Below are 57671 nucleotides of genomic sequence, written 5' to 3'. Positions count from 1 at the left end.
CGTCCCGAGCATCAGGATCGCAAGATGATCTGGTCGATTGCCGCCCGGCCAAGCAGCTATAAAAAGCATGGAAAAAAGAGCTTGATCGGTCGTCTGCGGCGCAAGATCGAATACGCGAAAGCGCAGGTGCGGGCCAAGGTTGAGCACCCGTTTCGCGTGATCAAGCGCCAATTTGGTTATACGAAAGTGCGCTTTCGCGGCCTGATGAAAAATACCGCGCAACAGGCCACGCTATTTGCCCTGTCGAATCTGTGGATGATGCGAAAACGGCTGCTGGTTGTGGGAGAGGTGCGCCTGTAATCCGGGAAAAGCGCCTTGAAAAGGCGTCGTTCAAGGGTGAAACGATGAGTTAAGAACAGGAAAGGTCTGATTTCTGACCAAACCAGTGTTTTTTGAACCTCTACCAAAGAGGGCATCAAAAATCGCTGACTACTTCAGACCTTCCCTAGCGCCAGCGTTGGTTGCCTAATAAGTATTACCAAATGAATCGTCACTGTTGGCAGGATCCATTATCAGACATCGTCTTCCAATTTCAAACAAAGGCCGCTATAAAACACTATATTCGAAAGTGGAATGCAGTGTTAAGCTCTACTATATTTCGCTCATTTAATATGGTTGGTACATGCACATCTTATTACTGGATGTGCAAGATGGAGATTTTTTCCATTTTTTGCAGTGTTCTGAGTGCTTGTTGTCCGTAGGTCGCAAGATGCGATTTGTTGGGACGTATCAGTGTGGATGAAGAAAACATGGAAGAATTAATACGCTCGTGGATTTATGTTTTAATCGCTGCAGTCGGTGGAGTATTAGGTCATATGATGCGCAAACTCGGCGCTCAACAACCGATTCGAGTCGGCGAGACAGTATTGCAAGGTATCGGTGCAGCGTTCGCAGGTTACTTGGTGTTGCTGGGTTGCCGCTCATTTGATCTCCCGCCAGATGTCTCTGGCGTCATCATTGGGCTATGTGGGTGGCTGGGAGCAGATGCGACCTTAATGCTGTTGCAAACTTACATTTATAAAAAACTTAAAATAGGGGAGCATGCTGATGGCGAGTCAAAAGACAACTAAAGGTAGGCATCGGGGCATTTATTTACTCATTGCCATTACTATGGTGTCGATGAGCTTTGCATTTGATCAACATTTCAAGGTCATGGATGCCCGGTACTCCTATCGCGGAGTTTCAGACAACGATATGCAAAAAAAACAAATGGTGCACAAGCGTTTTGCGTAATTCAAAACACTATTTTTTTGCATTCGGTAGGTCGCTGAAAAAGCTGATGCGACTGCAGCGTTATCGAGCGAGTTGGATCATGTTCCAAACGAAACGTTGGTGTGGGTTACTCGGCCTCTGATAGATAATGGTGCTAAGTGCTCATGGATAAAGTATTGGTCTCGGACCGTGAATATCACATTAATATAAAGGTACTGACACATGGCAATGACGGCGCTACAACTCTCTACGGTGCTTCCTCGGTCCGGCCCAGCGGCGGGGCTTTTTGCCCCAATGCTCAATAAGGCGATGGATAAATATCAAATTAATACAAAAAAGCGTGTCGCCGCCTTTATTGCTCAAGTCGGTCACGAGTCAGGTGAGTTACGTTATTTGCGCGAGATTGGCAGTCACGCCTACCTTGGAAAGTACGACACTGGTTCACTCGCCAGGCGTCTTGGCAATTCCCCTAGCGCGGATGGCGACGGGCAACGGTATTGCGGGCGCGGGCTCATTCAGATCACCGGTTTAAGTAACTACCGCCAGTGCGGCGATGCGCTGGAACTGGATTTGGTCAGCCACCCCGAGTGGCTGGAACAGCCTGAATATGGTTGTCTTTCAGCGGCCTGGTTTTGGCACCGTAACGGCTTGAACCGTTTGGCCGACGAGGACGCCTTTGAATCCATTACCCGCCGGATCAACGGCGGCCTCAACGGGCACCCTGAGCGATTGGCCTTTTATAATTTAGCTCTATCGGTTTTCAAGTGAATACGTTGGACGCACGACGCCACAGCCTCTTGGCATTGGCATTGGCATTGGCATTGGCATTGGCATTGGCATTGGCATTCGTCAGTTTTGACGCTTTCATGGCCTGGCAATGGCAGGCCAATCGGTACAACGCCGAAATTTCCAGCATCAGAGCGCAGGTAGCAGAACAGGAGGCCGAGCATTCGAGACTCACCAACTAAGCCATCACCCAGGAACAACAGCGCAATGCACGCTTGACTGAAGCGCTCAGTCAATTAGAGCAACGCCGCTTTTAAGGAGATTCAGGATATTCAGAACATCGCTCAGCTCCTCACTCTTGATCTCTCTACTGCTCGCCAGCGGTTGTCAGTCCGGGTTGTCAATCCGGTATGCGGCAGTGGGTTGCCAACCCAATCCCCCGCCGGGGTCTTGGGCCATGGCGCCGACACCGCCGAGCTTCATCCTGCAGTTGCAGTAGATCTTGCCGCTCTTGCCGCAGACGCAGACGCAGACCAGTGCGCGGTAAAACTCGCCTATCTGCAACGGCGTGAACAGGTGCTGGGGCGGGGCCAAAATATTCAATATGTAGTGGTCAACTAATCCCGGACACGACGTTAAGTTTTTCTTCGGCCCGAGCTGGCGCCAGCCCACCGTTGAATTGATGGGGTCGAACCCAGTTGTACCGATGCATCAAAAAATGACTGATGTCGCGCTGGGCCTCTTGGGCCGTTCGGTAGCCCATGGTTGGTATCCATTCGATTTTCAAACTCCGAAATACTCGCTCCATCGGCGCATTGTCCCAGCAGTTTCCTCGGCGACTCATGCTCTGGCGCATTCGATAACGCCAGAGCCGCAGGCGGAATAAACGGCTCGCATACTGCGACCCTTGATCCGAGTGAAACAGCAACCCCTGAGGCCTTCCACGTTGCTGGTAGGCCATGTCCAGCGCCTTGATAACCAGCTCGGCGTCCGGCTTTTCCGGCAATGCCCAGCCCACTATCCGACGCGCAAAAACATCCAGCACAACAGCCAGGTAGTGCCATTTGCCCTGGGTCCAGATGTAAGTAATGTCGCCGCACCAGACCTGATTGGGCGCGGGGACATCTAACTCCCGATTCAACGTATTCGGGATATCCAGTCGTTCAACCGTCGCTCGTTTATAGGCGTGAGAACCAGGCTGTTTGCTCACAAGCTCAAGTTCGCGCATTAAGCTACGTACTTTGAACCGGCCCAGTTGCTCACGATGCGCGTGCAGTGGCGGGTAGCAGATGGCGTTCCACAGTTGACGGAGGTGCCCTTTGCGCGAGCTGCCTAAACCTATTTTTATCAACGTAGACCCCGCCGCAACCGAGGCGAAGTTGATTGCCCGCTATGAGGAAAAGTCAGGGAAGACACTGTACCCCGCGCAGGTGGAACGCCTTTTCATCGACCAGATAGCCTACGCCGTAACGCGTCAGGAGGCGGCCGTACAGAACGCTGGCCAGCAGCTCCTGGTGCGGTTCGCGAAAGGCCCGATTCTGGATTATCTGGGCGAACTGGTACCTGACGCGGACCAGGCATTGAAACGCTTGTAGACTTTGCTCCAGCTTCCGAATGCCTCGGGCAAGTCTCTCCAGGGGCATCCTGTGCGCATGCGATACAGCATGCCTTCGACGGTCATCCGTAGATCACGCTTGTTGTAGATGGCCTTGTGCAGCAGAATTTCCCGCAGCTTCGACCAGTGCTCATCACTGAGCAGTAATCGGGGCATTGCAAGCTCGTATTGGTGTTGTGTGAGAGCTATAACGATACGAGCTTGTTCTTATATATCAATGGCTTAGATCGAAACGGGAACAGCCCCTAGGCTCTGTGCGATAAGTATTGTCGCAAACCCCGCATGGCACAGGCCAATGAGACCATCGTCGCAAAACTTTTCGCGAGCTTGTCGAAGCGCGTAACGATGCGGCGAACCTAACCGATATTGAGCGGGCCAAGGCGCGCGGGCGTCCCACTACGCGGTCGCTCGCCGACGAGCGCATGCGCCGCGACATGATCGCAGGCCTCAGGGCCTGGCATGATGCGGCGGCCACGCACGGCAAAGTGGTCAGTTGTGTCGAGCACGACGGCTGAAGTCGAGCAAGTGGTTTCACCGCTGGGCATCGTCTCTTTCGTCTTCGAAGGTCGGCCGAATGTGTTTGCCGACGCCGCCGGTGTGTTGCGCACGGGTAACACGGCAGTGCTGCGCATTGGCAGCGATGCATTGGGCACGGCGCAAGCCATCGTTACCCACGCGCTGAACCCGGCACTGAGCGACGCCGGGTTGCCGGTCGGCGCGGTGTCGCTGGTGGAAAGCGTCAATCACGCCGCCGGTTGGGCGATGTTCGCCGACCGGCGCCTGTCGCTGGCGGTGGCCCGTGGTTCGGGTCGCGCCGTCAGTCAATTGGGCAGCATCGCCCAACAGGCCGGCACCTCCGCCAGCCTGCACGGCACCGGTGGTGCCTGGCTGATCACCGACAAGGACGCCGATGCCAAACGCTTTGCCGCGGTAGTGCGCAACTCGCTGGATCGCAAGGTCTGCAACACCCTGAACGTCTGCCTGATCCAGCGCGACTGGCGCGGCGAATGACGACCTTCCTTGAATGGGCGGGGCGGTAATTGTGAGCCTCGATCACCTTTGGTCGGTGCCAGGATGTCGAGCAGCGGCTCGAAATAGGTCGGTGTAAGCGATCAAGGATTGACCGGAAAAACACCAACAACAGAGCCCCTTTATTTTCAGGCATATTACAACCGAGTTCAAATGATGTGTACGAACAGGATCGGATTGATGTCGTCGCAACCGCCTTCGTCACCGCCTAGGCCACCAAGACCGTACAGCAGCGCAAGCAGAATGATTGGCCACAAGTTGTTTTGATCGCTTCACATGCGACCCCCTGCCAAAGCTACCATCAGCGCCGCATTACTGCCGCCGCCGTCGGCGCCGGTTATGTTGATATTGATTTAGCCCGCGATATCGTTAATTTCACTCATATCTGAATCCTCATGCTTGTACTTGTATTTGTACTCAAGCGAATGAACAGGATCTGCCTGATCTGCCTCAACAGCTTCCGGCATGATTCCCTCCGCTGCTGACGCTTGATTCGGTAGCGCCCTTGCATGCACATCGAGTATTGAGCACAAGTAAACAAACAGATACACGTAGGGGAACCGTAGGTCCCCCTCTCAAAAATGGCTTTACTCAAAAACCACCAAAAATCCCCCTTGGTCATCGACTATGACAATGATCTTGTGATCCGATTGAATGGCTTTTCTGATTGCGTTTGGCTACTGCGCATCCGTAACACTGCAACTTTCTTCGAGACTTTTCTACGTAATCAGTGAGGGGCATTTCGATCCTGGTGTCGATACCTGAGATTACGGCGGGGTTTGGTCAGCTGTTCCAGCTCGCTTCCAACGCACGCTTCTGCGGCGTGCTGGTAGGCTTGGCCACGCCCGACAATCGTCGGTACAGGCCCACGGCCCCAGAAATAACTTTCCGCTTGGCTGCGGGCACCTCAAGCACGCTCATCGCTTCAAACAGGATGTTGTCGCAGGCCTCTCGCGTGATCGAGCACGGCCTACCGTTGACGGTCACGCTCAAATACTCACAGACAATGTCGTGCACCACTGCAGCCTGCCCGTAGGCACCCCATGGCGGGATCAGTGACCAGAACAGGCGCGGCACGCTAGCGCCGTCCGTGAGGTAGCCGGCGGGTACGTGTACCCATGCTTCACCCCCTATTCTCTGAAGGCGATATCTAAATCCTTGAGTCACCCGCCAGTAATCGGCACCGAGGACCGCGCTGGCCTCGGCGTCGTACTGAACATTGAGTGGCGCACTGAACTCTCTGAAGTCTCCCATGTTAATAATCCTTGCCAGTGGCGAATCGAGCCCAGCGACCCAGCGCCGCCCGGATTGAGGTGTATTCGTCAGGCCGCTTTTCCACGAAGCCAACCGTGATCACGCCAACCAGGTGCCCATCATCGGGAGGTATGCCGACTGCGCAGACCCACGTGATACCAACCTCGGTGAGTACTTTCCCGGTCGGAGACCAGGACGTATGCTCGGCGCAAAACTCATCGCCGCGAATAAGCCGGATCACGCTGATCACTAGCTCTGGATGATCCGAAAATAATGGCTCAACGCGACCTTCCAGCTCCGGCCGCCGGATGCTGATCCAAACCATCATCGGCCTGCGTGCATCAATACCTTGACTGGCAAACCAGACAAAGACACTGTCTGGTTGAAGCTCGCTGACCAGTCCATCGAGCAGAGCCGGCAATCGCCCCTTAATGATTTCAGGTTGCCCCCAGCGGCTTGTAGCCTCTGTGAGAAGCTTTACGCGGAATTCCCAAGCGACGTACAAAAAGCCACCCAGCAGCGCCATTACCAGCAGCTGCGCAATCAGCTTCCAGCTCAGCTTATTAAAGAAAAATTTGATCAGCTCTACGGCATTGCTAGTATCGATCTTCATCTCAGACTCTTCCATCAGTCGGCTTCCAATACTTCCAGTGGTCGATCTTGCAGAGCCTCGCGATCAGCCAGGCATTTAGCCCGCCATTAATACGGCGCGTGATTTTTTCGAAGCTGCGTGCATCCGCCAGCGTGTTTAGCCCATTGTGTGAAGTGGTACAGCCGAGGATTGTAGTGGTCAATTAATCCCGGACACGACGTTAAGGAAGGTCTGAAGTAGTCAGCGATTTTTGATGCCCTCTTTGGTAGAGGTTCAAAAAACACTGGTTTGGTCAGAAATCAGACCTTTCCTGTTCTTAACTCATCGTTTCACCCTTGAACGACGCCTTTTCAAGGCGCTTTTCCCGGATTACAGGCGCACCTCTCCCACAACCAGCAGCCGTTTTCGCATCATCCACAGATTCGACAGGGCAAATAGCGTGGCCTGTTGCGCGGTATTTTTCATCAGGCCGCGAAAGCGCACTTTCGTATAGACAAACTGACGCTTGATTACCCGAAACGGATGTTCAACCTTGGCCCGCACCTGCGCTTTCGCGTATTCGATCTTGCGCCGCAGACGACCGATCAAACTCTTTTTTCCATGCTTTTTATAGCTGCTTGGCCGGGCGGCAATCGACCAGATCATCTTGCGATCCTGATGCTCGGGACGTTTGTCCACGCCGGTGTAACCGGCGTCACCAGACACGTAAGTTTCCTCGCCGTGCAGCAACTGATCGACCTGCGTCACGTCCGCCACATTGGCCGCCGTGCCCACCAGGCTATGCACCAAGCCGGATTCAGCGTCGACGCCGATGTGCGCTTTCATACCAAAAAAGTACTGATTCCCTTTCTTGGTTTGGTGCATTTCGGGATCGCGTTTGCCGTCCTTGTTCTTGGTCGAACTCGGCGCGTGAAGGATCGTCGCATCGACCACCGTGCCATGACGCAACAGCAGGCCACGGTCGCCCAGATAGCCATTGATAACCTGCAAAATCCCGCCTGCCAACTCATGTTTTTCCAACAAGCGGCGGAAGTTGAGGATCGTGGTTTCATCGGTCTAGGTGCAGCCCCGAAAACTGGCGCAGGATCGTGGTCTCGTACAATGCCTCTTCCATCGCCGGATCGCTGTAGCCGAACCAGTTCTGGATCAGATGGACCCGCAACATCGCCATCAGCGGATACGCTGGACGACCCCCTTCGCCCTTTGGATAATGCGGCTCGATCAAAGTAACCAAGCCCTTCCAGGGCACGACCTGATCCATCTCGATCAGGAAGCGCTCGCGGCGAGTCTGCTTACGTTTGCCGGCATATTCGGCGTCGGCGAAGGACATCTGTTTCATGGGGCTCAACCGTCGTGTTCGTGTCAGGCGAGTATTTCACCAGATCTGGAAGTCTTTTTCAGAGTTTCCTTAGATTGTCTGCCCTACGATGGAAGACGTAAACCTTTGGTTTTTCCCAATAAATTTATCCGTTGAACATCAGTTTTATTCTTATACAGACTGACAACCTACTCATCATTTTGGCTGTAGGACGTTTTTGAAAGCTATTTACACAAGTTACATTGTGGGTAGGGAGGCACATAAAATTCGACTCTGAGCAGCACCCCGCTCCAGAAGCCTGATGAACTAGAAATGAGTAATGACCGTCCCGGTGATGATAAAAACTCAACCCCTTGCTTATGCTTGGAGATATCGGAATAATCGCTGAAGGAATACGCGGCGTATACAGCCGTTAAGGTTGCTCTGATTAGACACATAGATGCCGGAGAAAGCACGGTTTCTTGGGTGACTGGCAGGGCAGGTATAGTTTTTCCAGTGACTTTGAACTGCTGTGGTACTAGTTGACACTGTTTCTATTGTGACTCAGGCGAGCGCATGGGGGTGGACAATAACTGAGGATTAATGTATTTGCTATTCGAGGGGGAGGGTGCCTTTTAGGGGTGTTTTAAAATAGTACGTACTAAATTTATTTCTCTCACGTGAACCATGCCCGCGGAGCTAAAAGGAAAAAATCATCGAGGGCGGCGGAAGACCACCGCCCTATTTCTTATTACTTGGAAATTATAGTTACCGTGGTCCGGCGATTTGGTGCTAGACAATTGATCGCTTCAGGAGATTCCGCACCAGGGCACGCGACAATCGGATCGGCAGCTCCACGCCCATCAATGCTGATCAGTTGAGAAGGCGTTCCTTGTTCAATCAAGTATGAGCGGACAGAGCCAGCTCTATTCAACGACAGCTCCTCATTACGCTGTTGGTTTCCGATACGATCGGTGTAGCCTACGATGTCAACACTACTCACGCTCGATAGCTTCAGATCGTTGAACAGTTTGGTAAGTGTGCTTTTTCCCTTAGTGCTTAGCTGTGCACTGCCAAATGCAAACGTAGAATCGGCCGCTAGTGTTACATCTTCAGATTTAATACTGATCTGCTTCTCCGATTTCGCCGATTTCTCCTGTGATGTCGGCTGCATACAGTTTTCCGGCAGGAAGAAGAACGACTGAGCGACCATGTTGTTGTCGAACAATACCTTGTATTGGCATACCTCATCAGGTTGGCCGGCAGGTTGGCGGAACTTGAGGATGTAATCCCACTCGTGTACATCGAACATTCCCTCCGAGAAGTGAGGAGCTCCAATCAGTTCGCGGACTTGTGCTTTAGTCATCCCTCCCGCAATTTTGTGCAAATTTTCCAAGTTTACGTAGGTTCCATCTGTACGGCTAGCATCATTTACGGCCGGGAATATTGGAGCTTTGGTGGTTCCATGGACGTCGACATCACTAATGGTACGAGTACCGCATGCAGAGAGAGTGAGCAACGTGAAAGTCACAGCGGCCAAGCGGAAGTAATTTGAAACTGTTGCGTTGTACATGAGTTATTCTCGAATCTTTTACTGTGAAGGGCCCGCCTCGCAACGGGCCTGTTTATTTATGAAGTAATTACCACTGGTAGCCTACGCCAACAGATGCACCGACTTCACGCTGGGTGTTAGCGGTGGCTTGTAGTTTGGTGACCCAACGACCGTTGTCGGAAATGCGTGACACACCAAGCGCCATTGCGGATTGCCCGCGGTAGGTGCCCAAACCACCGGAAGCCATGCTTGCACCCGGAGCATAAGGCTGGGGCAGCGAGGCCATAGCCATGGCGCCGGCGATGCCCGCGCTCAAGTCATCGTCCAGCGCCTTAATGTCTTTGTTTAAGGCACGGTAAGCCGAGTCGGTGTAGGCATTGGCGGTCTTGGTGGCATCAGCTAGGCCACTGTTCAACTGACCAACGTTGACTGCGTCAGTTGTTGACGTACCGGCCGCCACATTCGTGATTTGCCGCTCGTTCCCTGCCGCGCCTACGGAAACGCTGTTGTTACGGTCCGCGATTGAGTTAGCACCCAGCGCGACCGAATTGTTACCCGAGGCATTGGCATTGCTACCCAATGCTGTGGAGTTGTTTCCTGATGCGCTCGAGCCTGCCCCCCCTGCGACCGAATCGGTACCGGTGGCCACCGGCTTCGGCCGCTTGCTGGAGTTGTTCACCTGGAACATGCCGTCAGTGCCATCCTTGAGGTTATTAACATCACCCTCTGTCTTGCTAATGCGGTTGTCGATGTTGGTCACCCGGCTATCCACATTCGAGACGGTAGTGTTTATTTTATTGAGGGAGTCATCGGTGTACTTCTTCGACTCGGTAACCGCACCATCGAGTTGACGCAAGTTGACCCCGTCGGTTGCCTCCTTGCCGTCTGCGACATTGCTGAGGGTGCGAGTCTCGCCGGTTGCCGCATTGCCTATGGAAACGGTCCCAGAGGTGTTGTTAGCAGTGCCGGAGTACTTTCCTGTGTAATTTTCGGTACCACGGCCACCATCGCTGGCACCTTTACCCAAAGCAACACTTCCTGCGGCTGTAGACGAGGCACCGTCCCCCATGGCGACGGAACCCGCGCCTGACGCATTGGCTCCGTTACCCGAAGCAATCGAGCCGACACCTGATGCACTCGCCTTCGGACCGATCGCCACAGAATCAGTACCACTTGCAACAGAGTCTGCCCCGGTAGAATTGGCGTGGAAGTACTTGACGCCAGCACCGTTATTGATGTTGGTGAAGTTGCTTTCGATAGTCGTGACACGACCGTCGACATTGGAGATCTGATTACCCAGAGCAAACAGCTGCGAACCGTTCACCGCGTCGGTGCTGGTCGAAGACAAGGTGCCATTGGCCACGTTGGTGATCTTGTTCGGGCCCGTACCGCCGTGGTTGGCGTTGAACGCACCGTTACCACCATTGGCTGCCGGATCCCACAACAACGCATCGTTTGCCAGTGCGTTGATATTGGTGGTGTTGTTCGCCACCTGGGTGTTGGTTTGATTCAACTGCGACATGTTCACCGCGTCGCTGTCGGCTACGCCATTGGCCAGGTTGGTAATGGTCGTGCCGCCCACATGTGTGCTGTTGTCGTATGTACTGCCACCCAACGTAATGTTGTTGTGCGTAGCGTTGTCATACATCACCGCATCAGCGACGGCGGCGCTGCTGACTGCCTTCAGCTGCGACACGTTGACTGCATCTGTATCTTCGGCCCCGGCCGACAGGCCCGTGACCCGGCGATCACCGATGTTGACTTCACCTGTTGCGGCCCCACCCACCAGATAGGCCTGCTTGCTCAAGGTGATGCCATCTGCAACGGAACCCGCACCGAGTGCGACGCTGCCGTCATGGCTGGCTACGGCGCCCATGCCGATAGCAACCGAATCCTGGCCCGACGCGACCGAGTCGGTACCCGTGGAGTTGGCGTGGAAATACTTGGTGCCCGTTTCGTAGATATTTGTCAGCGAGTTTCCGATGCTGGTCACAATTGAATTAGTGGCGTTCAGTTGCGAACCGTTCACCGCATCGGTACTGGTCGAAGACAAAGTACCATCGGCTACATGCGTGATCTTGTTCGGACCCGTACCACCGTGGTTGGCGTTGAATGCCCCGTTACCACCATTGGCAGCCGGATCCCATAACAACGCATCGTTTGCCAGTGTGTTGATATTGGTGGTGTTGTTCGCCACTTGGGTGTTGGTTTGATTCAACTGCGACATGTTCACCGCGTCGCTGTCGACTACGCCATTGGCCACGTTGTTGATGGTCGTTCCGCCCACATGCGTGATGGAGTTGTAAATCGGACCACCCAATGTCACTTTCGAAGTATTTATCGTGCCATCCTGGTTTGTGTCGTACTTGACCGCACCGTCTTGAACAGCCTGTAGCTGACGGACGTTCACAGCATCAGTCGCTTGTGTACCGCCGGCAACGTTGATGATCTGGCGCTCTAAGTCTGTTTTACCTACCGATACACCAGCGTATGAAGATAGCACTTTAGCGCCACTAAACTTCTCCGCCGAACCATTCATTCCGGCCCGATCAGCGAGCGAATTGTCACCCAACGCGACGCTGTGGAGCAGAGTAGCGGACGACCTGTTACCCAAGGCGACGCTGGTGTTGCTAGCGGAAGAACCAGAACCAATGGCGACGGCGATACCGCCGGTAGTCTTTGCCAATACACCAATAGCTATACTTTCCGAGGAGTTCGCTTGGTTACTTGCTTGGTAACCGATAGAAACTGACGAGCCCCCTAACGCACTAGCATTAGGGCCAATAGCAACAGCCTGACTGTTCAGCGCTTGACTCTGGTTTCCAATGGCGGTGGAGCCGATGCCATTTGCGGTAGCGAAAGAGCCTAAAGCTACAGAGCGATATCCAGTGGCATTAGAACCACGACCAATGGCTACCGCAGCGTCATGCGGGTCTGTGTTGTGGTTGATAGTGGCAGTTCCGTCAACACCTGCTACCGCACTGTCCCCTATGGCAATAGTCGACATGTTATAAGCTTTCGCGTTCACTCCAGCAGCATAGCTTTGATTTGCTTTAGCTACCGAGTTGTGTCCTGTTGCTATTGCATCCGCTCCGGTCGCACTTGCGTTGCGACCGAAGGCAAGAGTATCAATATCGTTAGCCTTAGCGCCATCGCCCATTGCAATGCCATAGTTGCCAGCTGCCACGGCAGATGGACCTACCGCAATGCTGTTATTCCCGGACGCCTGCCCCCCATTTATTGAAGTGTTGGAGCTACTATTGTTATCCAGTATAGGGCTGCTTACACCAGTCTCTGCGACCCAAGCATTTGCAGGGCCTGCCAGCATCGTAATCGCCAGTGCGCTAACCACACCCCCGGCGCGCATAACTGAGCCACGAGTACGGCTCTTGCTTTTGCCTTTTGCAGTCGCAAGTTCAGAGGTTACAACCCAAATGTTCAAACTTACATTCCAGATTAAGCGAAAAACTTTATTCACGGGGACTCCGTAACCTTGGCTTTTGACCGTAGGCTAATTAGTTGATAAGGGGGAGGGGGGTTAAATAGACTTAATGGCCTGCTCTATGAGCGGCTTTTCCAAAGAGGCATCGGATTGGGGTAACTCACGCTGGTACAGGCGCCGCGCCGCCGCAGTATCCTTTCGGACGTACTGTAGATAACCGCCAGCAAAGAATGCAGCTTCAGAGCGCGCATCGCGCATTGACAAACCTTCGCTGACTGTTGTGTTAATAACATTGAACACTGCTGCAGCTTCACTGTCTCCTGCGAAGACGGCGACCAATTTTTGTTGGTACGCAGCGCTCGGTTTCATATTGACAACCAACTTACTCAACTCTTTCTGTAGAGAAGCAGGTTTGCCGGTGTAAGTGCGGGCCGTTAGCCATAATTGCCACAATTTGGCATAACTGGCCTCGCGCTCATCTTCACTTTTTGTTATTTTCTTGAACGCTTTTTTAGCATCGTCATAGCGACCAAGTACAGCCAGATTGACCGCTGACGGAACTGCAACACTAAAATTCAGCTCCGCGCCTTCGAGGGCGTCATACCACTTACGGGCTTGTTCGTGTCGCCCCGCAGCATCATCAGCAACGGCTTGTTTGAAAATAGATATAAGGTTTGCACGCTCGTCCCGAGATATTGGAACGCTAGCAGTGGTGTCAGCGCCAATATATTGACTAGACTCTGTGACTGGATTTTTTGCAGAAGCGTGCGCATTGGGAAGCGTGCTAAAAAAAGCTCCAGCCATGAAAATACTAAGCACTGCAACTCGCACAGAGCGGGTCGGAATGTGTATAAATTTTAAGATAGGCTGCGCTTGCAGAGGTTGGGGCAGAAGTCCTTTTCCAAGTTTTAAACCACGGCCATGTGGTTCCTTTAAAAACTTGTACTTGATGTTCATTTTTAAATACTGGTTGGTTGTCGGTCACAACAGAGTATGGATAATGGAATCTTCGTGATATTCGATTTCTCCCTGTGAGTTGTAGGAATTTTCCGAAGGAGACTATTTTTGGCGCACTGAGCACGAAGGATTCTCCGAACAAGTCTTCAGAGGTGCTGTAATGCACCCTGACTACCGAGCTAGGGCCTGTTGACGTTTCACATGGGTAACCAGAGGAACCCGCAGGCCATGGCCACCGTGCTCTCATAGTTCCTCTTCAGTTTGTCGTATCGAAACGCCACTGCGCGGTAATGTTTCAGTCGCGCAAAGGCATTTTCGACCAAGTGCCGGTAGCGATAAAGGCCTTTATCCAGATCGCCATTGCCTTTGATTGAGTTACGCTTTCTCGGGATCACTGGTCGAGCACCTTGGGCTTCGATCTGTTCGCGAATACGCTCACTGTCGTAGCCCTTGTCGGCAACGATGACCTCGGCTGATGGTAGCTGCGCAATTAATTCACGGGCGGCAGTACAGTCATTGACGTCACCTCCAGTGATCTCGAAAGCCACAGGCAAGCCATGTGCATCGACAGCCAGGTGGATCTTGCTCGTATGGCCAGCGCGGCTTTTGCCGATCGCTTCTGGTTGGTCACTGGCGGCCCCCGTGCTGTGCTGATGGGCCTTCACATAGGTTCCGTCGATGAAAGCCCAATCAAAATCTGGGTCTTCGATCAACGTATTGAAAACCTTGAGCCACTTGCCAGCCACCGACCACGCATTGAAGCGCTTGGAGACTGAGTTCCAGCATCCAAAAGCGCTGGGCAGATCTCGCCACGGACAACCAACGCGCATCCGGTAGAGCATCCCCTCAACGGTCAATCGCAAATCAGGCTTGTGGTAAATAGTTTGCTGAAGCAGAATTTTTTCCAGCTTCGACCAAAGCTCGTCACTGAGCATCACTCGGGGCATTGCAAGCTCGCAGGATTGTCGGTGTTGGAACCTCTATTCTGCGGGTTTGCTCTTCTTCCTCTGCTGTTCCGGTGAAACGTCAACAGCCCCTAGAACTCTATGTGGAGACCACGGTTTATTTACCGATCGACAACAGCGTCGCTGACCCAGCGAAAAAACTGTTCGTGATTGGTCGCCAAGCATGACTACTCAATGACACCCCAACGGAGCTGTCGTCAGCGCGCTCATCAACAGTTTGGTCGAGACCACGGAGGAACGCGTTTCGCCTACGACACCCAAGACGAAGGATCTAAAACAGCACCTTAAAGGTCACATCACCGCCGCCACTTCGAGTTGCGACCACTTCAAGTGGACTCAAAATGAACATTCAGGATTTCCCTACATTCCTGCGTATTGCCTCCGAGGTAGCATCACTAAGCACCAATAGGTGCGGAATTATAAATTCAAGGATTCAACATGATGAGGCTCAAAACTACGTTGACTGTTATTGCAATTTCCGGGTTGGCTTTTCTTACTGGCTGCACAGGCCAAGTCTACAATCAGCAAAAAAACTGTTCTTATGACTACCTTTTCACCCCATCAGTTTCTTGTAGTGGTCAACTAATCCCGGACACGACGTTAAGTTTTTCTTCGGCCCGAGCTGGCGCCAGCCCACCGTTGAATTGATGGGGCCGAATCCAGTTGTACCGATGCATCAAGAAATGGCTGATATCGCGTTGGGCTTCTTGAGCAGTTCTGTAACCTGTGGTCGGTATCCATTCAGTTTTCAAGCTGCGGAACACGCGCTCCATCGGCGCATTGTCCCAGCAATTCCCCCGACGACTCATGCTCTGGCGCATGCGATAACGCCACAGCCGCTGGCGAAATAAACGACTCGCATATGCGACCCTTGATCCGAGTGAAATAGCAGGCCCTGAGGCCCTCCTCGTTGCTCGTAAGCCATATCCAGAGCCTTAGTAACCAGCTCGGCATCCGGCTTTTTCGACAATGCCCAGCCCACCACCCGACGCGCGCAAAGATCCAGCACGACCGCCAGATAGTGCCATTTCCCCTGAGCCCAAATGTAGGTGATGTCGCCGCACCACGCCTGATTGGGTGCCGGGACATTGAACTCCCGATTCAAGATGTTCGGGATATCCAACCGTTCAATCGTCGCTCGTTTATAGGCATGAGAACCTGGCTGTTTACTGACGAGGTCAAGCTCACGCATCAAGCTGCGCACTTTGAACCGACCGAGTTGCTCACCATCGTCACGCATCAACGATAGGATGCTACGGCTGCCGGCAGCACTGCGACTTTGTGAAAACAACTCGCTCACCCGGCTGCGCAACCGAAGTCGTTCGACATCCGGCGTTCGGCGCTTTAGGCGGTGGGCGTAGTAACTTGAGCGGTTGATTTCAAGTACGTTGCATAGCCAATCACCATCCTTCACATCCCCGTTGACCGTCAGCGAAAACGGCGCCTGAATGTCCACCTTCGATTCGATTTTGGGTGCCTCTTTTGCCACCATTGGTTTCACCAATGTCCCCGCCGCTACGTCCGCGCTGGCTGGTGGCAGCATCATCGTCTTCGCCACCTCAACCAGTTGCGGGGAGGGATCTTCCAAGCCGGACTTAATGACCTTTGGCCGGCACAACTCTGAGCGAGGGAAACGCACCTTGTTGGCAAAGTGCGGCAACAGCATGGCGTCTTTCGAGTTTAGGTCTCGCGGGGCAGACACCGGTGGCGCCATCGGGGCGAGCGCTTCGGGTGCCGCCGTGATCGGTGCGAGGCACAGTCCTTGCCAGCATTCGTCATCATCAGGGGCTGCGTCACCGGCGGCGAAAATGACTGGGCAATGTTGCCGGGCACCGGCGGAATGTCCTTGCCTGCATTGGCCATCATCAGCGGGCCGACGGCCGACGGCCGGCATCCGCTGTAGCTCGTCGGTTGTACCAAACGCCGCTTTGCCTAGTGCACCTCCGAGGGCGTCACCGCCCAGGCTGCCGAAATAGCCATCAATCAAACTACCGACGAAGGTGCCAATCACCGGCAGCGCCGCCGTGCCGATCGCCGCACCGGCCGCCCCCCATCCGCGTGCCCGCCAGCCCGCCAGCTGCCGCGCCATACCCTTCGGATTGTTCGTCCTGCGTCAGTGCATTGTCATATGTGTTCTTGGCTTTCAAACCGGCATCAACGGCCGCGAAAAAAATCGCCGAACCTTTCACGCCTCTGGCCACGGTTCGACCGAAGCCATTGGCCGCCCGACCGACCGAACTGGCCGTACTGGCCGTGCTGGCCACTTTGGCGGTGCTATTCACCGCCTTCGCCGCGTTGGACGCCGTCGAGGTTGCGCTGGCCAGCTTGCCGTCTTTGCCCCCTTTGACCGCCACAACGTCCTTTATTGTCGCGCTTGCCCCACAAGTGTGGGGCGTTTATTGGTCCTGTTCGTCCAGCCAAGGCGGCGCGATCGGACGATGTTCTGCCAGTGGTAAGGCCTCTGGCCAATTGCGCAACTCACTGCGATAGAGTTGCAATGTCGTGCATTGAGCAGCCGTAGCGTGGTAGCGCCAATTTCTACTTCATCACGGTGGCGCACCACAACGCCATCCGTTTTCGCCGGTTGATCGTCGCGCTTGGCGCGCTCGATGTCCGCCAACTGCTCGTCCGTCATCGGCGGAAGTTCGATCAACGAGGATGACTCAGTATCAAAACTGATTTTCATCGACGAAGACTGACCATTTAGAAGCTCCTCATGCAGTTCCGGCGAAATTTCCACAGCGTCCGTTGGCAACTCACTGAAAGTAGCATCATGGAAAAGGCCGGTGGTTTTGCTAGAAAAAATCACTCCCTTAGTAGCCGATAGTTCCACCGCCATTAAATACGGCATCGGCTATATGTCCACCGAAGTGTCTGCAGGTTTCACGCTGGGGTGCCAGCAAGAACACTAGCGTGTACGCCGAAGTAGGCAATCTGATGGACAGCGGGACCGGCCAGTCGAAGGTGGGATCGTCGGTTCAGAGTAGCATAGGCATCAAAGTCAGCTGATAAGAAGAAAAGCGGAGGGACTGTTTCCCTCCCGTTCATCAGCCCTCGTCACGTCATGTACGTGCCGAGGGTTTTTTACTGCAAGAACTTGAATTTTTAACGTTTTTTGCAACGAGCCATTTTGATTCATGCCCGGCCTCGTCTCGTCTCAGCGGCGCTCGCCCCACCTTCTTGCACAAAACCTTTTTACGACAGCAAGAGTCCCTGACTCGATTAACTGAACGTGGCTTCGGCCTGAACGATTGGGGAAATTCCCTACAAGCCTAGAAGGCAATACCGGTATGTAGTCATCCCATTTCCAGTAAAAATCAGTACCTCAGAAAGGCCGCAAGCATCAGCGTCCACAACGCTGGCTTGTGAAATGCTCAGCTCACTGAAACCGAGAGATTTTTATATTCTCGGAAAGTTTTTCAACGCTGAATTTGACACCCGCAACACTCAACTTTATTGGCGGTGTCTGACTCAAGTCGAAGCAGTCCAATATTGTAGAGCGATCGATTACTTACTTTCAAAGGACATTTAATATGACCCAATCACTATTGATCACTAGCGTTACCCCTCATTCGATGACAGAGCTGTTGCAATCCGCCGGCTACCGAGTCCACCAGACCGAACAAAACGCTGCTGTGCAATTGGTAACGGCAAGCCAAGGCATCGGTTATTCAATTCGCTTAGGCAACGGTGCAACCGAACCAGATAGTTACACCGACTTTACCTACAGTTGCGCACTACGAGTGCAGGGTGAGTTGCCAGCAGGTCTGGCCGAGACCTGGAATGCTTCGCGGCGCTTTGCGCGTTTATCGGTGCAGCATGAGTTCCTGGTAATAGAAATGGACGTTGTGCTTGCTGCCGGCGTCAGTGCTGATTATTTGCGCTACAACCTTGATCTGTGGGACCGCTTGTTGCTGGAGTTCGTTGTATATTTGCGCGACTACAATCAAACCGCACGACAGTTGCATGATGTTACTGATGAACCAGAACTCCAAAAGGACTCGAGCCTGTGAAACGATATACGTTATTGGCGGGTGTCAGTGCACTAGCCTTGTTGGCTGCTGCGATTACCTTCGCCTCACATTCGAATAAGGAAGCCGTGTCGAAACAGCAGATGGCGCAAAAGGCATCTGTCGCACAACTCGGCAATCAAGTTATCGCTCCCGAAGAACTAATAGCTCTGTTGGCAACGTTGCCGCTCAATGCTAGAGAGCAACTGCATGGTAATCGCGCAGCCTTAGAAAATCTCATTCGTTCCCGCCTGGCAGAGAAAGTCTTGCTTCAACAAGCTGAATCGAAAGGCTGGAACAAGCATCCCGAGGTCATACAGCAAATTCGAGCAGCACATGATCAAGTGCTGATCACCAATTATTTAAGGTCGGTCAGCCAAGTGCCCGCTGACTACCCGAGCGTTACCGAACTTCAACAGGTGTACAACGTCGAAAAATCGACGCTGAAAACCGCTCCACTGTTTAGGGTCAGCCAGATATTTATAGCGACACCCGACCCGCAAAGCGTCGATGCTGCACGTAAGCAGGCATCGGAATTAGCCAAAAAAACACAAGAGGCACCCGATGGGTTTGCGGCACTGGCGACTGAGCGTTCCCAGGAAGCTGAGAGTGCCGCCCATGGCGGTGACATTGGCCTGTTAACGATGCAACAGTTGCTGCCAGAAGTGCGCGCAGTCGTCGATCAACTCAAGGTGGGTGAAGTTTCAGACCCTGTGCAAAGTGCCGCGGGGTTTCATGTCATCAAGCTGACCGAGCGGCAACCCTCACGGCAGGCTACTTTCGATGAAGTGCGCGCTCAACTGACTAACGCTTTGCGAGCCCAGCGCCAGGAACAGTTGGCCAAAGACTATTTGGCCAACATATTTAACACCACCAAATTGAACATCGACAGTGCTCATTTGAATAAGTTTGTTGAGCCGAAGACCTAGAGAGACATCTGCAAATATCCAATTAACTTCCGTTCATAAGGAGTAGGTTCGCCCGACGGCGGTTTAGGCCTGTTTGAACCAGGCATGGCGCTGTTTCCAGCTTGCGCGAGGCATGCCGCCAACAGGCATTCTAGTCATAGGGAGAACTCTCAATCTTCTCCCTTAATCAGCAACATGCTTAATGCAATTATTCACTCGCAGAAAAAGGCGAAGCGCACGCGCGCATGAGATTAATAATATGAAGATCAAAACAATTGCTGTGAAGGCGGTGAAAAGAATGTGTGCCCCGTTCACAATCGCCCCGCCCAACTTGGCTGTTACGCACAACAGGGGTATCCGGTCGGCGAACCGCATTCAGTTCGCTGGATGCATGGCCGGGCTTTTGGTCCTCACGTCCCAATGCCATGCAGCTTCTCAGACACTTAACAACGATGGTGCATCAGGCGAATCGTTCCTGAGCTTGAATCAACTGTGGCTAATGACCGACTCACCAGATGGTCAGCTGGAGATCGAACGCGCCCCCCTTCCCAAAGAGTTTTCAGGCGAGGATCCCGTTGAGGTCATGTCATTGGACGACGCACGCCGTCGCGCCTTTGATAAAAGCTATATCCTCGGTGCTTCACGCTCCAAAACCCAATCCGCCTCCGACCTTGCGCGGGCGGCCTATGCCGGCGTCCTGCCCGCCTTCGACATTCGCGTCGCCAAAGGTCGTGGCACTTCTTCGCCGTCATCACAGATTGACGATTCGACAGGTCAGCCGCTGCCTGAAAGCACGCAGACACAAACGGAAATCTATGGCGTACTTACCCAGCCGTTGTTCGATCTCGGAGCCATCGCAGGCATCCGCAGCGCAGCAGCCACTAAACGTGCAAGCGCGGCGGATGAAGATGGCGTACGCGGCGATGTCAACTATGACAGTACCGTCGCCTTCTATGGCGCCGTTGATTCGGCGTTGTCCTTGAAACTTGCCCTGGCACAGCAAAAACGCCTGGAGCGGCTGGGTGAGTGGGTCACCAAACGTGCCGAAGCCGGGGGTGCCAGCGGTGCAGACCGTGAACGTATTCAGGCGCGTGTTCTTGCCGCCAGGTCGGCCGTGCAGGACGCTATCGCTCAAGCCAACCAAGCCAATATTAATCTAAGTCGTCTTACCGACAGTTTCCCGCAGACATTGAAGTTACCCACCCTCGCCGAATCGCGGCCAGTGGCTACCCTCGAAGACGCCATCAACTTGCTGCCTACCGGCAACGCTGCTGTGCTCGTCGCTGGCGAAAATGAGGAAGCGGCCAGGCAGGAGCGGCGCAAGCATCAGGCGCGTTTCTTGCCCGTGGTCAAGTTTGAGCTTTCAAGCAACCGTGTCGCCAACGAGGGAGGCTTCCAAGGCTGGCGCGAGGATCAGAGTGCGATGGTTGTCCTGAGCCTGCCCTTGTTTTCGGGTGGAGCAGACTACTACAAGCAGCGCGCCGCACTTGCCCGGCAGGAGGGGCATGAATACGAACGTCTGGATGCAGAGCGTGAAGCACGGCGAAGCTTACAGATCGCCTTCAGCGGCTTGACGACTGCCCACGACAAGATCAAATCGCTGCGCCAGCAGGCCCTATCCCAGGCACGTGTCGTGACAGCTTTTGATGCCCAGCTCTCCACCAGCACTCGAAATCTGCTGGATGTGTTCGATGCCTACCAACAGTACCACCAGACTCAATTGGACCTGGTGCACACGAGTGTCCAGTCCATCCTGCTGAAGCATCAAATCGAGCGTGTGTCCGGACAACTCGCGATGAACAGCGTCAGTGCAACTTCAGAAGGGAGGGAGTGATTCATGGCTGGGGGTAGTTCTTCGTCGCGTGAACAAAATTTCTGGCCTGGTTTCGTCGATGCACTCACTAACGTCGTACTCGTTATGGTGTTCGTGATCATCGTGTTTGCCATTGTCATGTTCAGCACCATGCTGAAAGTCTCCAAGGTGAAAGCCCAGCAAACGATCGAAAAGACCCAGGAACAGCAGAGCGCACAGGTCGCCGCATTAGTAAGCAAAGCGCAAGCCGAAACCCAGGTCGAGTATATGCGAGCTGAGCAATTGCAACAGGAAAATGAACGGCTTTCAGCCGCCCTCAGTGCGGCAGAGCAGGCCGTACCTGCGTCCGCCCCGTTCGCTCAGGGAGATCCCGCCAATCCGAGTCGAAATGTACAACCTCAGGCGCCGGTAACACTCTCGGGGCGCTCGCCCACTGTCAATGTGAGCTATGCACTTGGCGTCACGACCATGGAGAAAAAACTCATTGAGGCGCTCGATGCTGCACTTGGCGGCTTCGAATCCGCAGGTCAATGGCAGGTATCGCTACAGGCATCCATGGCAGAGCCTTCACCCAGCGAAGCTCGCCGCTTGGCTTTCTACCGCATTGCGGTGCTGCGTGACCATTTGGTGTCCAAAGGTATCTCGCCGGATCACATAAAGTCCGTAATTCTGAATGCACCGGCCACCGATGCACGCAGCCACGTCATCATCCAGATCAGGAAGTAGCAATAATGTCAGCCCCGCGTCAGTCCACCCAAAGTACGAACGAACGTACGAAGAATCGTGAACACCGACAGGCCGCGATGCTGTCCGAGTTACGTGCGCCGCGCCTTTGGGTACTCGCATTGTCAATTATATCAGTACTGCTCATCACATGGGCGGCATTGGCTCCGATTCGCATGGTGGTGCGGGCTGAAGGCCGTGTTGTTTCTTCGACTCATAGCCAAGTGGTGCAACATCTTGAGGGCGGTGTGGTGCTCTCCATTGATGTCGCCGAAGGCGATATCGTCAAACAAGGCGATCTGTTGGCACGAATCAGCGATGTCCAGGCGAACTCGCAGATGGGCGAACGACGGGTTCGCGAACTGGCCTTGATGGCTAAGGTTGCCCGTCTGAAGGCCGAAGCCACGGGCGGTGAAATCGACGCCTTTGCTGCGCCCGAGTCGTCAGAAAGCGAAGTGGAGCAGGCTATTCGTACCGAGCAGGAAGCGCTGCTAGCCCGACGCCGGCATCTGGAGCAAAGTCAACGCGTTGTTGTGGAGCAGGTTACACAGAAGCGTTCCGAACTCGCAGAACTAACCATGCGCCGAGGCAATTTGGTCGCCGAGCTTGATTTGTCCCAGAAGCAATTGCAGATCGCTACTGACATGCTTCAGCGCGAGGCCGCCTCAAAGCTCGAAGTGCTGGAAGCGCAATCTCATGTGCAGCGCTTGCGAACCATGATCTCAGAAGTCGATACGGCACTTCCGCGTCTGCGCTCAGCGGTTGCGGAAGCCGAAGGCCGCAGTCGAGAGTCGGAATCACTGTTCCGGGCCGACGCCAGAACTGAACTCACATCCGCCCAGACTGACCTGCAACGCGTGCAGGAGGAGCTAAAGGCCAGCAGCGACCGGATTGAGCGAACCGAGCTGCGTGCGCCGGTCTCGGGTGTAGTCAATCGGATCAACATCTCAACCGTAGGAGGAGTCATCCGAGCTGGCGATGCGGTGGTCGAGATCACGCCATCCAGCGACCTCATCGTGGTCGAAGCCCGTGTGCGGCCGGCCGACCGTGCAGAGCTGCATGCTGGGCTTCCCGTGCATGCGCGTCTGTCCGCCTACGACTACGCCTCCTTCGGAGTCGCCAAGGGCCGCTTGACCGAGGTGAGTGCCGACACCGTGCCCGATGAACGTGGCGAACGTTTTTATCGTGTGCGAGTAAATATTGACGGCGAGCAACACCCCTTCGCCGGCCGTCCCATCATGCCCGGCATGGTAGCCACTGCAGAGATTGTCGTGGGCAGCCGTACCGTTCTCGCGTACCTCTTATCACCCTTGAACCGATTTGCACGCTCCGCGCTTAGTGAACCGCGCTAAGGACGAAAAGTCAGCAAAGAAGACAACACATTCTCAGGAACCTCCATTCAGATCATGAAAACACTTAAAGCAATCCATCAACGTTATTTTTTACTCGCATTGGCGCCACTTTTTCTTACGGCTGTAGGCGCCATATTTTTTCGCCAGTTCGTGGTTCACGCCATTCTGACCAACGTCGTCCTCAATGGTATCATCATTGGTACCGCGCTCGGCGGAGCGACGCTGATCATGTTGCGCATCCGAGCGATCCACTCCGAATGGAAAGTTTTCGAGATGTTTGCGATTGTCGACCCCGAGCCGGGCTCACCGGCAGAGCGCATGCAGCACCACTCAGTCGCCTCGCGCCTGCTCGTTAATCTTGCCCGCATCCGGCGTACACGAGAAGCGTCGGCCATCGAGCAATCGCACATTCAGGAAGAGCTCGAGGACGTCCATCGTGTGCTGGAAAGTCGTCAGGAAACCGCGCAATACGTGGTAGGTTTGATGATCGCGCTGGGCTTGCTCGGTACCTTCATCGGTCTGTTAGAAACCTTGGTCGCCGTGGGCAACCTGATTGGTGGATTTGCCAATATCGATCCGAGCCAGGACATGGACAAGGCGCTGGGCGAACTGATCGGCAATCTGAAGTTCCCGCTTACCTCCATGGGGACGGCCTTCAGTGCCTCCATGTTCGGCCTGCTGTGCTCGCTGATGCTGGGCATCATGATGCTATCGGTGCGTGCCTTCCAGGTAGAGTTCTTGCAGTTTGCCCGTAGCGTGGTGGATGGGGTGACAGCCCATACACACGCACCAGGCAGTCAACTCGGAGATGGCCCGCCTGCAAGCGACGAACTCCTGTGGATGCACCGCATTGACGACCTGAAGCAGTCGCAGCAAACCCTGCATGGACAAGTTCGCGAGATCGCGATGCAGGGTAAGCGCAACGAAGAACGCCAAGGTGTACTTCTGTCCTGTGTAGACAGTCTTGTGTCTGTTGCGCAAAAAAACCAGGACAAAACACTGGCGTTAGAAAGCCACCTGGCCGTATTACCCGAACTGCTTCGCAAAACTGAGGTATTCCATCACTCCACCGACCTGCTGGTCGAAAACGTGATGCAGTTGATCCGCCAGAACGAATTGCAACATCAGGGATTGGCACGCAACCTGATTCAGCAAATGGGCGAGTTCGCCACCCAGGTTGATCATACCCATGCCGACCAGGCAAGGCGCACACACGCAGCGATGGTTGAGGTTCTGGATCAACGCCTTGCCGTTACCGAGGCACAGAGTATTCGCACAGGCGCTGTCGAGCGTTCGGCACTGCATCAGCATGAGCTACTCGAACGTGTCTTCAATGCCTTCGCTGAAGCCAGCACTTCGATGCAAGCACAGATGCAGCGTTTGCACCTCGACTCACTGGAGCAATCAACGTCGCTGCAGGAAATGACCCAGACAGTGGCCGCAGCAATGACCCTATTCAACGCTCAGTCGCAGAAGCTCAACGAGACCTTGTTGACGCCGCACAACGATGCGCCGGGTGGCGAAATCGCCTACGAAGTCGCACAGGGCGCTGAACGTCTGGAGCGCGAGTTGCGCGTCGGGATGTCGGCGATGCTGAGTATGCTGCGCGCTACGCTCAACGATGTAAAACGTAATGCGCTTCAGGAGATAAGCTGATGCCAGCGTTGACAACGGTCACCTCCGTAGATGGCAAGTTCAAGCTGCCCTTCAACCATACTGACATTGCCAAGCTTTCGGTAACGGATGTCGACCTCGTCGTCGAGCTCAAGAACGGCCAGCATGTGGTGCTGCTCCATGGAGCGCTTGATGCGATGGCTGAACTGCCCTCAAACGTAAGCTTCGCCGATGGGACGACGCTGCTGACGAGCGAGTTGCTGAACCAGGTCAGCGAATTCGGCGTCGCCGCAGTCGACTCGCCGCTAACCGTACCAAACGTGAGCCCGGCGCCCACAGAGCCGACCAAGCAGGCATCGCCCGAAGAGCAGCAGGCGTCGCAAACACCGGAGACGGAAGAACAAACGCCCCCGACACCGTCAGCAGCGCCTGCGCCGCCGAGCCCAACCGATGCAACGTCCGAGGCGCTCAAGGACGTGAGCGCCCATACCGCCCGCCCGATGATCATTCTGCCTCCACAGGAAGCCGAACCGCCGCATATCGTCCGCCCACCTTCCCCGTCCGGCAGCGTCCAGGTGCCGGTGATCGTGCGCAGTACGCCTCCAGCGGAGATAAAAGAGCTGTCTTTGTTCAACGTTACCGGTGTACGTGAAGACGGCGCTTCGCTCTACGGTGCCGGCGGTGATCCCTCGACGGCTACCGATAGTACGCTGGCGGCGCAGTCTGCTGCCGAGCACATTGTGGGTACCTCCGGCAACGACGTGATTCATGGCGATGATTCGCAACGCCTGGGGGCAGGATTCGCCAAAGTCATGCAACTTAGCGTGGGCAACATCGGGAAAGTCGACAGCTACTCCATCTCCGGCCTGCCAAGTGGCTTTAGTTTTGAAGGCGGCAGTGTCGATGCAAACGGCGTGTGGCACTTGAACGTGCCGACGGCGCAGGCAGGCGCCTCCTTCAACGGCACCTACGACATCTCAAATAAGTTGCTCTACCCGACTAATCTTGCGACGGACAGTACCGGTTTTGCGCAAAGTTTCGTGTTCACCATCAGTTTGTCGGTGACGGACCTGTCGGGCCATACCTCTCAATTCAACAAAACAGTCACCGTTATCGTCAAGGACGTCAACACTGCCACCGATCTGCTGGTCAGCTCGCCGGTCACGGATTACACGCTGGTATTGCCCGCTCGGGGACTGTCAAACTTCATTGAGGCAGGCGCAGGCGACGATACGCTCTATGGCGGCGCTGCCAACGATACTCTGGATGGCGGTACCGGCGTCGACACAATGTTCGGTGGTGATGGTAATGACACATACGTCGCAGACAACGTTGCAGACATCGTGACGGAAGCCGCCCATGAAGGCACGGATCTTGTATTGGCTTCAGTCAGTTTTACCCTGTCCTCAAACGTGGAGAATCTCACGTTCACAGGCGCGAGCGCCGGGCTCACAGCCACTGGCAATGAGCTGAACAACGTGCTGACGGCCAATAATACCGGCAGCATCCTGCGGGGAATGGCCGGCAACGACATACTCAATGGCGGTGCGTGGGACGATATTCTGGATGGCGGCACGGGCGCCGACGTTATGGCCGGAGGCCAGGGCAATGACACCTATGTGGTGGACAATACAGGTGATATGGTCAGCGAAGAATCGGGTGCCGGTACGGACTTAGTTCTGAGCAACATATCTTACACTCTAACGTCCAACATAGAAAATATTACACTTATCGGCACGACGGCTGGATTGGTCGGCAATGGCAATGCGCTGTCCAACGTGCTTACAGCGAACGACTACGGCAGTCACCTGTTCGGTATGGAGGGTAACGATATGCTGCTCGGCGGCGCCGGTGACGATACGCTCGATGGCGGCACCGGCCGCGATGTGATGACCGGCGGCATGGGCAACGATACCTATATCGTGGACGATGTCGGCGATACCGTGAGCGAAGCGGCGAACGCCGGGACAGACACGGTGGTATCCAGCATTGGCTATGTGCTTGCCATTGGTAATAACGTTGAGAATCTCACGCTCACCGGCACGGACGACCTGAACGGTACTGGCAACGAGTTGGACAACATCCTGACTGGCAACAGCGGTGCGAACCTGCTCTTGGGGGGGGCCGGCAACGATACGCTCTACGGCGGCGCAGGCAACGACACCCTCGATGGGGGGGCTGGCGCTGACAGGATGATGGGCGGTACCGGAAATGACACCTATATCGTGGACGATACAGGCGACATCATTACCGAGGGCGCTGGCGAAGGTACGGATAGTGTTCTGGCGAATGTGAGCTATGCGCTGTCGGCGAACGTAGAGAATCTCACGCTGACCGGCAGCGCCGACCTCCATGGCTCGGGAAATGAGCTTGACAACGTCCTGGTCGGCAATAGCGGCGACAATATTCTTTGGGGTGGTGCAGGCAACGATACGTTGGTTGGCGGCGCGGGTAACGACACGCTCGATGGCGGTACCGGTATCGATGTGATGTCTGGCGGCCTAGGCGATGACACCTACAGGGTGGACGATTCCCGCGATACGGTGAATGAATCTGCGGGTGAAGGCAATGACCTGGTGCTCGCCACGGTGACTTACACCCTTTCCGACAACGTAGAGAATCTCACGCTCATCGGTAGCGCTGGCGCCCTCATTGCGACGGGCAACGCGATGGACAACACCCTGATCGCAAACGACGCAGGCAACACGCTCGCAGGCCTTGCGGGCGATGACATTCTGATAGGCGGAGCTGGCAGTGACACGCTCGACGGCGGCGCAGGCGTTGATACGATGACCGGCGGGCTCGGCAACGACACGTACTACGTCGATGACATGGGCGATAGCGTGATCGAGACCGCAGGTGAAGGCACCGACACCGTCGTGGCTTCCATCGACTATATAATTGCCTCCGGCAGCAACGTCGAAAACCTTACCTTGTCGGGTTCTGCTGACCTCAACGGGACTGGCAACGAGCAGGACAACATCCTCACGGGGAACGAGGGTGCTAATGTACTCTCTGGCGGTGCGGGTAATGACACCCTGATTGGCGGTGGGGGAAATGACACGCTCGATGGCGGACTCGGAGCAGATACCATGTCTGGGGGGGCTGGAGATGACACTTACTACGTGGACAACGCAGGTGATGTCGTCAGCGAATCTCTAGGTGATGGGACTGACCTGGTGTTGGCAAGTGTGAGCTGCACCCTATCGTCTTTTGTCGAGAATCTGACGCTTACCTCCACCACCGCCAACCTTAGCGCTACCGGAAACACGCTTGATAACGTACTCACCGCCAATAGCGCAGGCAGCATGCTCTATGGCCTGGAAGGCCGCGATACGCTTATCGGTGGCGCAGGCGCAGACATTCTCGACGGCGGCAGTGGTGCCGACACTATGTCCGGCGGTGCCGGTAACGATACGTACTACGTAGATGACGCGGGAGACGTGATCACCGAGTTGGCAAACGAAGGCACGGATCTGGTCTACAGCACTGTGACCGCCACCCTCTTCGCCAACGTCGAGAACATGACGCTTACAGGAACCAACGCAAACCTGACAGCTACAGGCAACAATCTGGACAACGTGCTTATCGCTAACAACGCGGGTAGCACCTTGATGGGTATGGCAGGCAATGACACCCTGACCGGGGGGGCAGGCAACGATATTCTCGACGGGGGCACAGGCAACGACCTCATGTCTGGCGGTGCTGGCAATGACATCTACTACGTGGACAATGCAAGCGATGTTGTAAGCGAGGCGGCCAGCGCGGGTACAGACTTGGTCTACAGCACCGTGACCTACACCCTGGCGGCCAACGTGGAGAATATGACGCTGACAGGAACTACCGCAAACCTGACGGCTACAGGCAACAGCCTGGACAACATGCTTATCGCTAACAACGCGGGTAGCACCTTGATGGGTATGGCAGGCAATGACACCCTGACCGGTGGAATAGGCAACGATACCCTCGACGGTGGCGTTGGCAACGATATCATGGCCGGCGGTGCGGGTAACGATATCTATGTGGTGGATTCAGTAAACGACGTAGTGAAGGAGAACGCAGGCGAAGGGGTCGACACCGTGCGCGCAAGCATCGCCTACACCCTGGGTGCCAACGTAGAGAACCTGACCCTCACTGGATCCACCACAGGACTGGTGGGTACCGGCAATAGCATGGACAACGTGCTGACTGCTAGCAATGCGGGTAACACTCTCCGGGGAATGGACGGTAACGATACGCTGGTCGGAGGTAGCGGCAACGATACACTCGATGGCGGTTCGGGTGCGGATTCCATGACTGGCGGCGCCGGCAACGACATGTACTACGTGGATGATATAGGTGACGTGGTGACTGAGGCGGCAGGCCAAGGCACGGACCTGATTTACAGCAGCATCAGCTACAGGCTGACACTAGGCGGCAACGTCGAGAACCTGACGCTGACTGGCTCTTCAGATAACAACGGCACCGGTAACGAACACGACAACACGCTGATTGGCAACATTGGCAACAATACCCTCATTGGTGGGGGCGGAAACGACATTCTCGATGGTGGCATCGGTGCCGACATCATGGACGGAGGAATGGGCAACGACACTTACTATGTGGACAACTTAGGAGACGTGGTCCGGGAGTTCGCCAACGCTGGCATCGACCTGGTGAATAGCAGCATCGACTACGTTCTAACTCTCGGAAGCAACATCGAGAACCTTACCCTGACAGGTACGACTGCAATCAACGGAACAGGCAACGCTTTAGATAACATCCTGACCGGTAATAGCATCGCCAACACACTCATCGGAGGCGCGGGCAACGATACCCTTGATGGGCGCGCAGGGGCCGACACGCTCATCGGAGGTGTTGGCGATGACACCTATTATGTGAATAACGTGGGCGATGCAGTCATCGAAAACGCAGGTGAAGGCAGGGACACTGTGATGGCCTCGTTGAGCCATATACTGGAGGGCAGCGTAGAGAACCTGACCCTTACCGGTACTGCCGCAGGCCTTACTGCAACGGGCAATGCGCTCGATAACACGATCACTGCCAATAGCGGCGCAAGCCTTCTCTTCGGGTTGAACGGGAACGACACCCTGATCGGCGGAGCTGGCAACGATGTGCTGGACGGCGGAACGGGCGCGGACTCGATGGCCGGAGGGCTGGGTAACGACACCTACTATGTGGACGGTATGGGCGACACCGTCACCGAAGCCATCGGCGAAGGCACTGATCTCGTCCACACCAGCGTCGACTATACGCTGGGCGTCAACGTGGAGAACGGCGCGATCGCCGGCAATAGCGCAGCACGCACCCTGACAGGCAATGCGCAAAACAACACGCTCACTGCCAGTAGCTATGCCGATACACTCAACGGTGGGGCAGGCGACGACACGTTGATCCTCAACAACAGTAACTACCTTAGCGCCCGTGCGGACGGTGGAGCCGGCAACGATATGCTGCAGATCAATGGTCTGATGGGAGGATCTTTGGTGAACCTGAGTAACCTGACAGGTCGGATCAGTAACGTCGAAGCCATCAACATCAAAGACGGCGCCAGCGAGTTTATCTCGGTCTCCGCTTCGGCCATTCAAAGCATCGTCGGGCAAGGCGCGAACTCATCGCTCACCATCCATCTGGATGCCACCGACAGCATCGTGGTACAGGCCGGCAGTTTTTACACTGCCAATGCAGGAGGATCGGTGTATACCTTCTACAACTCCGATCCCGCAGCCGGGGGAGCGCAGCAAATTGCGCAGATCAATGTCAGCACTGCTTGATTCACTCACGAAGGACAACAAAGTATTCCCAGGAAAAATGTCAACATGACGACGATCAAACCGACAAACCTGACAAGCACTGCAACCAGCGAACTGCCGGCTGCCGCAGCCAGCGTGCCGATCTCCCACCATCTGCGCCTTCTACAGGCAATAAGGCCCTTTGCTGTCGAGATCGGTTTGTCTAGCCTGATGATTAATACCTGCGGCTTACTGATGCCTATCTTTTCGATGCTGGTCTACGACAAGGTCGTGGGCAATGGCAACTACGAGACACTGTGGGCGCTCGGTGCTGGCATGATGATCATTCTGCTGCTCGAATTCACTCTACGCATCATGCGCAGCCATGCTGCTGAACGACTGGGGGCGATAGCAGAATTGCGCATGGACGGACACTTGGTTGATCGGGTTTTACACGCGAACGCGCAACAGGTGGCAGCGCCGGGCGTGCTGATGTCCCGTTACCGCGATCTGGCAGGCGCGCGTGATGCACTGCTTGCCCAATATGCGGTCGTCGTAGCGGATCTTCCGTTCCTGCTGTTGTTTCTGCTGGCACTCGGTTTAATGGGCGGCCCGCTGGTTATAATTCCGGTGCTTTTTGCCGTCCCTATCCTTGCGGGACAGTGGTTCGTCAGCCGACCGCAGCGTGATTACGCTGCTCGCGCGCAGGCAGCGTCCGCACGCAAAGCCACACTATTGTCTGAGATTGTGGGCGCCCTTGGATTCCTGCAGACCTCGCCACTACGTAATGTTTTTGCCGATCGCTGGGAAAGCGAAGTTCAACACAGTGCCGTATTGCGCAGCCGGCAGCGCTTCTGGCAGACCGCTTCCCAAGCCTGGGGCGGGATGTGTCTCGGATTGGCATCGGTCGCCTTGCTGGCCGCGGGTGTCTACCGCATCGAAGCGGGTGCGATGAGCGTTGGCTCGCTCATTGCGTGCTCACTCATCCAGTTGAGAGCCATGGTGCAGCTTACGGTGGTTGTTTCCCTCGTGCTGGGCTGGAAGGACCTCAATCGCACGCAAACTGAGCTAGATGCCGCCGCGATGCCACAGGTTGAACCAGTGACATCCGAGGTGCCGATGCGTGCTGACGGTGGAGAGATTTCAGTGCTGAACGTCTCTTGCCGCAGTTCATCGGGTGATGCCGCTTTGCTCGACCTGAACCTGTTTATTGCACCCGGCGAACGCGTGGCGATCATTGGTCGACCTGGGTCTGGTAAATCTACGTTGCTTCGCTGCCTGGCCGGCATACAGCAGCCAAGCGAAGGCCAGGTGCTGGTCAATGGCATGCGAATACAAGCGTACGCCTCAGATGATCGCGCCCAATGGATGGCCTACAAACCACAGGAACCCGTCATCATCGGCCCCACGCTGCAGGACGATCTCGCGCATCTGCACGGTGAACGAGCCGAGCAGGCACTGGCGCTGACGGGACTTGCGATCGCACTCAGGAACGGCGAAATGCGCCGTGACCAAGTGTTGTCTTCCAGCGGTGGACAACCCCTGTCGGCTGGTCAGCGGCAGATCGTAGCGCTGGCAAGAACCCTTGCCTCAGACGCTAAAATTTTTCTTCTCGATGAACCGACCTCGGGCGTGGATGCGGAAACCGAAGCCATGCTAAACGATGCGCTGGATAAACTGACCCGCGGGCGGACTGTCGTCATTGCCACGCACAGCACGGCACTACTGAACAATATGGACAAAATCATCGTCCTGGACCGTGGCAAGGTGGTGGCCTTTGGTCCGCGCGCGGAGCTGCTGAGGGCATGACGTGTGTAGCCCTCTTTCGCCCTTGAGACGCCCCCGCGCACTTTTCGCCGGTCCCGCTCGGCCAGCTAGTTCATGCTGGTTGCTGGCAACGTTTGTTGTATGACCGGCCGTCGGTTATTCGCCTCCTAGAGTCATACGTTCACTGCTTTGCTTTCCTCACGAACCGATCGATCTGGCGAAACACCTGATCTTCCAGATATCGAACAAACTCTTCGTTGATAGCGCACACGCAGAACTGATTACACGTTCGACGTTCAAGTGATCCGGGGGCCAGATAATACAAGAGCGATGCAATGATACTCGGCGCAGGTAGATTTTTTTACTGTGACGTCGCACCTATTGGCTTTTTACTTATGCCGAAGAGGTGGGATGTTGAACGGACTCATGTATGAAATGAGAGCATTGTTGGCTGATCATGCACCGATCGATTGCTCGCCGCGAGTGAAGCGTGGGAATGGCAGTGCCCCCCATACTCGCTCGCTAGCTTAGGGCCTGTTGACGTTTCACATGGGTAACCAGAGGAACCCGCAGGCCATGGCCACCGTGCTCTCATAGTTCCTCTTCAGTTTGTCGTATCGAAACGCCACTGCGCGGTAATGTTTCAGTCGCGCAAAGGCATTTTCGACCAAGTGCCGGTAGCGATAAAGGCCTTTATCCAGATCGCCATTGCCTTTGATTGAGTTACGCTTTCTCGGGATCACTGGTCGAGCACCTTGGGCTTCGATCTGTTCGCGAATACGCTCACTGTCGTAGCCCTTGTCGGCAACGATGACCTCGGCTGATGGTAGCTGCGCAATTAATTCACGGGCGGCAGTACAGTCATTGACGTCACCTCCAGTGATCTCGAAAGCCACAGGCAAGCCATGTGCATCGACAGCCAGGTGGATCTTGCTCGTATGGCCAGCGCGGCTTTTGCCGATCGCTTCTGGTTGGTCACTGGCGGCCCCCGTGCTGTGCTGATGGGCCTTCACATAGGTTCCGTCGATGAAAGCCCAATCAAAATCTGGGTCTTCGATCAACGTATTGAAAACCTTGAGCCACTTGCCAGCCACCGACCACGCATTGAAGCGCTTGGAGACTGAGTTCCAGCATCCAAAAGCGCTGGGCAGATCTCGCCACGGACAACCAACGCGCATCCGGTAGAGCATCCCCTCAACGGTCAATCGCAAATCAGGCTTGTGGTAAATAGTTTGCTGAAGCAGAATTTTTTCCAGCTTCGACCAAAGCTCGTCACTGAGCATCACTCGGGGCATTGCAAGCTCGCAGGATTGTCGGTGTTGGAACCTCTATTCTGCGGGTTTGCTCTTCTTCCTCTGCTGTTCCGGTGAAACGTCAACAGCCCCTAGGGTGCGGGCGCATTGCCAACATTCTGACCACCTGCGCGCAGATCCTCGCCGTAGCAGTGGATCGGCTGCCAAAGGAAAAAGGTTGTAGCCCGCACTACGCCACCGCGCGCCCCCGCATATTAGGAGGTTTTTCTATGGGCAAAAAAACCGCCTCAGCCCAAGCTGAAGCGGTCCACTTTTTGGTCTTGTTACAGGTCGTCGAAGTGATCTCGCAACAATTCGATCAGGTGGTGCATACGCAACAGCGCGTAGAAACCCTGCCACGAACGGCGAGCGAATTTGAAAAGACGCATAGGCGGCTTCCTCAAGGAAGCCTGACCCCGCCGCCCTTACCGGACAAAGCGACGGGTTACTGAAAGTTGTGGACGCTTTCAGCGAGCCAGGGGTTAATCGGCCTTTCCAATGCCGGCGCGTTTTCCAGACGCGGTTAGAGGGGGCGGGGCCATGCAAAGCCCTTGCTTAACGTAATACTCCAAAACCTGTGACAGAAAAAAGCCCTTTTTTCATTTAAATGAAATAAACATTCGAATGGATGGAAAGGGCTTGACGCGAAGGAGTAGCGTCGTTACAGGAGCGGCGTGATAATGGCGCAAGCGGATACTAGATTGGACAATGCGGCGCAATCACTTGATATTTAGCGGTGTTTGGCTCTGCTTCTGCGCTTACCGCGCGTACTGATGCGCCGATTTAAACGCCCAATTAAGCGGCGTACTGAAACACGACGTGTAGTGACGTCACCCTGACGGCAATGTGATTTCACTTTGACATCATTGCGCCGTCATTGCATAATTAATAGAACGTAACTTATGATCGATTCGTGGACGCTTTCAGCGAACCTGCTGCCCCAACCTCCAATTGGGCCGGCACAAACAAACTGCCCCTCCAACGGCGGTTTTTTTGTGCCCGCGATTTCTCGCCATTATCAGGTCACAGCTCCACGACAAACCCTCTTAAGCCAATGCCATCGGCAAAGCGCCCGACCGCCGTCAGGCTCGCCCAGGTGCGCACCTTCTCCCGTCGCGAGCGCACCGGCACCCAGCGCGCACCGCTACCGCCGAGGCGAATCGACAGCCCCCTGCTCGGCCCGCCGTCGACCTTGGCCACCAGGCATTCCCTGACCGCGTGTTGTTGAACCAGGTGCACCAGGGCGTCTTCGTGAATGCCCTCCCCGATCATTGCTCCAGCACCATTAACCGCGCCGTGGCCGCGTGTTCAAACGCCAGGTACAGCCCCTCCAGACTCGCCGCGTTCAACGCCTTGAGCGTTTCCAGGCCCAGGCCGAAGCCTTCGGCGCGGTCCGCCGCGCGGTTACAGGCGACTGCCGTGCGCGCCTCGGCGATGGCGGCCAGCAGTTTCAGCGCCTGGGCCTGCACCACCATCGGCAGGTTCAGCGCGGTCAGTGGGTCGTGTGCCTCGCTACGGTCTCGGCCGGTCATGGTCGGCGGCCCAGGCGCTGATAGGCGGCCTGTTCGGCCCGATGCACCGCCGCGATCATGGCCCGGTAGGATTCGGCGCCAATCAATCCGGCGGCCTGCAGGGCCCGAGTGAAGCCGAGGGCGTGGGCGATGTGGTGCTGGATAATCGGGATCGCCAGGTACTCGCCGATGCGCTGTAGCTCAGTTTCCCAGGCCTGTTGCAGCGACGGGGTCGGCAGGCGCAGCGGCCGCGGGTCGTTTGGGGTCGGTTCGTCTGAGCGTCGCATGGGGCAGTTCCTGGGCGAGTGAGGGGCGGTCATTGCGTAAAACCAGACATAGGAGGCATGGTAGACCAGCCCTCGGGGGGCTGGTATCCGCCGGCCCAAAAAAAGGCACCCGCACCGGGCTTAGGTGTGGGGCCTTTTGAACATAAACAGCGTTACTCGTAACGCGACGGACTCACCTAACCGTCCGCTGAAAACCGCCGCCCTCAGGTTGCTGGCTCGGTAGCTCGGCGGGTTTGCCCAGCACGTAATATGTGTATTGATAGTTGTCCGTTGGGCTGGTCTTGACCGTCACGGCCAACAACCGCCAACCCGCCGTCAACCGTTTGTTGGCTTCCGCAATGCCTTCGACTTCGATCAATACTTCTGCTTCACTCATGTGCATCGGTCTTACTCCTTGTGTGGGTTCTCTCGAAGTCTGGGTTATGTGTTCGTCCTGTTAGTTGTCAGTTACTCCTTCGACATCAATTGTCATAGAACACTGCGGCCCCAGACGAATTTTGCAGCAGCTCGACCGAGTGCTGACAATCCGAGCGATTGACATAGCTCTCGCTGCTACGTGCAATGGCCTGTCCGTTGACGGCATAGTAAATCCAGTACCAGTGCCCTGAAGCGTCTTTCTTCTGCCAATAGCAAGGGTAGGTAACCGTGGCCATGAAAACTCCTTTTCGCATTTGTTAGATAGCTGAGCGTAGATGAGTAAATGATTATGGTCATTATCATGAAGTCTGGGCTTTTCGTGCATGTGGCGTTGTCGTCACCGACTGTAGTCTTTATCTGACGTTTCCTAGGTGTAGACGATGACCGCACAATACTTAAATCTGATTGGATTGACGCTCAATATATTCGGCGTGGTAATGGTGTTTTCTTTGTATTTCCAAAGCCTTCCCATGAAGACAGTGTCGGAATCGCTCTTGAGACTCTCATCAGCCACATGCTGACGATCCGGTGGTTCGTTTCAAGCTGTGATCTCTAAAGTAAGCCTTGGGTATTGATACATGTAGACACACTTTCATGAGCTGGAAAAGAGAAGTTAACGAATAGAATAGTCAGTCTAACCTTGCCTAAGTAGAGGGATTTGCCGAGTGGCTAAGTACGATCAGATCAGAGAGCGATACTCAGAGTTTTGCGGGCAACGTTCAAAATATTGGCAGGAGCTACAGCGTCTGGCAGGAAAATTGGCATTTGAGTTTCCTGGTTATTTGGGTTTGGAACCGTCTATCTGGAAAGATAATGAAGGTGTAGCCCATGATTACATTGCTCTTGGTATCTGGGAAGGAGAACTCTTCAAGGAACTCACGCCTAACTTGTTGTGTGGAAACGACCAGCTCGAATTATGTTTCGTTCTGAGATTCACCATAGATCGCAACCAAAATAGCCTTCCAAAATACCATGTGGGCTACGATATTCGGATGCGGTACGACGAAAAAAAATTGCAAGTGAGCGTGGATCTGCGTACCCCCGTCTCAGTGTATTGCCCAATCGATCCTATTGAAGATCAATTTCATTCGATTTTTGATGTGATTACATCTGATGTCATGAGTCGATTTGATGGGAGGGTATTTGACAACTGATACTTGAAACTCCTACTGCTAATTCTCTGTCAGCTGGGTGAGTCGATCGATAATAAAGAATGAAAAGGTGTTGGGTCGGTCTCTTTTGGCGCTGAGGTGCCTAGTTTGGATTCCTGCCATTGCAGCAGTACCACTACTTGCGCTTATTTATATTGATGATTTTATTGCTGCGTGGCGTAAATAGTGGAAGTTGCTGTTGTGCTTTTGGGAAAGCTTGCATGTTGGTGATGTGCGTACTTTTGCGGTGGTGTTCCAGGGTAGGTTCGAACGCCAACCTCCTCCTCAGCGCAGAGGCCGAATCCCGTACCAGTTTCCGTATCACTATGTAGTGATTCAGCACGGAAAACTGAGTTAGCCAGGGTTTCTAACCTCCTGCTTTATTGCCCATAGCCATCTAGCAAACCCCCTAACATGGCAGTAGTGGTGAAGAGGTTTAGGGCAAAATTAGGACAAGTTCTGAGCCTTCATATACTGCAGGATGACCCTGAGTCAGCTGCCGGTAAGGCGTGGTCATCTGCGCTTTAATCCCTTGGTGTGAGAGCCTGGATTCTACCGGTGGCTGGCTCTCTGGCTCTCCGCCTCTCGTTTCAAGCGTTGCACTTTTTCTATGAATTCAGGGAAGTAGCTTAATGAATAAACAATCGATCCAGATCGCCCTTGCCTACATGTCCATCGTTATTGGTGGTGGCTTTGCCTCTGGGCAGGAGGTACTTCAGTTTTTCACCGGCTATGGGCTTATAGGTATTGTCGGCACTCTGGTAAGCGGTTTGATGTTTGCCTTCCTCGGCATGCAGATCGCCCGAATGAGTTCGAAGATGCAAGCGAGCTCGCACAAGGCAGTTCTCTACATTCTGTTTGGTGCACACATCGGCTTGGTCGTCGACGTGGTGCTGTCCTTCTTCCTGTACGGTGTCGGCGTAGTGATGCTGGCCGGCAGCGGTTCGATCTTTGCCCAGCAGTACGATCTGCCTCCCTTGTTCGGTGGCGTTCTAATGACGTTATTGGTGATCCTCACGCTGTGCATGAATGTGAAGCGCATTATCGACCTGATCAGCGTGGTAATGCCTTTCCTGTTGGTGATGGTGCTTATCATCACCACTTACTCGATCTTCAGTTACAACGCCTCGATCGAGACCCTCGACGCGATTGCTCGTGAGAACAACGAAACGGTCACTGGCAACTGGTTTGTGGGCGCCTTGCTCTACGCATCTTTCAACATCGCCGTAGGCTTCCCGATGCTGGCTGTCATTGGTGGCATGACCAAGCAACCCAAGGCTGCCGCACTCGGTGGCGTACTCGGTGGTCTCGGTCTGGGCGTGATGATCCTGCTATTAAACATCGGCCTTTTTGCTAACATCAACCAGTTGCAAGGCATCGAAATGCCTTCCCTAGCACTCGCAGGGCGTATCTCGCCAATTCTCTCGGTGGTGACGTCGGTGGCACTGGTTTGCATGGTCTATAGCACGGCAGTGGGGATGTTCTTTGCATTCAGCGCCCGCTTCGCCAAGCCTGAAACCAGCCGCTTCAAGTTGATTAGCGCAGTCACGGTATGCATAGGTCTGGGCTTGAGCCTGGGCGGCTTCACCAAGTTGGTTGGCACTGTCTATCCGCTGTTGGGCTATGTCGGTTTCGCCTTGATTCTCGCTGTTTGCTTCAACTGGCTACGCAGCCGTTCCATTGCTAAAGCGCAGAAAGCTGTTTCCTGACCCCTTAAGCCTCTGAGCAGCCGTTTGGAGGCACCTATCGGGAACGGCAATAGATCCAACGCTGCCCCTTTAATTGAGCCCCGCCTCGAGCGGGTTTTTTATTGGTGGTGGGGGTTTGGGGAGGAATGGGACAGTGCGACCTGAGGTCGCACGGTTCCATTGCGATGAATGCTTAGATCTATATCCGAGCCGCACCGTTTTTTGATAAAACGCAGAAGCCCTTTGTTTTCAATGGCTGTGTGTGCATCATGAATAGTGATGTCGTTACATCTTCCAGAATCAATCAGGCAGTTGATTTGCAAAATTAGTGACGACGGTGCTGTGACTTTCATGTGATCTCCGTGCTAACTATGTTTGTATAGCTAGAGCCCGACAAACTCGGCGATTTTTGCCGCGACCACTGCCATTGAATCTTCGAAAGTGTCCAGACCGCTTCGGGAGGCGAGCAAGGGGCTGACATTGCGTAGAGCTTCATACGTCGTGTTGTGCACGATGGGAATGAGCTGGTTACCTGCCAGGAGTGACGACAGCTCTTTGTCGGCCACGCTCTCTTTGGGGAGGCGGGCCAGAAGCTCCGGGGTCACCAGCACAGGCCCAATTCGTGAATTCGCTAAGCCCTTGTCAATGGCGCGCATCATTGGAACGCCTAGGCCGCCGTCCCTTCCCGCTGAACCAAACTTTGACACCTGCCGCCACGAGCAACTGATGCATCTCTTTGGCTGGCCCCATGCGGTCGTCCCACGCATGGCATAGGAATACATCACGTAAATCAGGCTGAGACGCTGCCTGCGTCTCAACGGTTTGGCGGATTGGCGTGAGGGACTACACTTGGGCAAACGTTTACGACAAGGACGAACTGGCTCTCGACCAGCGCGGCTTTGAACTTTCGCTAGAACTGCTTCCACCGCCACCACTTTTGACATAGCTACTCCCGCTGCTGCTCGATGAGGAGTAGGAGCGGGAGCTACTGCGGTAGCGGCATGCAGGACATGCAGCAGCCGCGGCTGAGCTATGTCCGCGTACTGGTGCTGTGCACTAGACATGTCGTAATCCTTCCATTGGTCAGCCCCTCTGCAACATACAGGGTGTAGGTCTGAACGATAGCCTAGTGCCGCGTAAAAAGAGCAAATTTAGAAATCAGTATTATGCCTTCCACAAGCGGAGCCAAAGCTCTGCCTGCGTGAGCGACTTACCGAAAGCAGCCTGTCAGAATATTTTATATTGTCCATCATTGGGCTTACCTGGCGTGACCGTCAATTAGAGGAGGCAGTGTCCGGGGATGGGGCAAAAATGGGGCAAACCGTACGCCAAATAATGCCATTCAATGCCAATCATGCATTTATGCATGCGGCGAAAATACATGGTGAAACCCTGCGCGCACGGGGAGTTGGGGCTCAATGTCCGAAATACTCCAGCACAATCGGGGTGTGATCAATAGGTGGCATCTGGATTTCCAGGCTGTCGCATTGATGAAATCGCAAGGACGGCTTGAAGCGATAATTCGGCGAGGCCGCATGATAACTTCACGAGCTCCGATAATTCCGAAGCTGAGTAGCACGGCTCAATATCCTCGGTGAGGAGCCATCGCTGGACCTGGTGCTCTCCGGTATGTGTGTACGCAGAGAGCGAACGCCAGTGCTTATAAATCGCGTGGTGTGCGTCGAGGCCAACGGCCTTGCCCACTGCGGTTATCATGCTGGCCATATCCAGCTTAGTTCCAGATTGGATATAGGTCTGCACCTGCTCATCGCTGGCTACATGGGAAATCCAGAGTCCTCTCATGGTCGACTCTGTTAGTGGTCTGAGAAGTGAAAAGGCCGTAGCTTGAAGCGGAGGAGTACGGGCAAGCAAGATAAGGATGGAATTGTGATGTTGTTGGGAAACCGCAAAGCAGGCAGCGCACAGTCTTGATCTCAGGTGAACTGGTCAAGTAAATCCGGACACCGTTTACGGTGCTTATGCCGCTTTTTGCTCCATAGCTATGGGCGACAGGTAGTTGTTGTAGCTGTGTAGCCGGGTGCGGTTGTAGTCCACTTGGTTACGGTCATCACCCTGCAGGAAGCGGCAATCCTGGTACAGGATGTCGTCAACGCTGTACCCCGTCAGGCGCTGAAAGGCGGCGTTAGCATAGATCAGGATGTTTTCGTCGCCTTCCTGCTCTGCTACCACGATGCCGTCGTTGGATGCTTCAACCACCAGTTTCAGCAGTTCTGCGTCGATCATTTTCAGAGCCCCAGTGAGTGACATCTCATTTTTAGCGGTTACCCGCCATACACGGAGTAATCAGTATAACCCTCGGCATTACCGCCATACACTGTGGCTGAGTTTAGAGGGGTCAGCGGCCAATCGTTCGCGATTCTGGCTGGTAGATCCGGGTTGGTCATGAACATACGGCCAAAAGCGACAAGGTCGGCCAGTCCTGAATCCAGCAACTGCGTAGCGCTTTGTGCAGTGTAACGACCGGCGTAGATGATCGCCCCGCTGAAAGAACTACGGACTGCGCGACGGAACGATTCCGGCATCCGTGGTGCATTATCCCAGTCCGCTTCGGCGATGGAGAGTTATCTCAGCATGGGCAATCCGGGGGGATGAGTGGCCCGCTATTCATGTTCAAAGATCAGAAAGGCACTGTTACCGGCATCACCCCTGTAACGTGAACCAAGTCTTAGGCGTGAACGTGGTCATCGCTGAAGGTTTTGATGCCCAAAAGTTAAGCAACAGTGCCGCCCTTTCGAGTAGGGCGGCTGTCTTCACGTTCGTGCGGTATCCATTTGGTACCGTTTAACGATCAATTTCCTCGGTATGTGGAGAAGCCGTAAGGGCTGAGAAGCAACGGGATGTGATAGTGAGGAACGGTACCGTCCACTTCAAAAATCACAGGCACCTCCGGAAAGAAGCTGGACGTTTTGTGCGCCTTGAACCACTCACCAGTCTTGAAGGTGACACGGTAGGTACCTTTCTCCAGCCCCCGACCTTCCGGATACAGCCCGGTGATACGACCTTGCTCGTTGGTTTTCGCGCTGTTGAGCATGTCCCAGTCTTTCCCATCCTGTTTTTCCAACGTGACATTGACTCCAGGGGAGGGCAGGCCATCCTGCAAATTGAGTACATGCACGCTCAATGGATTCGTTGCCGCTGATGCAAAAGCTGAAAGGGCACTCAATACAGCGCCAGCGAAGAAACTCTTCAATACAGTCATGGTGATGTCCTTAGTTTTTAACGGCAGGTAAAACTTTGTTGATAGCGACCTCTGCGCAACCTTCATCGTGTGCAGCGCCACCCGCACCAGCCACCCCGATGGCGCCGATGACCTGACCATCGAATTTCAATGGCACGCCTCCACCGAGCAGTAACAACTCATCGAGGGTGTTGAGGTTTTCAGCATCTGGATTAGCGCGAGCGCGCTCAGCTAACAACCGCGTCGAAGTCTTGGTCGACAGGGCGGTATAGGCTTTGCGTTGCGCGGCTAACGTGTTGTGCGGGCCGACATTGTCATCGCGTTGTACGGCAACCAGATTGCCGCCTCGGTCAACAACTGCGGCAACGGCTGTGCGGCCATCGGCGTGACAGGCCGTCAGCGCGGCCGTTAGCAAATCGTTGGCCATTGCAAGTGACACGTCCTGGCGCTGCGCAACCTGATCCGGGGCTGCAACGGCGAACGCAGAGCTCATTGCGAGTGTGATCAGCAATGAAGTCGATAGGCTTGTACGCATGCTGTTTCCTTGGTTGGTTGAGTCTGTCTCAGTCATTGCCAGACATCATGACCAGCCCGCTCCGTCAGAATGATTACCTCCTGATTACCAATATGTAATGTGAGAAATCAGCGAAGCGGGCTAGGGGCTGTTGACGTTTCACCGGAACAGCAGAGGAAGAAGAGCCAACCCGCAGAATAGAGGTTCCAACACCGACAATCCTGCGAGCTTGCAATGCCCCGAGTGATGCTCAGTGACGAGCTTTGGTCGAAGCTGGAAAAAATTCTGCTTCAGCAAACTATTTACCACAAGCCTGATTTGCGATTGACCGTTGAGGGGATGCTCTACCGGATGCGCGTTGGTTGTCCGTGGCGAGATCTGCCCAGCGCTTTTGGATGCTGGAACTCAGTCTCCAAGCGCTTCAATGCGTGGTCGGTGGCTGGCAAGTGGCTCAAGGTTTTCAATACGTTGATCGAAGACCCAGATTTTGATTGGGCTTTCATCGACGGAACCTATGTGAAGGCCCATCAGCACAGCACGGGGGGCCGCCAGTGACCAACCAGAAGCGATCGGCAAAAGTCGCGCTGGCCATACGAGCAAGATCCACCTGGCTGTCGATGCACATGGCTTGCCTGTGGCTTTCGAGATCACTGGAGGTGACGTCAATGACTGTACTGCCGCCCGTGAATTAATTGCGCAGCTACCATCAGCCGAGGTCATCGTTGCCGACAAGGGCTACGACAGTGAGCGTATTCGCGAACAGATCGAAGCCCAAGGTGCTCGACCAGTGATCCCGAGAAAGCGTAACTCAATCAAAGGCAATGGCGATCTGGATAAAGGCCTTTATCGCTACCGGCACTTGGTCGAAAATGCCTTTGCGCGACTGAAACATTACCGCGCAGTGGCGTTTCGATACGACAAACTGAAGAGGAACTATGAGAGCACGGTGGCCATGGCCTGCGGGTTCCTCTGGTTACCCATGTGAAACGTCAACAGGCCCTAGGCAAGCACAGGCTCACGGCGCGCTTTTCATCCACTCGCTAACGGCATCCTGCAAACATATTACAGACGCTTGCACGGCAAGGGCTTGAAGTCTTGCCTCATCATCCGTAAGCGGCTGAGTCAATCCCGTCTCGTAATCCTTAGTGGCTGCAATCAACCGCTCAGCGCCTACGATGCGCGCGGCCCCCTTCAGGCGATGAACAACCTGCCCCATCTCTCGCCAGCGACCGGATTCTAATAACTCTTCCAGGCGACGCAAATCTACTTCGTTGGTGGCATGCAACTCCCCAAATAACATTCGAATTGTCTCTCGGTCTCCGTTGGTCAACCTCAACAACAGCCCTATATCTAAGAGGTCCATACATGAACCCTCTACTGTTATTGCTTGCGTTACAGACGCATGATCACCGACGGCGACTTCCTGTTGGATAACTTTAGCCAGGCAGTTTCTGAGCATGCTTAAGCTAACCGGTTTGAATAAACATTCATCCATGCCTGTTTCCCGGCACCGGACTCGCTCTTCGGCTTGCGCATTAGCGGTAAATCCGACAATCAAACATGGATCAATCTCCCCGTTTTGCTGTTTCGCTCGGATATTTCGGGTCAGCTCATACCCGTCCATAATCGGCATATTGCAGTCGGTGATGACCACATCGAATTTTTCTACCTGTAGGCAGCTAAATGCCTCCTGCCCATCTGCCGCCTCTTGGACTTGGTGCCCCAAGAAAATCAATTGCTGACGTAACAATAATCGGTTGGGCTCATGGTCATCAACCAACAACACTTTCAAGGTTTTACCAGCTGTTTGCACGATTGAGGGGAGCCGCTGTTCTGAGGGCAGCGCGTTTAGTGCTAGCGCTCGCAACTCAACGGTGATCCGTGTCCCAAGTCCCGGCTCACTTTTCAACTTAAGGTGGCCCCCCATCATCTCTACAAGCTGCAGACAGATCATCAACCCCAGGCCCGTACCACCACGCTGACTCCCGCCTTGTACCTGGCTAAAGGGTTCAAAAAGCAGTACTTGATCTTCGGAAGAAATACCAATGCCGCTGTCCTGCACAACAAACACCAGGCGCAACTCGTCGCCAGCCTCTCGCACACACAACGAGAGCTTTATGCCGCCACGGTCCGTGAACTTGATTGCATTGCCCAATAGGTTGGACAGAACCTGTTTCAACCTACCGCCATCGATAAGCACATCGCGATCCGAATCTAGGTCCAGGGCTGCTTCCAGATACAGTCCTTTTTGCCGAGCCAAACCGTGGAAGACGCGCTGTACCGACTCTAGGATCTCTCGCGGATTGTTGCGAGTAGGCTCCAACGTTAATTTTCCGGATTCGATTTTTGCCAGGTCAAGAATGTCACCAATCAAAAGCAGCAATGCACCTGAGGATGAATAGGCCACCTCGATAGCCCCGCGATCCCAATTCTCCCCTTGATCTACGCGCTCCATGGTGAGCTCAAGCAGGCCAATGATTGCGTTCAATGGCGTACGAATTTCGTGGCTCATAACCGCCAAGAATCGACTTTTCGCCTCGCTGGCCATTACAGCCTGATCACGGACCACCTGCAGCTCTTGCATCAATCGCTGAGTGTCCGAGACATCGACCCATCCCATGAGAAGGCCCAATAGCCGTCCGTCGCCCCCTCTATGGGGAACCGCCCATTGGCGGAAGGTGAAAGGCTCTCCCTGAATATGCAGCACGACTTGCCGCACGTCGACCCTCTGGTTACGTACCAGCAATGCTTCATAGGCTTGCTCTTGAGCGTTTTCCTGGACCGCGTCCAACCCCTCCACTTCGCTCCACGTACGGCCAATAACTGCCTGTGGTTCCAGACCAAAAACACTGAAGAAGGTGTGGTTACACAGCACGAATCGACCTTGCAAATCACGAACGACCACCGACACTGGAATACCGTCGAGCAATGCGCTACGAAAGGATTGGCGAGCCTTCTCGGCGCGCTCGCGAGAACGAATGAAGTAGCCGTATCCGTGCCAACCGAGCAAGGCGATCAAACCGGCACCGCCTGCCAGAAAGAGCCAACGGAGTTTTCGCTCGTAGCCGCCCCACACACTGCTTTCAGCGGGTAAGCTGTTCTGCCAGCGTTCGACCAAGCCGCTAATCAGGTGTGGCTCGATCTGATCGAGAGAGGCTTGCATCACCTCGTACAACATCGTGTTGTTTTTTGGCACGGCAAATGACAAGGGTGCCTGAATTTGCGTCAGTGAGGTGATCACCCGTAAGCGCTTGGCAAAATACTGATTAATCATGTAGCGCGAAACAGGCAGCAAAAGGACTGCTGCGTCAACCTCGTCGTCGGCCACGGCCACCAAGGTTTCCAGGTAACTCTCGGTCAGCACCAGCTGGATGTCAGGGAAATACTCCTGCATGTACTGGATCACCGAGGAGTTACGCACCATTGCCACCCGCCGTCCATTCAGGTCGGCCAATTTCCTGAAGGCGCTGCCTCGGGGGGCAATCAATGCAAAACTGCTTTCCATATAGGGCTCGGTGAAGTTCAAAAACGCTTTGCGCTCTGGAGTCGGCAACAATATTGTGGTCATATCAGCGTCGCCATCGATCATGCTGTCCAAGACTGGCCGCAAAGTACCGTACTCGACAAACTTGAAACGAATGCCGCTACGCTGACCGATTTCAGCTATGAGATCAGCGACCAGCCCGCGAAAGTTGCCATCGTCATCATAAAAACTGTAGGGCGGCGCACCACCGCTGACGGCTACACGAACTTCAGTGCGTGTTTTAAGCCAGCTCTGTTGTTCCGGGGTATAGGCGGAGGTACGCGTAGAATCAAAACGGGCATTAACACCCCAGTGCCTGAGGATATCGGCCTGTGCCAAGCGTGGAATGGTGTGCAGTACGCGATTGAACACATCACGAAAATTTGCGTCACCTGAGCGAAACACAAAGCTGTAGCCCGGCGGCTGCCATCCGCTCAATGGTCGCATGCGCAGGCTGGGCAGCTCGCCCAACCCCAAGTGGTAAGCCACGGTAGCGGCATCGCAAACTAGCCATCGGACATTCTGATACTCCACCGCGTGCAACGCCTCGCGTACTGTGGCATACACTTCAACTTTCACAGAGGGAAAGCGCGACGCCAGCTCCTTCATTGGCGCATACCCATCTACGACCGCCATTAGTCCACCGGACTGCAACGCCTCCTCCCCCAAGTCCGCGTTGCGTCCTACCAGCACCGGCTGGTTTTCGGTATAGGGAGCGGAGAGCAAGACGCCTGGCATTTGCTGCTCGTAGGATGAACCGCGGCCGAGTACATCGACTTCGCCTGCATTCAAGGCCACCAGCGCGGTGGTCCAGTCGGGAAAAACCCGCACATCGACCTTGAGCCCGATACTGTTACCGATGATGCTCAAATAATCTGCCGTAATGCCTTTGACGGTTTGCCCGCGCACCACCTCCAAAGGCTCATAACCGACAGCGGTCACGCCCAATCTGAGCACTTGACGAGCGCTTAAGGCCGCCTGTTCAGCAGGCGCCATTGGCACGTACACCCGCGGGAGACTGGCCTCGCCATCCAGACGCATAGCTGATTGGGCATATGCCTGTGGCCCGAACACGCAGCAAGCAGAAAGTGCCGACAAAATCAGCCAAACCCAACATGTACCCTGAGTGGCGGGTGACAGCGCATCACTATTCCCCAACGTAGAGAGACTATCCAGCACCGCTGAGCGAAGGCGGCTCAACCCAGCCCCGCACGTCGGCTATAAGTGGCCAATGCCTCGCAGGACTCCAGCCCAAGCTTAGTCTGTAAGCCATGAAGTAGAAGTAGCACGCGGGCACGCGAGATATTTAATGCCAACGACACACCGCCGATGTCGTTTCCACGCGCCAGGCACCTCAGCGTGACCAGCTCATTATCCGTAAACATATTCGACGATGTCTGCGCAGAGGAAGACAGATCCGGAAACATCATGCGACCTTGACCTATTTGAGCAATCGCATTGGGCAACAAAGCAAGGCCTTCACCTTTATCGAGAAATCCCTTCGCCCCCAATCGCATACAGCGCTGAACGTAAAGCTTCGGATCAAGCATGCTCACCACCAGCACCGACACATAGGGATAGCGCTTGCGCACTTGGTGCATGGTCACGAGCCCATCCATTCTGGGCATGTCCAGATCCAGTAACATCACCGAGGGAGAACAACAGGCGAGCTGCTTGATGGCGTCATAGCCATTGGTCACGCAACTGACGATCGGGTATCCGGCGTTGCCGACAAGCGTATTTAACAGCTTATTGCTAGTCGAATCATCATCGACGATCAATACGCCACGACCGGCTTTTAATAGGGCATCCTGCCTCGCACCAATATAACTCATGGTTTAACTTCCTTTAAAGTCATCCTTTGCAATCACCGAGCGTACAACGCCCAGAGCCTTCGCCAAACTGCGAACGGGCTTGCGCGCAAAGTGCGCGCTCTTCCGGTTCGCGCAATTTGTAAATCTCGGCGTTATCATCGACCGTCAATACATTGAAGCCCTTATCGTCGAATCCGGTAAAGCTGAGCAATCGATAGTGCCTAAGCCGACCTGCAACCGGCAGCAAGAAGCTCTGTTCCTGGCCAGGCACGATTCGATCGAAGCTGTGCAAAACACTTTTCAGTGGTCGGCATCGTGCATCGAGCAATGTGATCACTACGAAACCATGGGCAAGGTCCGCGTCGCCGCGATTGATCAACGACCCCCTCACAAAAGACTGCTCATCGATCTCAACCGCAGAATGAAATCTCAAATGCATTTCAGCGGCTGCATTACTTTGCTGGGCAACACCAAAAATGCCAAGAATAATAACTATTAGAAACCTTTCTTTGAAAAAAATCATAAACTTTCACTTCGATTGTATTGCGCGACGGACGATCCTGAGTGCATATATAGAATACTGCAAAACATGCTTGCCTTGACTAAATACCTGCAACGAAAATCCAATCTCATGCTTGCCCAATATTATTGGCTGAAGCCTGATAAAAATTATCAACCAAAACCCACAACTAATACACCGACGCACTCGCATGCAGCAGTCATAATCCTTTCAGATCTTAGCGAACTGGAGCTGATTTAGGATCCGACCGATTCTTGCGCCTTAACGCAATACTCGTGCTCTTTCGCCTCACGCCCTTTCAATAGTTCGGCGTTGTCAACCCTGGACAGCACCTCGAAACCTTCAGTGTCGAAGCCTTTGATGCTGGCAATGCGATAACGCTTGAGGCTATCGACCGGCACTCGAACACCCAGCGTTTCGCCAACGGCAATACTACCAAAACTTTCGAGGACGCTATTAATGGGGCGGCACTTTCTGTCTAGCAACGTTACCACCAAATAACCATGAGCTACTAGCGCATCACCAGTATTTTGCAATGTGCCACCGACAAACGAGTGGCCGCCAGTAGCACCACCCTTGTGGACGTTAAGATGTAACTCACCTGCCGGGTGACTTTTTTGCGCGGCTCCCATCGCCAATGCCATGCCCGACAATAGCAACAAAATACTTTTAACACATGATGTCACCTCAACTCTACAACGCAGAACAACGAAACACCAATGTGGACTTTTGTACAGCACAAAACAAAACTTTTCACCAGCAAGGAGCGTGCAACAACTAAAGCTAGCGATTAATCTCATTGTTCGCCCCCAATGCTGCACCAGTCTTAATTGACAAAATTTTCGAGAGGTTTACTGATACTCACCTCGCCTTCGACTGTATAAGCGCCTGCTCGAGTTCCAATCACCCCATAGATGCATTGATTTTTGATTGATAGAAACATTCACACAACCCACCTTCAATACTGAAACGCCCAGAGGACACAAATGTTAGGTTGCTATACTTGCGCACCACATATCAAAAGAATGTCAGACGAATCCGAAGTCAGCGTAGGGAAATCCGCCGCACGAAATTGGCTTTATGAACAGGTCCAACAGGACCATTGCCTTGGAAACCATTGCTGCAAACATTTAAATTTTCCATATGAAATATCTTGTGGTTACGCGATGCGAAATTATTCGCTCGATGTCGCGAAAGGCTCGCTCGTGCGCTGTTTCGCCTTTATGGGCGGTACATCGCTGATCCTGGTATCTGGGTCTAGGTATGTAGAAGTCAGCAAGGCGTCCATAGCGTTACCGTTGAAGCCGATTACGTTGGATACGACGTTTGAGGGCTTGCCGCCATAGACGGCAGACCGCCTAACGAAAACCACCCAGACATATCGGGTTTCCCGGCACCGCGTGGTAATTGAAGTAACCGCTCACCACCCGAGTGAGCCATTTCCCTTGAGCCCGGATGGGTTCATGACGTCGACGTTTCAGCTCATCCCGAATGGCCAGCAGCGTCGCACGCATTCGCTTCTTGACCGTCAGTCGCAGTATTTACCCGTCTTTCATCGTCGGAATATCCTTGAAGCTGGCATTTCAACTATTGGATCAGATTCAAATGAGATCGTTGCGCTTGGCCAGGTCTACCAACTCCAAAAAATTTGCCACTTGAAGTTTCACGATTAGTCTTGATTTATATGTACTGGCGGTTTTTTCACTGAGCATTAGCTCTTGAGCAATGTCTTTGATTCGATGCCCACGCGCCAATTGCCGCAAAACGCTTAACTCTCGATCAGAGAGCGTCTTGACCAACGCCTCTTCCGTGGCAAGCTGAGCAGAACTGTTCACGGATGAAAAATCCGTAGTTGGAAACAGCGTATATCCGGCCAACACGATTTGCACGGCACTTAACAATTCATCCAGGACTCCGTCCTTGCTGACAAAGGCACTAGCCCCCGCTCGAGAACATCTGATGGCATACCGGCTGGTATCAAGTCCAGAAAACACTACAATTTTGCTGCGCTTCTTGCTACCGCACAACCTTTGCAAAACCGAGAAACCGTCAAGTTGAGGCATGTCGATATCAAGAATGACTAGGTCAGGTTCAAGGCTGCGCTCCAGCGCAATTACATCAAATCCACTGTCCGCTTGGCCGACAACTTTATGTCCGGCTTTTTCCAATAAAAGCGTTACCGCCATACGAACCACTGCATGATCGTCCGCAATCAGAATTCTGGCCAAAAACGTCACCTCATGTGGATGCAAGTCCCATTTCGGAAACTCTCCCTTGTTAATATGAGACACCAAATCATTAGTCATATGACTGTAGTCTTGGCCTTGTACTTTGATCACCGCTTTTGGATCGAGGTTATTAATCCCCTGCAAACTTTTCCAGTGAAACTTCACGTAGTGAATTTCATCTTCGGCATTAACTAAACTTGTAAGCATGAACACCGTTGCCGTCCATTTCCCGATAACTGGCGGGTGTACCGGAATTGGAATACAACTCCGTCAAGGTGCGAGTGGTTTCCGGGACATGCGAGAAGAAATCAAAGCGGCGGGCATCATCGTCCAGGTTGATACGGGGGTCCGGCTTGAAGGCGTGGACCATGTCCGGGAATTTTATCGCATCACGAATGAAGAAGGTCGGGAAATTGTTGCCGACCAGGTCCCAGTTGCCGTCCGCGGTGTAGAACTTGGTGGCAAAGCCCGCGGATCACGCAGGGTTTCTGGCGAATGGTTGCCGTGGACGACCGCCGAGAAACGCACGAACACCGGGGTGCTCTGACCACCCGCAAACACCTTGGCCTTGGTCAGGTCACTCAGGTCATCCGTCACGGTGAAGGTGCCGTGGGCACCGGTGCCGCGGGCATGCACGACGCGCTCGGGAATGCGCTCACGATCAAAGCGTTGGAGCTTCTGGATCAGTTGCACGTCCTGTAGCAGCACCGGGCCGTTGGCGCCGGCGGTTTGCGAGTTCTGGTTATCGCCCACGGCAGCGCCGTTGTCTCGGGTCAGGGTCGAAGCGTGGACGGAGAAGGACAGCAGGCTGGCGGTTAATACGCCGAGGGTGTACCGAGAGGGGAAAGCCCCAAGGCCAATGGTCGAAGTCATATCAGGTTCCTCTGTTTTAAAGGCGCACTCCAAGTGCGCTGCCCAGAGGCTAGAGGCCCAGACCGCAGAACATAAATTGAAAAAACGTAATGAGGTGATTAATAAATTTATATCGTCAATCAGGCAGTGAGTGTGTATAACGCGCGCGACTACATCGTATCGGCGCCACTCGACCAGTACAACACTGCTAAGCTGGTAAAGCTTGGCAACAACAGATGGTCATTCGAGCCGGAAAGTTAGGCTTTCCAAGCGCCAGGGGTCAGTGGCTAAGAATAATCCGGTGCGGGTACCTTTTTCACGGACAAGGACGAGTTGCTCGGCGACCACAAGCTTTCCCAGAAGCCAATTGCCCAGGATAGGGGCTGCTTATTTATGCTTTTTAGCAACAGTGTTCGCGCTGCGCTTAATACGATCGACTACGCTGGTGTGCAACACATCAGTCGACGGGGTCTGTAGTGGTCTAATGAAACCGGACACCCATTTAGGCGAGAATGCTCGCCAGATCGAGGTGTCAGATGACCAAACAACGCCGCTCCTTTACGGCTGAATTCAAACGCGAGGCTGCCGACCTCGTGCTCAAGCAAAACTACAGCTACATCGAAGCCAGCCGCTCACTCGGCATTGGTGAGTCAGCGCTGCGCCGCTGGGTTGACCAGGTTCAGAAAGAGCGCCAAGGCGTCACTCCGCAAAGCAAGGCGCTGACCCCAGAGCAGCAGAAAATTCAGGAGTTGGAAGCCCGGATCGCGCGGCTTGAGCGAGAAAAATCCATACTAAAAAAGGCTACCGCGCTCTTGATGTCGGAAGATCACGAGCGTTTGCGCTGATTGACCAGCTGAGTACCCATGAGCCGATTGACTGGCTGTGCAAGGTGCTCGATGTGCCCCGCTCGTGCTACTACGCCCGGCGCCTGCGGCGCCGCACGCCCGACGTTGATCGGCTTCGATTGCGCAGCCGGGTCAGTGAATTATTCTCGCAAAGCCGTAGTGCTGCGGGCAGTCGCAGCATCCTGGCATTGATGCGTGAAGACGGTGAGCAACTCGGGCGATTTAAAGTGCGCAGCTTGATGCGCGAGCTTGATTTAGTCAGCAAACAACCAGGCTCACATGCCTATAAACGAGCGACAGTAGAAAGACTCGATATCCCGAATACCTTGAACCGTGAATTTGATGTGCCCGCGCCCAATCAAGTCTGGTGCGGCGACATTACCTATATTTGGGCGCAAGGAAAATGGAATTACCTGGCTGTCGTTCTGGATCTGTGCACTCGGCGGATAGTGGGCTGGGCACTGTCGGATAAGCCGGACGCCGAACTGGTGATCAAGGCGCTGGATATGGCCTACGAGCAGCGTGGCAGGCCTCCGGGTCTGCTATTCCACTCGGATCAAGGGTCGCAATATGCAAGCCGACTGTTTCGTCAGCGGTTGTGGCGATATCGCATAGGTCAGAGCATGAGTCGCCGGGGAAATTGCTGGGACAACGCACCGATGGAACGAGTATTTCGCAGCTTGAAAACAGAATGGATACCGACCCTAGGCTATCGAACTGCTCAAGAAGCTCAGCGGGATATCAGCCATTTCTTGATGCATCGTTACAACTGGATTCGGCCTCACCAATTCAACGGTGGGCTGGCGCCAGCTCGGGCCGAGGAAAAACTTAACGTCGTGTCCGGGATTAGTTGACCACTACAACAACCAGTTCAACCATGCCTTTGCGGCTAACTGGGGAGATGGCACTACCTCATCCTCCGATGGCCAGCGCTTTCGCGCAGGCGGTCGAGGCGAGAGCACGGGACACGTCAACCCGAAGTACGGCAACGAACCTGGGCGGCTGTTCTATACCCACATCTCCGACCAATACGCACCATTCAGCACTCGCGTGGTGAATGTCGGTGTACGGGATTCTACCTATGTGCTCGATGGACTGCTGTATCACGAGTCAGATCTGCGGATCGAGGAGCACTACACCGACACGGCGGGCTTCACCGATCACGTCTTCGCGCTGATGCACCTGTTGGGCTTTCGCTTTGCGCCGCGCATCCGCGACCTGGGCGAGACCAAACTGTATGTACCGAACAGTGCCCAGGACTACCCGACACTGCGCCCAATGATCGGTGGCACGTTGAACATCAAGCACGTCCGCGCTCACTGGGACGAGATTCTGCGCTTGGCCGCATCGATTAAACAGGGCACCGTTACCGCCTCATTGATGCTGCGCAAGCTGGGCAGCTATCCGCGTCAGAATGGCCTGGCTGTTGCCCTACGGGAGTTGGGCCGGATTGAACGCACGTTGTTCATCCTGGACTGGCTGCAAAGTGTCGAGCTGCGTCGTCGTGTACATGCTGGGCTGAACAAGGGAGAGGCTCGCAATGCCTTGGCTAGGGCGGTGTTCTTCAACCGCCTCGGTGAAATAAGGGATCGGAGCTTTGAGCAGCAACGCTACCGTGCTAGCGGCCTCAACCTGGTGACCGCCGCCATTGTGCTGTGGAACACGGTCTACCTGGATCGGGCCACGCAAGGGTTGGCTGACGCCGGAAAGCCGGTGAACACCGACCTGTTTCAATACCTGTCGCCGTTGGGCTGGGAGCACGTCAACCTGACCGGCGATTACGTCTGGCGGCAGAGCCGCAAGCTGGAAGACGGTAAATTCAGGCCGCTACGGCCGGTCGGAAAACCTTAGCGTACGATTTTTTCCGAATTCTGTAGGCTCCCCAAAGAGGTCGATGGTAGTGAATTAATCCTGCGTTGCTGCCTGCTTTAAGGGTGGCCGGATGAGCGTGGAACGGGTGGCCGGATCACCGTGGAATCAGTGGCCGGATGTTCATGGAATAGGTGGCCGGATGGCCGTGGAATCCGCAGATATTTCACAGTGAAAAAATGGAGGACCAGAAATTCAACCGTTAAAAATCAAGAGGTAGGGTGCATTTTAGGGCTTAGAATTACGGGCTCTAGATCAGTCCCGGGATGCTCAAAGCTGTGTGCACATAGTGTCGAGGGTGTGATCCAGAGGGGAGGGACATCGTGATGTGCCGGCGGCAGCGAGAGACCGGCGCCGTTCGAGTAATCCTGGATAGGACCCGAACCAGCTTGAGACATTGCCTTAGTACTTTTCTGAATTCATGAGCTGGCACAGATGACGTGTTTCGTTGGCGTAGCTTCTCGCCCGGTTCACGTCTTCTGCTAGGGCTTCAATAGTACGCTCCGCGGCTGGATCCGCGAGCGATTTCTCTGCAAGTTGCACGACCTTGAAGAGCGTCCAAGCTGCGAAAGGACAAAATCCTGAAATGGCTCATCAATGTAGGCGTCGTCTACAGGCTTGTTCCGGTTAACGTCGTGCCAAGCCGGATTTTGCATGAACATCGGTGTACCGCCCACTGCTAGCATGTAGCCGTGAACAAGGCTATTGCGGTATTCGTTCAAATCTTCCGCGGTTTTCGCCGCGACTTTCAGCACCGCATTGCATTGTCGCTGAGTTTCGAGTTCCCGCCACCAAGCATCTTGAATTGGTCTTCAGACTTCAACTTTTCAGTAAAAGGCCGTGTTCCTGCCACGTCAGTGCCCAGAGTGCACGCTCAAGCGTTGTCTCGAAGAGACAATAAGCAACGATAAAAGACCCAATCAGGTGGGTCGGCATCAGACCCAACCCGTACAAGCGAGATTGAATATCGAGCGATTCCGCGGGGTAGTTGTGCATACTTCCTATCCAGTCGTCTTGGCTTTATGGTGATCACGATACCGGCTGCACGGCAGTTAATGCACGAAAAAGCTGGGCAAGACCGCTTACATGTGGCGTGGGAGCCCATACGCCGCCTGTGGAAAGCATCGTGTGAGGTAAAGAATGCTGCTCGACAGGTATGCAGCTGAGAGAGGGGGACTGCGGAGGAAGACGTTCCGATCGAAATCACGCCACCGTCTCCAGTGACGATTTCTGATTGTGGAGCAGTTGCTATGAAGGGTCTTTGAGCATCTCTTCCAAGTACTTCAGGACCTCTTCTGGATTGACCCCTTTTGGTGGTGTCAGGATCACTTTACGCCCGTCTATTCGGGCATCCAACTGGGTCCGTTCCTTGTAGGCGATGTGCTTGGGAGGCGATGGGGTGTGGGGATGCTCCTTCTTACGGACTTCGCTTTTGGCCCAGTTGATAGAGCTGTCCTGCGATGAGCCATCGCGAATCCTCGAGGCGGCAGCAATGACCGTTTCAGTATGGCCTTGGTCAGAAAGCGCGACCAGGTCAGCCACGACCCTGTTACCGATAAGTTCCGGATTGTCCTCAAGCATTCCAATGACTGGTGCGGGTAGCTTGAAGTACGCCAAGCACCGGCTGATGGTAGCCATGCTGCGACCAACGCGGCGGGACAGCTCAGTCTGGTTCTGAACGATCTTGTCGTCGAGCAACTGCTTGTAGCTGACGCCTCGTTCAAAATCGGTGAGGTCTTCGCGTGCGTCGTTATCCGCAACGGACAGTACGGCCGCTTCTTCATCAGTGAGGTGACGGACAAGGGCGTAGATGGTGTGTTTGCGCAACAGCTCATGCGCCAAGAAGCGACGTTCGCCGGCAATCAGCTCGTAGTTACCATCTGACAGAGCACGAACAACGATTGCGTTGTTGAGCCCGCCGTTGTCTTCGATGGTATTGGCGAGTAGGGCAAGCTTCTCTTGGTCAAACACTCGGCGGGGCTGGTACTTACCCTTGCGAATCTTCGACATAGGAAGAAACATCACTTCGCCTGGAAGCTTCTCCGCGGCCAACTCGACATCCGCAGGGCCTGGCTCAACGTGACGTGGAGCGGATACCAACGCACCGTTCGGAGGTGACGAAGTTTCAGCGGCTGGATCATCAGACAGGCCCATTTGCCGAAGAACCTCTTCCATCGGTTTCAGATGCGCCTCAGGCATGATTTTGGGGACAGAGACGCCCTGAATGCTACTGCCCTCAACCGCGATAACCGTGGGGTTGCCGATAGGACTGGTTCTCCTCATTTGGATTTCTCCAGCACAGACTTAGCGCGATCCATCACTTCGTCAAATACCTTACGGAAGGCGCCGAGGGAATTATCGGTACCTTGTTTCCAGAGCACCAGCGGGATGCCATCCTCCAGGCTCTTCGAATAGTCCTCGGAATGGATCAACTGTTGCTCGGTAACCTTACCTGGGAACAACGAGGAAAGCCTAGCCAAGTTGGCTTGAATGCGAGGACGGTTCCTGATGTACATCGTCGGAATCGCGATGATTTCAGGGGCACGCCCGAAATCCGCGCTCATATCATTGATCTTGAAAGCCAGTCGCGACAAGGCTCGAAACGAAAATTTGTCCATGCGTATTGGGCACAGCAAGAAATCCGCAGCGGCGAGGCTGTTACGCGAAAGCATGGTGCCGGATGGGGCGTTGTCCATGATGATCATGTCGTAGCTGGACAGGTCGCAATGCGGGACCTTGCCTTGGCGAGCCCGCTCAATGAACAGCGAATAGCGGAAGTCAGCGCCTTGTGCGTTGCGAAGGACCACATCCATGTCGTCAAGCGAATCGAATGCGGGAATCAGGTGGGGGCCATCCTCGCCGAAAGGTTTCTTGATCACCTGATCCAGATCCATGGGAGGGAAGGTTGACCCGAGGCGCATCAAGTTGCCCAAATGGCCCTCAACCGCACGGTCCACCGGTAGACCAAGCTCGGCAAGTTCCTCAGTCGTCTGATCTGGGTCATAGCCCAACATGCTGGAAACGTCTGCCTGAGGATCGTTGTCGATGATCAGCGTTTTATAGCCTGCCAACGCTGACAAAATTCCCGTGTTGCAAGTGGTGGTGGTTTTTGCAGTGCCGCCTTTTTGTACGTAGGTGCTGATCGTTATTTGTCGACCAAGGCCTTTGGTATTGCCGTTCTGGCGGCGGATTGCAGCAATGCGAAACATATCCATCAGTGAGTAACTACGAACACCGACAGGCCCACGAATTCGGTCGATTGTGAGGTCGTTATCCTTCTCGATCGCTTTGAGGGTTTGCGAGCTGATCTGCAAGCTTTCCGCTACGAATTTCGGGCTGTATCTCAAGGAAGTGAAGTCGGTGAACGTGTATTGATCGAGTTGTTCTGTAGCTGCATTCAT

General features: G+C 54.4%; 43 protein-coding genes and 12 pseudogenes (1 of these 55 running past the window's edge). 20 read left to right on the top strand and 35 right to left on the bottom strand.

From position 1 onward, the window contains the following. The 4 genes from ACA051_RS30230 to ACA051_RS30215 all read left to right on the top strand — a co-directional run. On the top strand, nt 1–300 hold the end of the coding sequence (locus tag ACA051_RS30230) for an IS5 family transposase (RefSeq protein ID WP_497375710.1). 678 nt of this gene lie to the left of the window's left edge; 300 of the gene's 978 nt are visible here — the last part of the coding sequence; its start codon lies off the left edge, out of view; the stop codon is at nt 298–300. 434 nt (nt 301–734) lie between these two features. Further along, on the top strand, nt 735–1070 hold the full coding sequence (locus ACA051_RS30225; protein WP_497375905.1) for a phage holin family protein: 336 nt from the start codon (nt 735–737) through the stop codon (nt 1068–1070). 364 nt (nt 1071–1434) lie between these two features. Then, nucleotides 1435–1980, top strand: coding sequence for a glycoside hydrolase family 19 protein (locus ACA051_RS30220; protein ID WP_497375903.1), 546 nt, complete (start codon nt 1435–1437; stop codon nt 1978–1980). Further along, the gene (locus tag ACA051_RS30215; RefSeq protein ID WP_497375901.1) at nt 1977–2180 is read left to right on the top strand and encodes a hypothetical protein; all 204 of its coding nucleotides are present in this window, start codon (nt 1977–1979) and stop codon (nt 2178–2180) included. Before ACA051_RS30220 ends, ACA051_RS30215 begins: the two co-directional genes overlap by 4 nt. 145 nt (nt 2181–2325) lie before the next feature. Here ACA051_RS30215 and ACA051_RS30210 read toward each other — a convergent pair whose 3' ends face one another. Beyond that, nucleotides 2326–2541, bottom strand: a complete 216-nt coding sequence (locus tag ACA051_RS30210) for a hypothetical protein (protein WP_497375899.1) — start codon at nt 2539–2541, stop codon at nt 2326–2328. Between the two features lie 10 nt (nt 2542–2551). After that, nucleotides 2552–3196, bottom strand: a pseudogene (locus tag ACA051_RS30205) (IS3 family transposase); the annotation flags it as partial. A gap of 61 nt (nt 3197–3257) precedes the next feature. On the opposite strand from ACA051_RS30205, the gene ACA051_RS30200 reads away from it, so the two are divergent. Beyond that, nucleotides 3258–3533, top strand: coding sequence for a hypothetical protein (locus ACA051_RS30200; protein ID WP_497376035.1), 276 nt, complete (start codon nt 3258–3260; stop codon nt 3531–3533). Here the strand turns inward: ACA051_RS30200 and ACA051_RS30195 are convergent. Further along, a pseudogene (locus ACA051_RS30195) lies at nt 3500–3709 on the bottom strand (transposase); the annotation flags it as partial. The gene ACA051_RS30200 and the pseudogene ACA051_RS30195 sit on opposite strands and share 34 nt — an antisense overlap. A gap of 89 nt (nt 3710–3798) precedes the next feature. Further along, nucleotides 3799–3906: pseudogene (locus ACA051_RS30190) on the bottom strand (IS5/IS1182 family transposase); the annotation flags it as partial. Between ACA051_RS30190 and ACA051_RS30185 the strand changes: the two are divergent. After that, nucleotides 3898–4561 (top strand): annotated as a pseudogene (locus ACA051_RS30185) (aldehyde dehydrogenase family protein); the annotation flags it as partial. The pseudogenes ACA051_RS30190 and ACA051_RS30185 sit on opposite strands and share 9 nt — an antisense overlap. Before the next feature lie 804 nt (nt 4562–5365). On the opposite strand, the gene ACA051_RS30180 reads toward ACA051_RS30185, so the two are convergent. The 8 genes and pseudogenes from ACA051_RS30180 to ACA051_RS30145 all read right to left on the bottom strand — a co-directional run bounded on the left by ACA051_RS30180 (nt 5366) and on the right by ACA051_RS30145 (nt 14623). Further along, complete coding sequence (locus tag ACA051_RS30180; protein WP_497375897.1) at nt 5366–5836, bottom strand: DUF1353 domain-containing protein; 471 nt, start codon at nt 5834–5836, stop codon at nt 5366–5368. Between the two features lies 1 nt (nt 5837). Next, a complete protein-coding gene (locus ACA051_RS30175; RefSeq protein WP_497375895.1) occupies nt 5838–6449 on the bottom strand; it encodes a hypothetical protein in 612 nt (203 codons plus the stop codon). A 14-nt stretch (nt 6450–6463) separates the two neighbouring features. Continuing rightward, a pseudogene (locus tag ACA051_RS30170) lies at nt 6464–6600 on the bottom strand (glycoside hydrolase family 19 protein); the annotation flags it as partial. Nucleotides 6601–6797: 197 nt separating this feature from the next. After that, nucleotides 6798–7767: pseudogene (locus ACA051_RS30165) on the bottom strand (IS5 family transposase). 709 nt (nt 7768–8476) lie between these two features. Next, complete coding sequence (locus ACA051_RS30160) at nt 8477–9298, bottom strand: OmpA family protein (RefSeq protein WP_497375733.1); 822 nt, start codon at nt 9296–9298, stop codon at nt 8477–8479. A gap of 67 nt (nt 9299–9365) precedes the next feature. After that, nucleotides 9366–12755, bottom strand: coding sequence for a YadA-like family protein (locus tag ACA051_RS30155; RefSeq protein ID WP_497375735.1), 3390 nt, complete (start codon nt 12753–12755; stop codon nt 9366–9368). Nucleotides 12756–12815: 60 nt separating this feature from the next. Then, nucleotides 12816–13676 (bottom strand): hypothetical protein, encoded by an 861-nt coding sequence (locus ACA051_RS30150; RefSeq protein WP_497375736.1) that lies wholly within the window; start codon nt 13674–13676, stop codon nt 12816–12818. Nucleotides 13677–13873: 197 nt separating this feature from the next. Beyond that, entirely contained in the window at nt 13874–14623 is a 750-nt protein-coding gene (locus ACA051_RS30145; protein WP_497375737.1) for an IS5 family transposase, read from the bottom strand. A 456-nt stretch (nt 14624–15079) separates the two neighbouring features. Here ACA051_RS30145 and ACA051_RS30140 point away from each other — a divergent pair, with 456 nt between their 5' ends. Further along, the gene (locus tag ACA051_RS30140; protein ID WP_497375893.1) at nt 15080–15289 is read left to right on the top strand and encodes a DUF4223 family protein; all 210 of its coding nucleotides are present in this window, start codon (nt 15080–15082) and stop codon (nt 15287–15289) included. On the opposite strand, the pseudogene ACA051_RS30135 reads toward ACA051_RS30140, so the two are convergent. From ACA051_RS30135 to ACA051_RS30125, 3 genes and pseudogenes are all read right to left on the bottom strand, one after another. Continuing rightward, a pseudogene (locus ACA051_RS30135) lies at nt 15220–16022 on the bottom strand (IS3 family transposase); the annotation flags it as partial. The gene ACA051_RS30140 and the pseudogene ACA051_RS30135 sit on opposite strands and share 70 nt — an antisense overlap. 607 nt (nt 16023–16629) lie before the next feature. Next, entirely contained in the window at nt 16630–16995 is a 366-nt protein-coding gene (locus ACA051_RS30130) for a hypothetical protein (protein WP_497375891.1), read from the bottom strand. A gap of 8 nt (nt 16996–17003) precedes the next feature. Beyond that, nucleotides 17004–17492 carry a hypothetical protein gene (locus ACA051_RS30125; protein WP_497375889.1) on the bottom strand — a complete coding sequence of 163 codons (489 nt, stop codon included), beginning with the start codon at nt 17490–17492 and terminating at the stop codon, nt 17004–17006. A 682-nt stretch (nt 17493–18174) separates the two neighbouring features. Here ACA051_RS30125 and ACA051_RS30120 point away from each other — a divergent pair. The 8 genes from ACA051_RS30120 (at nt 18175) to ACA051_RS30085 (ending at nt 32602) form a co-directional block, all read left to right on the top strand. Continuing rightward, entirely contained in the window at nt 18175–18654 is a 480-nt protein-coding gene (locus tag ACA051_RS30120; protein WP_497375887.1) for a YbjN domain-containing protein, read from the top strand. Further along, nucleotides 18651–19580, top strand: coding sequence for a peptidylprolyl isomerase (locus ACA051_RS30115; protein WP_497375885.1), 930 nt, complete (start codon nt 18651–18653; stop codon nt 19578–19580). Before ACA051_RS30120 ends, ACA051_RS30115 begins: the two co-directional genes overlap by 4 nt. Before the next feature lie 238 nt (nt 19581–19818). Next, nucleotides 19819–21393, top strand: coding sequence for a TolC family protein (locus ACA051_RS30110; protein ID WP_497375883.1), 1575 nt, complete (start codon nt 19819–19821; stop codon nt 21391–21393). 3 nt (nt 21394–21396) lie between these two features. Beyond that, nucleotides 21397–22098 (top strand): hypothetical protein, encoded by a 702-nt coding sequence (locus tag ACA051_RS30105; protein ID WP_497375881.1) that lies wholly within the window; start codon nt 21397–21399, stop codon nt 22096–22098. A 5-nt stretch (nt 22099–22103) separates the two neighbouring features. Continuing rightward, a complete protein-coding gene (locus tag ACA051_RS30100) occupies nt 22104–23447 on the top strand; it encodes an HlyD family type I secretion periplasmic adaptor subunit (RefSeq protein WP_497375879.1) in 1344 nt (447 codons plus the stop codon). A 54-nt stretch (nt 23448–23501) separates the two neighbouring features. Then, complete coding sequence (locus tag ACA051_RS30095; RefSeq protein ID WP_497375877.1) at nt 23502–25103, top strand: hypothetical protein; 1602 nt, start codon at nt 23502–23504, stop codon at nt 25101–25103. Further along, complete coding sequence (locus ACA051_RS30090) at nt 25103–30835, top strand: beta strand repeat-containing protein (RefSeq protein ID WP_497375875.1); 5733 nt, start codon at nt 25103–25105, stop codon at nt 30833–30835. Before ACA051_RS30095 ends, ACA051_RS30090 begins: the two co-directional genes overlap by 1 nt. Nucleotides 30836–30880: 45 nt before the next feature. Continuing rightward, nucleotides 30881–32602: a peptidase domain-containing ABC transporter gene (locus ACA051_RS30085; protein WP_497375873.1), complete on the top strand. Its 1722-nt coding sequence runs from the start codon at nt 30881–30883 to the stop codon at nt 32600–32602. A 503-nt stretch (nt 32603–33105) separates the two neighbouring features. Here the strand turns inward: ACA051_RS30085 and ACA051_RS30080 are convergent. The 6 genes from ACA051_RS30080 to ACA051_RS30055 form a co-directional block, all read right to left on the bottom strand. After that, nucleotides 33106–33855, bottom strand: a complete 750-nt coding sequence (locus ACA051_RS30080; RefSeq protein ID WP_497375737.1) for an IS5 family transposase — start codon at nt 33853–33855, stop codon at nt 33106–33108. Nucleotides 33856–34875: 1020 nt separating this feature from the next. Then, entirely contained in the window at nt 34876–35124 is a 249-nt protein-coding gene (locus ACA051_RS30075; protein WP_497375871.1) for a hypothetical protein, read from the bottom strand. Continuing rightward, nucleotides 35121–35384, bottom strand: coding sequence for a hypothetical protein (locus tag ACA051_RS30070; RefSeq protein ID WP_497375869.1), 264 nt, complete (start codon nt 35382–35384; stop codon nt 35121–35123). The genes ACA051_RS30075 and ACA051_RS30070 overlap by 4 nt, the downstream gene beginning before the upstream one ends. Further along, nucleotides 35381–35650 (bottom strand): hypothetical protein, encoded by a 270-nt coding sequence (locus ACA051_RS30065; protein WP_497375867.1) that lies wholly within the window; start codon nt 35648–35650, stop codon nt 35381–35383. The genes ACA051_RS30070 and ACA051_RS30065 overlap by 4 nt, the downstream gene beginning before the upstream one ends. A 172-nt stretch (nt 35651–35822) precedes the next feature. After that, nucleotides 35823–36026, bottom strand: a complete 204-nt coding sequence (locus ACA051_RS30060; protein WP_497375865.1) for a hypothetical protein — start codon at nt 36024–36026, stop codon at nt 35823–35825. Between the two features lie 85 nt (nt 36027–36111). Then, complete coding sequence (locus ACA051_RS30055; RefSeq protein ID WP_497375863.1) at nt 36112–36303, bottom strand: YegP family protein; 192 nt, start codon at nt 36301–36303, stop codon at nt 36112–36114. Between the two features lie 429 nt (nt 36304–36732). Here ACA051_RS30055 and ACA051_RS30050 point away from each other — a divergent pair, with 429 nt between their 5' ends. Next, complete coding sequence (locus ACA051_RS30050) at nt 36733–37221, top strand: hypothetical protein (RefSeq protein ID WP_497375861.1); 489 nt, start codon at nt 36733–36735, stop codon at nt 37219–37221. 629 nt (nt 37222–37850) lie between these two features. Next, the gene (locus tag ACA051_RS30045) at nt 37851–38927 is read left to right on the top strand and encodes a YkvI family membrane protein (RefSeq protein WP_497375859.1); all 1077 of its coding nucleotides are present in this window, start codon (nt 37851–37853) and stop codon (nt 38925–38927) included. Nucleotides 38928–39289: 362 nt separating this feature from the next. Here the strand turns inward: ACA051_RS30045 and ACA051_RS30040 are convergent. The 6 genes and pseudogenes from ACA051_RS30040 to ACA051_RS30015 all read right to left on the bottom strand — a co-directional run. Then, a pseudogene (locus ACA051_RS30040) lies at nt 39290–39962 on the bottom strand (toll/interleukin-1 receptor domain-containing protein); the annotation flags it as partial. Nucleotides 39963–40358: 396 nt separating this feature from the next. After that, nucleotides 40359–40832 (bottom strand): DUF6988 family protein, encoded by a 474-nt coding sequence (locus tag ACA051_RS30035; RefSeq protein WP_497376019.1) that lies wholly within the window; start codon nt 40830–40832, stop codon nt 40359–40361. Between the two features lie 129 nt (nt 40833–40961). Further along, a pseudogene (locus tag ACA051_RS30030) lies at nt 40962–41150 on the bottom strand (PAS domain-containing protein); the annotation flags it as partial. Nucleotides 41151–41188: 38 nt separating this feature from the next. Then, a pseudogene (locus tag ACA051_RS30025) lies at nt 41189–41488 on the bottom strand (oxidoreductase); the annotation flags it as partial. A gap of 227 nt (nt 41489–41715) precedes the next feature. Next, nucleotides 41716–42126 carry a hydroxyisourate hydrolase gene (gene uraH / locus ACA051_RS30020; protein WP_497375857.1) on the bottom strand — a complete coding sequence of 137 codons (411 nt, stop codon included), beginning with the start codon at nt 42124–42126 and terminating at the stop codon, nt 41716–41718. 10 nt (nt 42127–42136) lie between these two features. After that, complete coding sequence (locus ACA051_RS30015) at nt 42137–42640, bottom strand: GlcG/HbpS family heme-binding protein (RefSeq protein ID WP_497376017.1); 504 nt, start codon at nt 42638–42640, stop codon at nt 42137–42139. Between the two features lie 213 nt (nt 42641–42853). Here ACA051_RS30015 and ACA051_RS30010 point away from each other — a divergent pair. Further along, a protein-coding gene (locus ACA051_RS30010) for an IS5 family transposase (RefSeq protein ID WP_497375737.1) occupies nt 42854–43604 on the top strand; the annotation gives its coding sequence in 2 pieces (ribosomal slippage) (nt 42854–43159 and nt 43161–43604; 750 coding nt in all). A 30-nt stretch (nt 43605–43634) separates the two neighbouring features. On the opposite strand, the gene ACA051_RS30005 is transcribed toward ACA051_RS30010, so the two are convergent. The 6 genes and pseudogenes from ACA051_RS30005 to ACA051_RS29980 form a co-directional block, all read right to left on the bottom strand. Beyond that, nucleotides 43635–47138: a transporter substrate-binding domain-containing protein gene (locus tag ACA051_RS30005; protein WP_497375855.1), complete on the bottom strand. Its 3504-nt coding sequence runs from the start codon at nt 47136–47138 to the stop codon at nt 43635–43637. Nucleotides 47139–47338: 200 nt separating this feature from the next. After that, on the bottom strand, nt 47339–47977 hold the full coding sequence (locus ACA051_RS30000; protein WP_497375853.1) for a response regulator: 639 nt from the start codon (nt 47975–47977) through the stop codon (nt 47339–47341). A gap of 19 nt (nt 47978–47996) precedes the next feature. Beyond that, a complete protein-coding gene (locus tag ACA051_RS29995) occupies nt 47997–48479 on the bottom strand; it encodes a hypothetical protein (RefSeq protein WP_497375851.1) in 483 nt (160 codons plus the stop codon). 233 nt (nt 48480–48712) lie between these two features. Beyond that, nucleotides 48713–49276, bottom strand: coding sequence for a hypothetical protein (locus tag ACA051_RS29990; RefSeq protein ID WP_497375849.1), 564 nt, complete (start codon nt 49274–49276; stop codon nt 48713–48715). 801 nt (nt 49277–50077) lie between these two features. Next, complete coding sequence (locus tag ACA051_RS29985) at nt 50078–50728, bottom strand: response regulator (RefSeq protein WP_497376015.1); 651 nt, start codon at nt 50726–50728, stop codon at nt 50078–50080. Further along, nucleotides 50723–51577, bottom strand: a pseudogene (locus tag ACA051_RS29980) (catalase); the annotation flags it as partial. The pseudogene ACA051_RS29980 and the gene ACA051_RS29985, both read right to left, overlap by 6 nt. Nucleotides 51578–52092: 515 nt before the next feature. Between ACA051_RS29980 and ACA051_RS29975 the strand changes: the two are divergent. Together ACA051_RS29975 and ACA051_RS29970 are read left to right on the top strand one after the other, a co-directional pair. Further along, a protein-coding gene (locus tag ACA051_RS29975; protein ID WP_497375847.1) for an IS3 family transposase occupies nt 52093–53255 on the top strand; the annotation gives its coding sequence in 2 pieces (ribosomal slippage) (nt 52093–52348 and nt 52348–53255; 1164 coding nt in all). A gap of 7 nt (nt 53256–53262) precedes the next feature. After that, nucleotides 53263–54252: pseudogene (locus ACA051_RS29970) on the top strand (Tn3 family transposase); the annotation flags it as partial. Between the two features lie 1266 nt (nt 54253–55518). Here the strand turns inward: ACA051_RS29970 and ACA051_RS29965 are convergent. Together ACA051_RS29965 and ACA051_RS29960 are read right to left on the bottom strand one after the other, a co-directional pair. Beyond that, a complete protein-coding gene (locus tag ACA051_RS29965; protein ID WP_497375845.1) occupies nt 55519–56553 on the bottom strand; it encodes a ParB/RepB/Spo0J family partition protein in 1035 nt (344 codons plus the stop codon). Continuing rightward, nucleotides 56550–57671, bottom strand: a complete 1122-nt coding sequence (locus ACA051_RS29960; protein ID WP_497375844.1) for a ParA family protein — start codon at nt 57669–57671, stop codon at nt 56550–56552. Before ACA051_RS29960 ends, ACA051_RS29965 begins: the two co-directional genes overlap by 4 nt.

This window comes from Pseudomonas sp. LBUM1669, assembly GCF_059695705.1.
The sequence above is the reverse complement of the archived record's forward strand: the minus strand, read 5'-3'. Positions and strand labels throughout refer to the sequence as shown.

Coding starts and splice junctions, on each gene's coding strand:
- ACA051_RS29995 (WP_497375851.1), bottom strand. CDS start 48,479: ATGATTTTTTTCAAAGAAAGGTTTCTAATAGTTATTATTCTTGGCATT.
- ACA051_RS30090 (WP_497375875.1), top strand. CDS start 25,103: ATGCCAGCGTTGACAACGGTCACCTCCGTAGATGGCAAGTTCAAGCTG.
- ACA051_RS30085 (WP_497375873.1), top strand. CDS start 30,881: ATGACGACGATCAAACCGACAAACCTGACAAGCACTGCAACCAGCGAA.
- ACA051_RS30140 (WP_497375893.1), top strand. CDS start 15,080: ATGATGAGGCTCAAAACTACGTTGACTGTTATTGCAATTTCCGGGTTG.
- ACA051_RS30070 (WP_497375869.1), bottom strand. CDS start 35,384: ATGACCGGCCGAGACCGTAGCGAGGCACACGACCCACTGACCGCGCTG.
- ACA051_RS30180 (WP_497375897.1), bottom strand. CDS start 5,836: ATGGGAGACTTCAGAGAGTTCAGTGCGCCACTCAATGTTCAGTACGAC.
- ACA051_RS30105 (WP_497375881.1), top strand. CDS start 21,397: ATGGCTGGGGGTAGTTCTTCGTCGCGTGAACAAAATTTCTGGCCTGGT.
- ACA051_RS30120 (WP_497375887.1), top strand. CDS start 18,175: ATGACCCAATCACTATTGATCACTAGCGTTACCCCTCATTCGATGACA.
- ACA051_RS30005 (WP_497375855.1), bottom strand. CDS start 47,138: ATGGCGCCTGCTGAACAGGCGGCCTTAAGCGCTCGTCAAGTGCTCAGA.
- ACA051_RS29965 (WP_497375845.1), bottom strand. CDS start 56,553: ATGAGGAGAACCAGTCCTATCGGCAACCCCACGGTTATCGCGGTTGAG.
- ACA051_RS29990 (WP_497375849.1), bottom strand. CDS start 49,276: ATGAGATTAATCGCTAGCTTTAGTTGTTGCACGCTCCTTGCTGGTGAA.
- uraH (WP_497375857.1), bottom strand. CDS start 42,126: ATGACTGTATTGAAGAGTTTCTTCGCTGGCGCTGTATTGAGTGCCCTT.
- ACA051_RS30145 (WP_497375737.1), bottom strand. CDS start 14,623: ATGCCCCGAGTGATGCTCAGTGACGAGCTTTGGTCGAAGCTGGAAAAA.
- ACA051_RS30160 (WP_497375733.1), bottom strand. CDS start 9,298: ATGTACAACGCAACAGTTTCAAATTACTTCCGCTTGGCCGCTGTGACT.
- ACA051_RS30095 (WP_497375877.1), top strand. CDS start 23,502: ATGAAAACACTTAAAGCAATCCATCAACGTTATTTTTTACTCGCATTG.
- ACA051_RS30015 (WP_497376017.1), bottom strand. CDS start 42,640: ATGCGTACAAGCCTATCGACTTCATTGCTGATCACACTCGCAATGAGC.
- ACA051_RS30100 (WP_497375879.1), top strand. CDS start 22,104: ATGTCAGCCCCGCGTCAGTCCACCCAAAGTACGAACGAACGTACGAAG.
- ACA051_RS29960 (WP_497375844.1), bottom strand. CDS start 57,671: ATGAATGCAGCTACAGAACAACTCGATCAATACACGTTCACCGACTTC.
- ACA051_RS30110 (WP_497375883.1), top strand. CDS start 19,819: ATGAAGATCAAAACAATTGCTGTGAAGGCGGTGAAAAGAATGTGTGCC.
- ACA051_RS30055 (WP_497375863.1), bottom strand. CDS start 36,303: ATGGCCACGGTTACCTACCCTTGCTATTGGCAGAAGAAAGACGCTTCA.
- ACA051_RS30175 (WP_497375895.1), bottom strand. CDS start 6,449: ATGAAGATCGATACTAGCAATGCCGTAGAGCTGATCAAATTTTTCTTT.
- ACA051_RS30065 (WP_497375867.1), bottom strand. CDS start 35,650: ATGCGACGCTCAGACGAACCGACCCCAAACGACCCGCGGCCGCTGCGC.
- ACA051_RS30000 (WP_497375853.1), bottom strand. CDS start 47,977: ATGAGTTATATTGGTGCGAGGCAGGATGCCCTATTAAAAGCCGGTCGT.
- ACA051_RS30125 (WP_497375889.1), bottom strand. CDS start 17,492: ATGCCGTATTTAATGGCGGTGGAACTATCGGCTACTAAGGGAGTGATT.
- ACA051_RS30220 (WP_497375903.1), top strand. CDS start 1,435: ATGGCAATGACGGCGCTACAACTCTCTACGGTGCTTCCTCGGTCCGGC.
- ACA051_RS30075 (WP_497375871.1), bottom strand. CDS start 35,124: ATGATCGGGGAGGGCATTCACGAAGACGCCCTGGTGCACCTGGTTCAA.
- ACA051_RS30080 (WP_497375737.1), bottom strand. CDS start 33,855: ATGCCCCGAGTGATGCTCAGTGACGAGCTTTGGTCGAAGCTGGAAAAA.
- ACA051_RS30150 (WP_497375736.1), bottom strand. CDS start 13,676: ATGAACATCAAGTACAAGTTTTTAAAGGAACCACATGGCCGTGGTTTA.
- ACA051_RS30060 (WP_497375865.1), bottom strand. CDS start 36,026: ATGAGTGAAGCAGAAGTATTGATCGAAGTCGAAGGCATTGCGGAAGCC.
- ACA051_RS30045 (WP_497375859.1), top strand. CDS start 37,851: ATGAATAAACAATCGATCCAGATCGCCCTTGCCTACATGTCCATCGTT.